Here is a 55,151-nt window from a genome sequence, read left to right as displayed (position 1 = left end):
TGTCGGCCCGGTTCTGGACCTTGGGCGCCTCGGTCGCGCAGACCGTGTTCGACGCGGGCGCCACCCGGGCCCGCGTGGAAGGCGCGCGGGCAGCGCACGACGAGGAAGCTGCGCGCTATCGCCAGACCGTGCTGACCGCCTTCCAGGACGTCGAGGACCAGCTGGTCGCCGCCCGCGTGCTGCGCGACCAACTGGCTTTCCGCCAGCAGGCGACGGAGGCCGCCAACCTGGTCGAGCAGCAGGTGCTCAATCGCTACCAGGCCGGGCAGGTGGGCTACACCGAGGTGGTGATCGCGCAGGTGGCCGCGCTCAACGCGCGCCAGGCGCTGGCGCAAGCCTCCTCCGACCGGCAGGTGGCGGCGGTGGCGCTGATCCAGTCGCTGGGCGGCGGTTGGGCGGGGCTCTAGCGCCATCTTTACCATCGCGACATAGACGGCTCAGCGGCCGCGGATTATTCTTGCGCCAACCCCGCACTGCGGGCATCGGACACCGAGGAGCGCCGCCATGATCGCTCGCCGCCGCCTCTTGCAAGCCGCCGCCGCATCGACGCTGGCCCGGCCCGTTCTGGCCGCCGCGCCGCCGCAACGCATCAAGCTGGCGCCCGAGCAGTCGGCGGCGCACCTGCTCAACCGCCTGGGCTTCGGGCCGCGGCCCGGCGAGCTCGACGCCGTCGGCAAGGACCCGCGGGGATGGATGGAACGGCAGCTGCGTCCCCAGGAGCTGGCGCTGCCCGCGACGCTCATCGCGAGGCTCGACGAATCGAAGTTCACCACGCCCGACCCGCTGCCCGCCGTGCGCGACTATGTGCAGCGCATCCGCGAGAACCAGAAGGCCGGTGCCGACGACAGCAAGCCCGAGAATCCGGTGCGCCTGCTGGTGCGCAGCTACCAGTTGCCGGCGGTCGAGTCGCGCCTGTTCCGCGCGCTGGAGAGCCCGCGCCAGCTCGAGGAAACCATGGTGGACTTCTGGTTCAACCACTTCAACGTGTTCCAGGGCAAGGGCTTCCTGCGCATGCTCGCCGGCCACTACGAGCACAGCGCGATCCGCCCGCATGCGATGGGCCGCTTTCGCGACCTGCTGGTGGCCACCGCGCACCACCCGGCGATGCTCTACTACCTGGACAACTGGCAGAGCGTCGGGCCGCAGGGGCAGGCGCGGGGCCGCGGCCTGAACGAGAACTACGCCCGCGAGCTGATGGAGCTGCACACGCTGGGCGTGGACGGCGGCTACACCCAGGAGGACGTGACGCAGCTCGCGCGCATGTTCACCGGCTGGACCTTTCAGGGGCCGTTCGCGCAGAACATGCGACCGACCGGCGACTATGGTTTCGTGTTCAATCCGCGTCTGCACGACAATGGCGACAAGACCTGGATGGGCCAGCGCGTCCCGGCGCGCGGCAAGGCCGAGGGCGACGACGCGCTGGAGTTGCTGGCGCGCCATCCGGCCACCGCCCGGCATGTCTCCTTCAAGCTGGCGCAGTATTTCGTCAGCGACACGCCGCCGGCCGCGCTGGTGCAGAAGATGGCCGCGGCCTTCCTCGCGCAGGACGGGCAGATCGTGCCGGTGCTGCGCGTGCTGTTCACCAGCGACGAGTTCTGGTCCGGCGCCAACGTGGCGACCAAGTTCAAGACCCCTTACCACTACACGCTGTCGGCGCTGCGCGCCGGTGGCTGGCGTGTTGCCACCGGCTTGCCGCTCGCCGTGCAGCTGGCGCGGCAGGGCATGCCGCTCTATGGCTGCCCGACACCCGATGGCTACAAGAACACCGAGGTCGCGTGGCTCTCGGCCGACGCCATGGCCAAGCGCCTGGACATCGCGGCGCAGCTGGGGGCCGGCCGTCTGGGCAACGAGCGCCTGATCGGCGTGTCCACCGTCGACGAGCTGATGGACAACCTGGGACCGCTGGTGACGCCCGCCACGCGCGCGATGGTGTCCGACCGCGAGACCCCGGCGGCCGGGCTGGCGCTGGCGCTGGCCGGGCCCGGGATGATGAGGAGGTGATGAGCCATGAGTGACATCGACCGCCGCCGCATCCTTCAGTTCGCCGGACTCTCGGCGCTGTCCTCGCTCTCCGGCATCCGGGTTGCCTACGGCCAGTCGGCCCCGGCGCAGCCACGGCTCATCGTCGTCATGCTGCGCGGGGCGATGGACGGGCTGTCGCTGGTGGCGCCGTACACCGAGGACGCCTACTACCAGGAGCGGCCGACCATCGCGATCGCGCGGCCCGGCACGCCCGACGGCCTGCTGCCGCTCACCGAGCGCTTCGGCCTGCACCCCGCCTTCGCGCCGCTGCTGCCTCACTGGGAAGCCGGGCAACTGGCCTTCATCCACGCCAGCGGCTCGCCCGACGGGACGCGCTCGCACTTCGATGCGCAGGACTACATGGAATCGGCCACGCCCGGCCGCAAGAGCACGCCCGACGGATGGCTCAACCGCCTGGCCGGGGTGATCGCCGGGCCGCGCGCCACGCCGGCGGCCCAGCGCCTGCAGGCCGTGAGCCTGGGGCCGGTGATGCCGCGCATCTTCGCGGGCGAGGCCGCGGTGGCATCGCTGGCCTCCGGCAATGCGGCGCTGCGCCCCAGCGCGCTCGACCGGCCCGAGGTGGCGCAGGCGGTGGCACGCCTGTACGACGGCGACGACCGCCTGAGCCAGGTCGTGCGCGAAGCCGCGGTCACGCGCGGCGAGATCATGGGCAAGCTGGCCAGCGACGACCCGAAGGCCGACATGGGCGCGCTGCCGCTGAACGCCCTGCCGGTCGATGCCACTCACCTGGGCCAGCTGATGGCGCGCGACGCGCGCATCCGGCTGGCCTTCATGCCCGTCGGCGGCTGGGACACGCACGCCAACCAGGGGGCAGGCAAGGGACAACTGGCCAACCGCTTCGGCGTGCTGGCGCAGTCGCTGGCCGCCCTGGCGCAATCACTGGGGCCGCGGCTGGCCGAAACGAGCATCCTGGTGATGTCCGAGTTCGGCCGCACCGTCCGCCAGAACGGCACCCTGGCCACCGACCACGGCCACGGCAACGTGGCCTTCGTGCTCGGCGGCGGCGTGAAGGGCGGCCGGGTGCTGGGCGAATGGCCGGGCCTCGATCCCTCGGCCCGTTACGAGGGCCGCGACCTCGCGATCACCACCGACTTCCGCGACATCATCGCGGAGCTGCTGGAGGAGCGTTTCCGCCTGGCCGATGCGCAGCTGGCGCGCGTACTGCCCGCGATGGAGCGCCGCAAACGGGTGGGCTTGTTCGCCTGAGGGCTACGGCGCGGCCTTGCGGGCCGCGCCCGGCGGCGGTGTCTTCGGCTGGTAGGCGCAGTACTGGATGACGGCGCATTCCCAGCAGCGCGGCGTGCGCGCCAGGCACACGTAGCGGCCATGCAGGATCAGCCAGTGGTGCGCGTCGGCCAGGTACTCCTTGGGCACGCGCTTCATCAGCTTCGTCTCGACCGCCAGCGGATCCTTGCCGGGCGCCAGGCCGGTGCGGTTGCTGACGCGGAAGATGTGCGTGTCCACCGCCATGGTCTCTTCGCCGAAGGCGACGTTGAGCACCACGTTGGCGGTCTTGCGGCCGACGCCGGGCAGGGCCTCCAGCGCCTCGCGTGTGCGCGGAATCTGCCCGCCGTGCTGTTCCACCAGGATGCGGCAGGTCTGCATCAGGTTGCGGGCCTTGGTGCGGTACAGGCCGATGGTCTTGATGTACTCCTCCAGGCGTTCGAGCCCCAGGTCCAGCATGGCCTGCGGCGTGTTCGCCACCGGGAACAGGCGGCGCGTCGCCTTGTTCACGCCCGCGTCGGTGGCCTGCGCCGACAACAGCACCGCCGCCAGCAGCTCGAAGGTGTTGGTGTATTCGAGCTCCGAGGCGGGCAGGGGGTTGGCCGCGCGCAGCGTGGCGAAGAAGGGGTCGATGTCCTGTTGTCTCATCAGGGTGAAGTCTAGGGCCAGCGAGGACACTCGCTGCAAGCTGCAAAGCGCTCGGCAATAATGCCCTGAACCCGAGGACGACCATGAAAAAGAGAAGCTTCCTGATTGGCGCGGCGCTCGCTGCCGCCGGCGCGCCCCTGCTGGCGCAAACGGCCTACCCGGCGCGGCCGATCCGCCTGGTCGTGCCCTTCCCGGCGGGCGGTGCGACCGACATCTTCGCCCGCGCGGTGTCGCAGAAGCTCGGCGAGAAGCTGGGCGGCAGCGTGGTGGTGGACAACAAGCCGGGCGCCGGCGGCACCATCGGCTCGGACATTGCAGCCAAGGCGCCGGCGGACGGCTACACCCTGCTGCTGGCCACCAGCAGCACGCACGCCATTGCGCCGAGCTTCGGCGCCAAGCTGCCCTATGACCCGGTCGCGGACTTCACCCCGATCGCCCATGTGGGCAATGCGCCCAGCATCATGGTCGTGCCCAACTCCGCGCCCGCCAAGAACGTGAAGGAGTGGATCGCCTACGCGCGCGCCAATCCCGGCAAGCTCAACTACGGCAGCAGCGGCAACGGCACCATCGTCCATCTCACCGCCGAGTACTTCAAGGCGCAGTCGGACCTGTTCATCGTGCACATCCCCTATCGCGGCACCGCGCTGGCCATGCCCGACCTGATCAGCGGCAAGCTCGACCTGATCTTCGACTCGCTGCCGAGCGCGCTGCCCCATGTGAAGGAAGGGCGGGTGAAGGCGCTGGCGATCACCACGCGCAAGCGCTCGGCGCTGCTGCCGGACCTGCCGGCCATTGCCGAGACCGTGCCGGATTTCGAATCGAACACCTGGTTCGGCCTGTATGGGCCCAAGGGCATGCCGGCCGACCTGGTGGCGCGCATCGGAAATGGCGTCAACCAGGCGCTGCAGGAAGCCGACGTGAAGGACCGCCTGGCGCGCCTGGGCATCGAACCGGTGGGCGGCACGCCGCAGCAGTTTGCCGCGATGGCCGAGGCCGACCGCGCCAAGTGGAAGAAGATCATCATCGATCGCAAGATCGCCGCCGAGTAATCGCGGCCGGGCAGTACGACGACATGCATTTCAATTTCGACAATCCCTATCCGACCCGGCGCCTGCCGGTGTTCGCGCGCAACATCGTCTCCACCTCGCATCCGCTCGCCGGCCAGGCGGGTCTGCGCATGATGTGGAAGGGCGGCAACGCGGTCGACGCGGCGATCGCGGCGGCGGCGGCGATGACGATCTGCGAGCCGGTCAGCAACGGCCTGGGCAGTGATGCTTTCGCGATCGTGTGGGACGGGCAGGGCCTGCACGGACTCAATTCGTCGGGGCATGCGCCGGCATCTTGGACACCCGAGTATTTTCGGCGCAAGTACGGCGATGCGGCGACGCCGCCCAAGCGCGGCTTCGATTCGGTCACCGTGCCGGGCGCGGTGGCAAGCTGGGTGGCACTCAGCGAGAAATTCGGCAAGCTGCCCTTCGCCGACCTGATGGAGCCGGCGATCGAAATCGCCGATCGCGGCTACCTGCTGCCCATCGTGGTGCAGCAGAAGTGGGCGGCGGCCACGCCGGAGCTCGGCGCGTTGCCCGGATTCGCGCAGAGCTTCCTGCCCTGGGGCCGCGCGCCCAAGGTGGGCGAGCTGTTCCAGTTCAAGGCGGCCGCGCGGGGCCTGCGCGCCATCGCGGAATCGAAGGGCCAGGCCTTCTACGGTGGCGAGGTCGCCGAGGCGGTCGAGAAGTTCGCGAAGGCGCATGGTGGCAGCATCACCGCCGCCGACTTCGCGGCCTTCAGGCCCGAGTGGGTCACGCCGATCTCGCGCAACTACCGCGGCTATACCTTGCACGAGATCCCGCCCAACGGGCAAGGCATCGCGGCGCTGATCGCGCTGGGCATCCTGGAGAAGTTCGACCTGGCAGGTTTGCCGGTGGACGGCGTCGACTCGCAGCATCTGCAGATCGAAGCCATGAAGCTGGCCTTCGCCGACGTGTACCGGTATGTCGCCGATCCTGGGACGATGGAGGTGACGGCGCAGCAGCTGCTGGACGACGGCTACCTCGCCAGCCGCGCCCGGCTGATCGACATGAAACGGGCACAGGACTTTCACGCAGGCAACCCAAGCAAGGGCGGCACCATCTATCTCACCGCGGCCGACGCGAGCGGCATGATGGTCAGCTTCATCCAGAGCAACTTCATGGGCTTCGGCTCGGGCTGCGTGGAGCCCACCTTCGGCATCAGCCTGCAGAACCGAGGCCACGGCTTCAGCCTGCGGCCCGGCCCCAACCAGGTGGCGCCGGGCAAGCGCCCGTTCCACACCATCATTCCCGCCTTCCTCACCAAGGATGGCCAGCCGGTCATGAGCTACGGCGTGATGGGCGGCAACATGCAGCCGCAGGGCCACATGCAGACCCTGGTGCGCATGGTGGACTACCAGCAGAACCCGCAGGCGGCCTGCGACGCGCCGCGCTGGCGCTTCAACGCCGGCCTGGAGATCAACGTCGAGCAGCAGATGGACCCGGCGGTGGTGAGCGAGCTCGCGGCGCGCGGCCACCGCATGGAAGTGATTAACGACAACTACCAGGACTTCGGTGCCGGCCAGTTCATCTGGCGCGCCGGCGACCCGGCGCACGAGGGCTACATTGCCGCCTCGGATTCGCGCCGCGACGGCCTGGTCGCCGGCTTCTGACGATGGCCGGGAAGCCGCCCCGCTTCATCCACCACGTCGGGATGAAAGTCGACGAGGCGGCCGACGGCCGCGCGCGCGGCTCCATCAAAGTGCTGGACATCCACCGCAACGGCACGGGCGTGGTCCACGGCGGCGTGATGTTCACGCTGGCCGACACCGTGATGGGCGCGGCGCTGTACCGCACGCTCGCCGAGGGCGAGATCTGCGCCACCATCGAGATCAAGATCGGCTACTTCAAGCCAGTGTTCGAAGGCACGCTGGTGTGCGAAGCCGTTGTGTTGAACAAGGGCAAGAGCATCGCCAGCCTGGAAGCCACGATCCAAGCTGGCGATGACCTGGTATCCAAGGCCAGCGGGACCTTCGCGATCTTCCGGCGCAAGGCCTAGTCCGGCTTGAGGAAGACGTTGACGTCGCGGCGCTGCAGTGCGCTGGAGAAACGATCGGCGATGGATAGGGCTTCGGCACGTTCGGATTCGGTAAGGTCCGTTAGTCCGAGGCTCCGCCGCATGAACTCCTGGCGATCCTTCGCGCAGAAAAAGCCCTCTGCGCATGCCTGCAAGATCACGTCGTCCATGGGGCAGGACGCGCTGGCCCCGCACTGGCCCAATCTTTGGCCGATGGTCAGAAGCCGCAGGCTTTCCAGGTCGGGCCCATAAACCTTGCCGTCGAACCAGATACCTTTAGTCAGATGCGTCCTGGAATGCCTGAGCATCGCGGCGTCCAGATGGATCGAGATCTGTAGCCAGAATGGATCGCCTGCTTCCAGCGCCGTGAGGAGGTCCTCTCGCGGCTTGCGTCTTGGCGGCGCGTTGAACGCGGCCCACAGGGGATCCTGCTTGTCGTCCCTGCTGCGAATCGACCAGGCCAGTTCTTCAGCCTCGTCCGGATCGAATGAACTGCATTGACGGGCCAGCCTCTCGGCCGCCGCAAGCTGTGCCAGGTCGACCGTGCCCCGCTGTTGAACGGCGTTTCGAATGGCTCCGTCAACCTTCCGCTTCCGTTCTGCCAAGTCGCCGGAGCAATGGGTGGCAGCCATGAACGCATGAAACAGTCCGCCTTCCGCCGGGCGCTTCATCGCGTCCAATGCGAATTGGCGCAGGTCGACTGCTTTCGCCCGCTCGGCGAGCAGCGCATGCGATACAGGAGTAGCGTAGCCGGCAACAGTAGATGCCGGGAGTTGCAGCGGCGAAGCCGGCGCACGAGATGCAGTGCTGGCAGCCGTCATGACCTTCTCCGCGGTATCGGGTTGCGGCGGAGCGGTCTGAACCCGGCCGAGCGCGACCATCGTCACGACTGTCCCGACTGCGATCGCGGCAGCGATCGCGAAACCGACGCGGCGCCAGCTTGCCTTCATGCCTCTCCTCCAGTGCGCATGGTAGCGTCGATGAAATCCGCAAGTTCAAAACCGACTTTGACCTCAAGCTTGCCCGCCATGGACCCCTCTGTTAGAAACGGACCCGGAGGGCAAGATGAACAAGAAGTTTCTATCGCTGCCGCGCGGCTGGCTGGCCGTCGCGGCTTTTGTTTGGGGGGCGGCAGGCGCCGCATCGGCCCAGCCGGCGAAGGTGCCGGTGGAGGCGTTTTTCCAGAACCCGGCGTTTACCGCCGCAAGGTTGTCACCCAGCGGCAAGCACGTGGCAGCGACGTTCCGCGCGAAGACAGGGCGCATCGCCCTTGTAGTGATGGATACAGCCAACCTGGCCGATGCCAAGGTGGTCGGCGGATTCTCGGACGCCGACGTGTGGCGATTCGAGTGGGTGAACGATGGGCGGCTGGTCTTCAGTATGGCCGACATGCTCGCATCGCAAGCCGAGGTCCGGTTCGGTACCGGGATGTTTGCGGTCGACCGCGACGGCGGCGACTTCCGGCAGCTGACTGAGGTCGACTACGGCGTCGGTCGGCGCGTAGGGGGCCGTGAGTTCCTGCACTTGGCGACCCGGTTGCACAGCGTCACGCGCGCGCAGGACTCGGACGACGTCTTTGTGCTGGTGCCCGAGTTTGCGGACGACACGAGCAGCAATCGGCTTCTGAATCGTGACCTGCTCTCCTACAGCATCGCACGGCTGAACACCCGCACGCGGGCGCTGGCGAGGGTGAACCGCCCGGGCAGGACCTGGCAGTGGGTGGTCGATGCCAAGGACGTGCCTCGCGCAGCCGTGACGAGCGACAAAGGCAAGGCGGCGACGCACTATCTCGACCCGGCGACGGGCCAATGGCAGCAGCTCAACGAGTTTGATGCTTTTCGAGGAAACAGCTTTGCCCCGGTCGCGGTCACGCCGGACGGTTCGTTCTATGTGTCGGCCGCGACCCGCGAGGGCACTGAAGGCCTGTTCCGTTTCGACCTTGCGAAGAGGACGATCGATCCGGAAGCCATCGTCTCTGTGCCCAAGTACGATTTTCGCGGCCAGTTCATCATGGACAGCAAGCGGCTCCTGGGGCTGCGCTATACGACCGATGCGGAATCCACGGTGTGGTTCGATCCCAAGCTGAAGGAACTGCAAGCCAAGGTAGACGCGCAACTGAAAGCGACCGTCAACCGACTGGACGTGCCCACCAGGCCCGAAGCACCCTTCGTGCTCGTCCACGCGTATTCGGACGTCGAGCCCGGCAGATACATGCTCTACCACACGGAAACGGGCGAGCTCACGCCGCTGGGCGCGGTTCAACCCACGGTCGATCCGAAACAGATGGCGCACCGCGAACTGGTCCGCTACAAGGCCCGCGATGGCCTGGAGATCCCGGCCTGGCTCACGGTCCCACACGGAGCCAAGGGCAGGAAGCTGCCGATGGTGGTGCTGGTGCACGGCGGTCCGTGGATCGCGGCGCAGACCTGGCGCTGGGATGCGGACAGCCAATTCCTCGCGTCCCGCGGCTATGCCGTGCTCGAACCGCAGTTCCGCGGCACGCTTGGCCTGGGCTTCAATCACTTCAAGGCGAGCTGGAAGCAGTGGGGCCTGGCGATGCAGGACGACATCGCCGACGGCGCCAGGTGGGCGATCGCCCAGGGCATCGCCGACCCGCAGAAGGTGTGCATCGCCGGTGCCAGCTACGGTGGCTACTCGACCCTCATGGGCCTGGTGCGCGATCCCGACCTCTACAAGTGCGGCGTGAGCTGGGCGGCGGTGACTGACATCGAGCTGATGCACACGGTGAACTGGAGCGATTTCTCCGAGGTGTACAAGACCTACGGCATGCCGGTACTGGTGGGTGATCCGAAGGAAGACACGGCGCAACTGGAAGCCACCTCACCGATCAAGCAGGCGGCGAAGATCAGGAAGCCGCTGCTCCTGGCCCACGGCGGCACCGACAGGCGCGTGCCCATCACTCACGGCATCCAGTTCAGGGACGCCGTGCAGAAAACCAACCCCGACGTCGAGTGGATCGAATACACCGACGAGGGCCATGGCTGGGCCTTGATCAAGAACCGCGTGGACTTCTGGACCCGCGTGGAGAAGTTCCTCGCGCGCCACATCGGCGCGCAGTGAGCTCAGGCCCGCAGCGTCCGGCCGAACAGCTCGAACAGCCGCTCCCAGTGCCGCTCGGCGCTGGGGCGGTGGTAGATCGCGCCGCGCAGGGGGAACACGAAACCGTGCTCTGCGCCGGGGTACCACTCGATGCGATGCGGCGTGCCGGCCCTGACCAGCGCCGCCTCCAGCGCCTCGATGTCGGAGCGCGGTGCCCAACGGTCGGTTTCGGCGCAGGCGAAGTAGCTCTCGCACTGTATGCGGGGCGCAAGCAGGTGAGGGGAGTCCTCGCGCGCCGTCACCAAGTTCGCGCCATGGATGGAGGCGATGCTGCGGATGCGGTCCGGGAAGTTCGCGGCCGCCGCCATCACGAAGGGGCCGCTCATGCAATAGCCCACAGCGCCGATGCGCGTGGCATCGGCCTCGGGCTGGGTGTCGACGAAGTCCAGCATGGCACGCGTATCGCGGACGGTCATCGCTATCGTCAGCGCGTTCATGTGCTCGAACATCACCGCCATCGCCGCCTCGGTCCGCTCCTTCAGCCAGTAGTCGCGCGTGCGGCGGTAGTAGAGGTTGGGCAGCACCACGTAGTAGCCGACCGAGGCGAGCCGCCGCGCCATGTCGTGTAGTTCCTCGCGCTTGCCCGGCGCATCCATGTAGAACAGCACGACCGGGTGCGGCTGGCGCTCTTCCGGATGAACAACGAAGCTGTTCATGGCGCCGTCGGGCGTGGAAATGTCGAGGTTCTTTTCGATCATGGGCGCATTCTGCCGCGTCAGCCCGTAGTCCGCCGCTGACCGGGCAAGCCGACCGCCGACTACAAAACTGCCCGGCCGTCGTAAAACAATGAGGTGCACGGAACGGGAGCAGCTCATGCAGACATTGGTCGGTGTGTTCGACAAGCGATCGGAAGCGCGTCGGGCGATGGATCGCCTGCTGCGGTCGGGCTTCGACCCGGCCGAACTTCATCTCAAGGAACCCGGCCGGCGCGGGGCCCAGGTCGATCCGGCCGGCGGCGAACAGGACCGAGCACTCGGTGACCGCATGATGGCCAGCGTCGAGCGTGAACTGGCGGTGGACCCTGACGCTTTTGAGGCCATCACCCGGTTTTTCTCCGGGCTCTTCGGAGGCAGCGATGAAGCCGGCGCCTCCTATTCGGAGGCCGTGCGAAACGGCCAGAGTGTGCTGGTGGTCGATGCCATGGGCGACCACCTGGCCGAGGTCTGCGCGGTGATCCTGCACGAGGAGGGCGCGTGCGACGTGGACGATCACCTGCCGCACGAGGTGCCCGAGGACCTGCGCCGGCGAGTACAGAAGGTCGAGCGCGCCGAACAGCATCCGCCGTTGCGCGAATTGCTGCCGGAGGGCAAGCCTCGCGCCGAGGCCCCCTCACCGGACCACCCCGACAAACCATCGCCTACGCTCTAGCGAACTTGGCGTGCCTCTCCGGGCTCATGATCGAGCGAGCTGCCACGCGCGCGCGAGCCGTGGTCATAGGAGTACACCTTGGTGAACTCCGCGCCCAGCAGGAAGACCTGCGCCGCGTAGTACACCCAGGCCAGCAGCACCACCAGCGAGCCCGCGGCGGCAAAGGCCTGCGTCATGCTGCTCTTGCCAATGTACAGGCCGATCAGGAACTTGCCCGCCTCGAACAGGATGGCGGTGGTGATGGCGCCCACCCACACATCGCGCCAGTCGATGCGGGTGGAGGGCATGAGTTTGTAGATCATGGCGAACAGCAAGGTGGAGATGCCCAGCGACACGGCCAGGTTCAGCAACTGCAGCATCAGCTCGGTGCCCGGCAGGATCCTGGCGGTCAAGGCGCCGAAGGCAGCGACCGCGGCGCTGACGGTCAGTGACACCATGAGCAGGAACACCAGTCCCAGGATCAGGCCCAGCGACATCAGCCGGCTGCGCAGGATCGCCCAGGCACCCTGCGGCCTCTGCGCCGGCGGGACATGCCAGATGCGGTCGAGGGCGGCCTGCAGCTCGCCGAAGGCCGTCGTCGCACCGATCACCAGCACGAGCACGCCAACCAGGCCCGCGACCAGGCCCTTCCGGGTGTCGCTGGCCGCGACAACCAGGTCCTGGACCAGGACGGCGGCCTGTGGGCCAATGAGGCCGGTCAGCTGCGCCACGATGACGCCTTGCACCGCGTCACGGCCGTAGACGGCGCCCGCCACCGCGATCACGATCACCAGCAGCGGGGCGATCGAGAACACCGTGTAGTAGGCGATGGCTGCGCCCATGCTGGGCGCATAGTCGTCCGACCAGGCCTGGACGGCCTTGACGAACAGGTGGAACAGGTGTTTGGGTGACATCGTGCGCGCCTCTCGCTTCACTGCTTTGTAGCGGCCGCCGCCTTGCAGTGTTGTCAGCCGATTTCGGATCGGGGGGGCGAAGCGGGTTTCGACACCCCGCTGGCGCTCAGTTCACAATACCGGCAACCCAAACCGTCACCGGCTTGTCATGACCCTCCCATTCGCCACCCGCCTCAACAACGTCGAAACCTCCGCGATCCGCGAATTGTTCAAGCTGCTGGGCAAGCCCGGCATCATCAGCTTCGCGGGCGGCTTTCCGGACAGCGCGATGTTCGATGTGCCCGGCATCAAGGAAAGCGCCGCCAAGGCGCTGGCCGAGGAGCCCGGCGCGGCGCTCCAGTACGGCGCCACCGAGGGCTACGAGCCGCTGCGCACGCAGCTGGCCCATTTCATGCAGGCCAAGGGCGCGCAGGACGTCGAGCCGCAAGGCCTGATCGTCACCACGGGCAGCCAGCAGGCACTGGACCTGCTGGGCAAGACCATGATCAGCCCGGGCGACAAGGTGATCGTCGAGGCGCCGACCTTCCTCGCCACGATCCAGTGCTTCCGCCTCTATGGCGCCGACCTCGTCACCGCGCCCGTCGATGCGCACGGCGTGCAGACCGACAAGCTGGAAAAGCTGATCGCAGAGCACAAGCCCAAGCTGGTCTACCTCATCCCCACCTTCGGCAACCCGAGCGGCGCGATGCTCAGCCGCGAGCGCCGCCTGAAGGTGCTGGAGCTGGCGAAGAAGTACAAGACGCTGGTCGTCGAGGACGACCCCTACGGCGACCTCTATTTCGGCGAAGCGCCGCCGCCCAGCATCCTGGCGCTCAGCCGCGAGGTGCCCGGCAGCCGCGAATGGATCGCGCACTGCGGCAGCCTCAGCAAGGTGCTCAGCCCGGGCCTGCGCGTGGGCTGGCTGGTCGCGCAGCCCGAACTGCTGGCCAAGGCGACCATGTGCAAGCAGTTCAGCGACGCGCACACCAGCACCTTCGCCCAGGCGACAGCCGCCCAATACCTGAAGAGCGGCCGCATGCCCGACACCCTGCACCGCGTGCGCCAGGTCTATGCCGAGCGCGCCAAGGCCATGGGCGATGCGCTGCAGAAGGATCTGGGCGACGCCATCGAATTCACGCGTCCGAACGGCGGTTTGTTCTTCTGGGCGCGCCTGACGGGCAACGGCGGCAAGCTGAAGGACTCGGGCGAACTGGCCAAGCGCGCCATCGAAAAAGGCGTCGCTTTCGTGCCGGGGGCGCCCTTCTTTGCGACGAACCCCGATCTGTCGACGCTGCGCCTCAGCTTTGCCACGGTGGGGGTGGACAAGATCGTCGAAGGGGTGGGGCGCCTGGGGGCCGCGGTTTCCCGCTAGCCGGCCAAGCCTTTCATCGAGCGTGATCGCGATGGCCTCGCTTCTCATCGCCGCCAGCGCGGCGATCATCTTCACACTCGGCGCCTTGCACCTGTGGTACACGTTCCGCGGCAACAAGCTGCATCCGCGGGATCCCGAGCTGCGGGTGAGGCTGGAGCAGGTTCCGCTGGTGCTCACGCGCCAGACGACCATGTGGAAGGCCTGGGTCGGGTTCAACGCGAGCCACAGCCATGGCGCCTTGCTGTTCGGCGCCGTCTACGGCTATCTTGCCCTGGTGCACAGCGCCTTTCTCTTTCAATCGTGGTTTCTGCTCGCGCTGGGCCTGCTGGCGCTGGCGGCGTACGCCTTGCTGGGCAAGCGCTACTGGTTCAGCGTGCCATTTCGCGGCATCCTCCTGGCCACGGCCTTTTACGTGGGCGCACTGGTGCTTGCCATGGCCGGGGCCTGACTCTTTCACCCCGTGAGGCACGACTGAGATGATCCAGGGATCCTGTCATTGCGGAGCTGTCCAGTGGACCTTCGCGGGCCAACCGGACGGCGCGACGGCCTGCAACTGCACCGTGTGCCGGCGCTACGGTGTGCTCTGGGCTTACGACTACGAAGGCGAGGGCATCAAGGTCACCGGCAGCACCCGAGCCTATGTCCGGGGCGAGTCGCTGGAGTTCCACTTCTGTCCCGCCTGCGGCTGCGTGGCCTTCTGGCGCGCGAAGCGGACCGATCAGCAAGGGCGCCGGCGGATTGCCGTCAACCTGCGCCTGGCCGAACCCGAGGCTGTGGCACAGATTCCTGTCGACCACTTCGACGGGCTGAACACATTCGAGGACCTGCCGCGCGACAGCCGGTGTGTCGCCGACTACTGGTTCTAGCCGCCTACACTGGCGGTGAGCTGGGTCCCCCCGATGTGCTGCCCGATCAAGACGCGCCGACACCTGCTGGCCGCCCTGGCTGGCTGGCCGCTCGCCACGCTGGTCGCGCGCGGCGCCGGCGTCGACGCGCATCCGGACGCGCGATGGTTCAGCCTGGCCGAGGACATGAAGCGCCTGGCCGAGTCCTGGGGTGACCAGAGCTACGGCGCCGTGCTGGTGATCGAGGGCGAGGTGGTGGGCTTCGGGCCGAGTCGGGTGGTCAAGGACGGAAATTCCGACGCGCATGCCGAGCGGGTCGCCCTGCGCGACGCGCAAGCCCGCCTGGGGCGCGCGTCGCTGGCGGGCGCCGTCCTGTACTCCACCTCGCGGCCCTGCAGCCTGTGCGAAGCGGCCGCGGCCGATGCCCAGGTGAGCCGCATGTACTTTGGCGCTTCCCTGCAAGATGGCGGCCGGCCCAGGGGCCGGCAGGGATAGCGCCGGGCGTTCGATACCGCAGCCGATTTCGGAGGTGATGCGCGATGAGCACACGACCGCTGTCCGACCATTGGGAACAAGGCAACCCCTACGAGCAGTACATTGGCCGCTGGAGCCGGCGGGTGGCGCCGCTCTTTCTCTCGTGGCTGGGCCAGCCCGCGGGCAAGCGATGGGTGGACGTCGGTTGCGGCACCGGCGCGTTGTCCACCGCGATCCTCGATCACTGTTCCCCCGGGAGCGTGGTGGGTATCGACCCTTCGGAGGGTTTTCTGAAGCTGGCGGTTCAGGAGCTTGGCATCCAAGCCAGCTTCCTGTCCGGCAGCGCCGCGGCGCTGCCGCTGGCCGACGGCGCGGGTGATGTCATCGTCTCGGGCCTGGTGCTGAACTTCATCCCGGACCTGCCGGCTGCGTTGGCAGAGATGGCGCGGGTGGCTTCGCCCGGCGGAACCATTGCGGCCTATGTCTGGGACTACGCGGACAAGATGGAAGTCATCAGGCACTTCTGGGATGCTGCGGTGGCCGTCGATCCGGCGGCGGCACCGCTCCACGAAGGGCATCGCTTCCCGCTCTGCAACCCGGCGGCCCTGCGTGAGGCCTTCGAGCGCGCTGGGTTCACCCAGGTCAACACAGCGCCGCTGGACGTGACGGCAGTGTTTGCCGGCTTCGACGACTACTGGCGCCCCTTCCTGGGCGGGCAGGGGCCGGCTCCGGCGTATGCCATGTCCTTGCCGGATGAACGGCGCGCGGCCCTGAGGGCAGCCTTGCAGGCCCGGGTGCCTTCCAAGCCCGATGGCAGCATCTCGCTCACCGCGCGGGCCTGGGCTATTCGGGGCTCGACATGAGCCACCGCTTCTCGGGGTCCATGAGGTGAGCGTCGGCGGCTCCGTCATTGCCATCGTACGCGGGGAATTGGCTGGACCCCAAGAACTTTGCTAGGCTGCGACACTGCTCTCCCCCCTGAACAACAACCATGCTGACGATCGAAGACATCCGGAAGATTCAGCTGTTCGCCGAGCTTGCGGCGCCCGAACTCGAGCGTCTGGCCAAAGCATCGGCCGACCTTCACCTGGCGGCCGGGGAGTTCGCGGTTCCTGAGGGTGGTGACCGCGCGCTGTACGGAGTGATTTCGGGGAAGATCCAGGTCGTCAAGATGATCGATGGCATCGAGAAGACGCTGGGCTGGCGCAACCCCGGGCAGATTTTTGGCGAGGTGCCGATCACCTTCGGCATGGCCTTCGTGGGCGGGTACCGGGCGTCGGAGCCGTCCCGGGTCCTTCGCGTGGAGCTCAAGGACTACTACGCCGTTGCGTCGGCGTCGCCCTCCGTCGCGCAGGAGGTGGGCAAGCTCGCGCGCGAGCGCATCGGCGGGCTTCAGGGCATCGCCGCCGAGCGTCCCAAGCCGCGCGTCTCCATCGTCGGCACGCGCTGGGACAGCGCTTGCGCGGAATTGCGCAAGTTCCTCACGCGCAACCAGATCAGTTTCGAATGGATGACGCCCGATGCGCCGGACCTGGGTTCGAAATGGCCTGGCCCGGCGCCGTCGGACGACCAGTGTCCCGTGCTGCGGGTGGCGCCGATCAACCCGGGGAGCGGCGAGGTGCAGTCACTTGCCGACGGCGCGCTGCTGGCCCGGCCCGCGGCGCGTGACCTGGCGCGGGCGCTCGGCCTGCAGACGAGCCCGGGTCCCACCGAGTACGACACCGTGATCATCGGTGGCGGGCCAGCCGGCCTGGCGGCCGCGGTGTACGGCGCCTCCGAAGGCCTGCACACCCTGGTGGTGGAGCGGGAGGCTCCGGGAGGTCAGGCCGGCACGTCTTCGCGCATCGAGAACTACCTCGGCTTTCCCAACGGCGTCTCGGGCGACGAACTCGCCCACCGCGCGCTGCAGCAGGCCAAACGGCTCGGGGCGGAGATCCTGGTCACGCGCTCGGTCGCCCGCATGGATCCGTCCAGCCGGCAGGTTCACCTCGACGACGGCGACGTGATACGGGCTCGCACCATCATCCTGGCTACGGGTGTCTCGTGGCGCCGCCTTGCCGTCGATGGCTTCGAGAAGCTGGCCGGCAAGGGCGTCCAGTACGGCGCATCGCGCAGCGACGCCAGCGGCACGCATGGCCTCGACGTCCACCTGATCGGCGCCGGCAATTCGGCCGGCCAGGCCGCCCTGCACTTCGCCAACCATGCGCGCAGCGTGACCCTGGTCGTGCGCGGCGATTCGCTGGACAAGAGCATGTCGCGCTACCTGATCGAGCAGATCGCGAAACAGGACAACGTGAAGGTCCTTCTGCAGTCGGAGGTGGTGGCCGCGCATGGCGAGGCCGGCCTGGCGGCGATCGATATTCGCGACAACAGGGGCGCCACCGTGAGCCGACACGACTGCGGAAGCCTCTTCGTCTTCATCGGAGCCGACGCCGAGACCGACTGGCTGCCGGCCGAGGTCGCACGCGACGATCGCGGCTACGTCCTGACGGGCGACGACGTCGTCAAGGCGGGGCGTTGGGCGGGCCGGCGGGACCCCTACCTGCTCGAGTCCAGCGTCCCGGGCGTCTTCGCCTGCGGCGATGTGAGGCTGAGCCCAGTCAAGCGCGTGGCATCCGCGGTCGGCGAAGGCAGCATGGCGATTGCTTTCGTGCACAAGTACCTGCAGGAAACGCGCTAGACGGCCGGACCATTTTCAGGAGGCACGCATGCCGGATCACACGCTCGAAGGTGGATGCCAGTGCGGCGCCGTTCGCTACCGGATCACCGGCCTTCCCGTGATGGCGGCCCTGTGTCACTGCGCCATGTGCCGCAGGGCCAACGCGGCGCCTGCCGTCGCATGGGCCATGTACCAGGAGTCCCAGGTCGAGTTCACCGGCAGCGGGCCGAAGTTCCATGAGTCCTCGCCCGGTTGCCGGCGCGGCTTCTGCGCGAACTGCGGCTCACAGATCAGCTTCGTCGCCGACTACATTCCCGGCCTGATCGACATCACCATCGGCAGCCTGGACGATCCAGCGCAGGTCGAGCCCACCTTCCACTACTGGGAGAGCAAGCGGCTGCCGTGGCTGCACCTGTCCGACGGCCTGCCCCGTTTTCCCGAGTTCCCGCCGCAGCCGGAGTAGCAGCCCATGTGAGGACCGCTGCGGCCTGGCCTCAGCGGTCGCGCATCGCCACCGCGCCCAGCGCGAACCCTGCCGCGAGCGCTGCGTACACGGCCACCATCGCCCCCGTGGAGAGCCGGTGCTCATACCCGGGTGTCAGGCGCTTGGGCACCACCAGGTAGTCGACGACGCCGGCCACCGCGCAGGTGGTGGCGGCTCCGGCCAGCGCCTGCGGCCATTGCTTGGCTTCGCGCCGGTGACCCCAGACGCGTGAGTACAGGGCGGCCCAGAAGATGGAAGCGGCGTGCTGCGTCAGGTAGCCGGGCAGGGTGTGGCGCCAGGTGGGCCGGTCTTCGCGCAACGATTCGTCGCCCCAGATCCAGTGGCTGGCGGCGTTGATCGGCGCCGCGGCGCTGCGGTTCTGGCGCATACCCGCCAGGACGAGCACGGCGGTGGACAGCACGCCGGCCAGGCTGCCGGTCACCACGCCTTCGCGCAGCGCCTGCTTCCACGCTTCGGCTTCACTCTGAAGCGCGGGCATCCCGGTGCGGAAGGTGCTCAGTGGCGCCATGCGTCAACCATGACACGGAGGGTCCTGATCGCAGGAGTGTGGCCCCGGTGGCCGCTGAAGTACAGCTGATCGGACCAGTTGGCGACGGCGAACCGCGACCGTTACCAGGGCCTGTTCAAGGTCCTACACTGCGGGCGTGAAGGCGCGCCGTGTCCTGGCGGCGGCGTTGCTCGCCGTCATCCCATCGAGCTTCGGCTTTGCGGCCGAAGCCTGGGGCGAACTCGCGCGGCCGGGCGCCATCGTGCTGCTGCGGCATGCGACGGCGCCCGGGACCGGGGACCCGCCGGGCTTCCGGCTGGAAGACTGCAGCACGCAGCGCAACCTGGACGAGAGCGGGCGTGCCGAGGCGCGCAAGCTGGGCGAGCAGTTCCGCAGCCGCAAGATCCAGGTTGGAGCGGTGCTCACCTCGCAGTGGTGCCGCACGCGTGAGACGGCGCGGCTGGCGTTCGGCGCGCAGCAGCCGCGAGACGAGCCGGCGTTCAATTCGCAGTTCGGCCGCCCGCAGGGCGAGCGCGACGCGCAGACGGCGCAGGCGCTGCAGGTGCTCAAGCGCTGGAAGGGACCGGGCACGCTGGTGGTGGTCACGCACGGCGCGAACATCCAGGCGATGACTCAGATGCCCGCCGCCTCCGGCGAAGGCGTGGTGCTGCGGCCCGATGGCCAGGGCGAGCTGAAGGTGCTGGGCACCATCGCGCCCTGATGCCGGTGCCGCGGCTTGCCTGAGGCTCGCGCGCGATCAGGGCGCCGTGGCGCCGAACACGTAGCTGTCCATGGCCAGCACGCCGAAGGTCATACCGCCATCGATGACTTGCACCGGGGCTGCCTTGTCCGCCGCACCGAATGCGAAGGGCAGAGGCAGGTAGTGATCCGGCGTCGGGTGCGCGCGGCGCGCGTGCGGCGCCGACTGCAGGTAGTCGACCAGCGCGGCCTCGTCGTGCGTGTCCACCGCGTGCCGCGCCCAGGCGACGAACTCCCCGGCGTAGCTGGTGCCGGGATCGCTGTTGTCCCATCGCACCTCGCGCAGGTTGTGCGTGATGCTGCCCGAGCCGACGATCAGCACGCCTTCCCCGGCCAGCGGCGCCAGCGTGCGGCCGAGGCGCAGGGCGCCGGCGGCGTCCAGGTCATGCGGCATGGACACCTGGATCACGGGCACTTGCGCGTGGGGGAACAGGTGCAGCAGCGGCACCCAGGCGCCATGGTCCAGGCCCCGCCGCTCATCCGCCGCGGGCTGCCAGCCGTCGGCATCGAGCAGTTCCAGTGCACGCGTCGCATGTCCCGGAGAGCCCGGCGCCGGGTATTCGATGCGATAGAGCGCCTCGGGGAAGCCGCCGAAGTCGTGGATCGTTTCCGGTGCCGTTGAAGTCGTGACCCGCACGCCACGCGTGATCCAGTGCGGCGACAGTACCAGCACCGCGGCCGGCCGGGGCAGGCGTTGCCCCAGCGCGGCCAGCTGTGGCCCGGCGCGGCCCGCGTCGATGGCAAAGGTCGGCGAGCCGTGCGAGATGAAGATCGAAGGCAAACGGTCCAACTGGTTCATGGGGAACTCCTGCTCTCATTGTGGAGTCGCGGGGTCGCCGGCTCGCGCAAGGCGCCTGACGAGAGCATTCAAAGGCGCTGAACCCTGCGCAGGGCTTACGCGCTCCTGACGCCGGGCCCGAACCTGCATTGACTTGGCGCAACTGAAACACATCGGCACACGCGCATCATCGCGGCATGCAACACGACGGGACCGGCGACGACACCGAGCGGCCGCCGCCGGAGTCGTTCGTTCGCGTCGTCTGCGCCAGCGAGTCCAGCATCACCGGCGCGGTGTACGCCGAGATGGAAGCCATACGCGCCGCGGCGGTGCGGCACAACGTGCCCGCCGGCATCCACGCTGCATTGCTCCATCAATCGGGCTGGTTCGTGCAGTGGAAGGAAGGCCCCGAGGCCGCCCTGCGCCAGTCGATGCGGCGCGTGCTGGAGGATCCGCGGCACCACTCCCTTCGCATCGTGCACTACAGCCGCGGCCCGCGCCTGCTGAGCGGTCCCTGGTCCATGGCGATCGTGCAGACGGACGAAGCGCACGCCTGCATGTCGCGCCGCGTGACGCGCCTGCGCCGCGCCATGGACGACGGCGTGCAGTACTCGCCGCCGGCGGTATGGCGGCAGCTGTCCACGCCGCTGGAGCATCCGGGGGCGTCGCAGCAGACCAACGCCGACGTCTTCCAGCGCGTCCTGGTGTGCTCGGCCGCCGGCTCGACCTCCTTCGACCTGGTGCGCTGGCTGGGCCGGCGGCACGGGCAGTCCGTCGTGCACCGTCGCTTTGCCGGTGACGAGGGGCTCGATGTCGGAACCGACTACGTCGACTTCGCCGACGCCGACCGGGTGATGCGCGTGATCGCCATGGCGCGCAAGGGCCTGGGCATGCCGCTCACGCGCGCCTTCATTCCCGATTACTCCCACATCGTTCTGCTGCTGTCGGGCGAACCCGAGCGCGACTGGCCGCTGCTGCAGAGGGTGGCCGAATCGTGCGCGGGCTTGCCGGCGCCACCGGTGCTGCTCGGGGTGGCCGAGCACCGGGCGGCCCACGCGCAGCCCTTTGCCACGGCGCACCGGCTCGGCCTGATCTATCTCGACGCCCAGGCGCACCCGCTGGACAGCGCCGGCGTCTGGGAGGCCGCGTACCCGGTGCTGGCGCACTGGCGGGCCACCGCCAGCGCAGGCCCGCCGTCAATCCTTTCCAACTTGCAGATGCTGAGGTAATTCATGTCGATCGAGCTGTTCCGCAATGACAACCATGCGGTGCTGATGTTCACCGACCTCGTGGAGGAGGACGGGCAGGCCGTGCAAAGCAACCAGTTCCTCATCGTCGACCATGGCGTGGGGGCGATCATCGACCCCGGCGGCAACCTCGCATACAACGAGCTGTTCGTCACGATCTCGCGTTTCTTCCCGCCGCAAAGCCTGAGCTACCTGATCGCGTCGCATGCCGACCCGGACATCATCGCGGCGCTGGACCGCTGGATGACCTCGACCCGCGCCAAGCTGGTGATCTCGCGCATCTGGGAACGCTTTGCGCCGCACTTCACCAAGGCGGGCAAGACCGAAGGGCGCGTGATCGGGGTGCCGGATGCCGGCGGCTGCCTGCAGCTGGGCGAGAACGAGCTGTGGCTGCTGCCCGCGCACTTCATGCATTCCGAGGGCAACTTCCACTTCTGGGACCCGGTCAGCCGCATCCTGTTCACCGGCGACCTGGGCGTGTCGCTCATGAGCGGGGCCGAGGCCGCCAGGCCGGTCACCGACCTCTCCGGCCACATCGCCAGGATGGAAGGCTTCCACCGCCGCTACATGGTGTCCAACAAGATCCTGCGGCTGTGGGTGCGCATGGCGCGGCAGCTCCCGATCAGGATGATCGTGCCGCAGCATGGCGCGCCCATCGAAGGCAAGCATGCGATCCATGATTTCTTCGAGTGGATCGAAAACCTGATGTGCGGCGTGGACCTGTTCGACGATCGCGCCTACCAGCTGCCCACCGGCGTGGTGGACGGCCAGCAGAACCGGGTCAAGCCGCTGCTGCGCGCCGTGGGCTGAGCGCGCGCGCAGGCGCGCGGGCACGCCGGTCGTGGCTCGGATACGATCGCCACCATCATGCAGATCCGCCAACTCACGCAGCCGACCGCCGCCGACATGCAGGCGCTCTGCGAGGTGCTGTCCGACTGCGTGGAGGGCGGCGCCTCGGTGAGCTTCATGCAGCCGTTCACGCAGGACAAGGCCCGCAGCTTCTGGAGCGGCGTGGCGCAGTCGGCCGCGCGCGGCGAGCGCCACCTGCTCGTGGCCGAGGATGCGTCGGGCATCGTGGGCACCGTCCAGGTGGTGCTGGAGCAGCCCGAGAACCAGCCGCATCGGGGGGACGTCTCCAAGATGCTGGTGCACCGGCGCGCCCGGCGCCGCGGCGTGGGCGAAGCGCTGATGCGCGCCGCCGAGCAGGCGGCGCGGGCCAGCGGCAAGACGCTGCTGGTGCTCGATACCGCCAGCGCCGAGGCCGAGCGCCTGTACCAGCGCTGCGGCTGGCAGCGCGTGGGCAGCATCCCCAACTACGCGCTGCTGCCGCAGGGCGGGTACTGCGATACGGTCTACTTTTACAAGCAGCTGTAACCATCCGCTGTAAGGGCGAGCCGCAGGCGGCGCCCAAGACCCGCGCCGCCGGTCGAAATCCGGTGTCTGGGAAAATCGGGGTTTTCCTCGCAGTACCCGCCATGCCCCTTCCTGCTCCCGCCCCCCGCCAGCATCTGCATACCCGGGCCGTCACCTATCGCGGCTTCCTTCGCGAGGATGGCCTGTGGGACATCGAAGGCGAGCTGTCCGACACCAAGACCTACGCGTTCGAGATGTCCGAGCGCGGGCACATGCCGCCGGGATCGCCGGTGCATGGCATGGCCATCCGCGTGACCATCGACGACCGGATGGTGATCCACGACATTGCGGCGGCCATGGATGCCACGCCTTACGGCGAATGCCATCGCGGCGAGGATCCGATGCGGCGCATGATCGGTGTGGCGATGGGGCCGGGCTGGCGTCAGGCGATCGAGAAGGCGCTGGGCGGCGTCCGTGGCTGCACGCACTTGCGCGAATTGCTCTTCAACATGGCGACGGCGGCTTACCAGACCATCTATCCCTACAAGGAGCGCCTGCAAAGGCAGGCGGACCAGGCGCAGCAGCAACGCGAGCAGCCGCCGTATCACCTGGGGCGCTGCATTGCCTGGGATTTCGACGGCCCGCTGGTTGCCACGCACCATCCGAAGTTCGCCGGCTGGCAACCCATCCGCCGCGTCAAGACGCTCGCCAATTGATGCGGACGCGGCCGCCACGGCTGAGCAGAAACTAAACTTCGGCGGCGCGCCAAGGTCCTTTGCCGGACGGGGCGGAGCTAATATACGAACCCGTGGAGATAAACGGCCCAGACAGTCCCGGCACAGACCGGGTGCGGGCTCCTTGCAGGTTCGATAAATGCCCAACATCGGAACGGTCCTCAAGAGCGAAATCGCCCGCGTCTCGCGCAAGGAGCTGCGCGGCGAAACCGAGGCGATGAAGAAGTCCATCACGCTGTATCGCAGCGAGATCGCCCACCTCAAGCGCCGGATGCAGACGCTGGAGCAGCAAGTGCGCCGCCTGGGCAAGGCCGCTGCCAAGGGCTCGCCCGCGCCGGAGGAGGAGGACGACGACAAACCCCACGTCCGCTACAGCGCCAAGAGCCTGGCGTCGCAGCGGCGGCGCCTGGGGCTGTCGGCCGCCGCGCTGGCCAAGCTGCTCGGGGTGTCGGCGTTGTCGGTCTACAAGTGGGAAAGCGGGAACACGCGTCCGCGGGCCAAGCAGATCGAAGCCATCGCCGCGCTGCGGGGCATCGGCCGGCGCGAGGCGGCCAAGCGCCTGGCGGAGCTCTGAACCACTCACCGCGATAGACTGCGTGGACCGCTTCGGGAGGTTCACGCCATGCAAGAACGCAAAGTCGCCATCGTCACGGGTTCGGCCACGGGCGTAGGCGCCGCCGCGGCGCTGATGCTCGCGCAGCGCGGCTACAACATCCTCATCAATTACTCGAAGAGCGAAGACGAGGCCCGGCAGTCGCAGGCCGCCTGCGAGGCAGCGGGCGCCGACACCTTGCTGCTGCGCGGCGACGTGTCGCAGGACGCCGACTGCAAGGCCATGGTCGCCGCGGTGGCCAGGCGCTGGAAGCGCGTGGACGCGCTGGTCAACAACGCCGGCACTTCGGTCTTCGGCGAAGCGGCGTCCTGGGACGCCCTGGACGCCCAGGCGTTCCAGCGCATCCTCGGAGTCAACACCCTCGGCGTTTTCCAGATGGTGCGTGCCTGCGTGCCGCACCTGCGGGCCACCGGTGGCGCCATCGTCAATGTCTCGTCCATTGCCGGTGCGCTGGGCATCGGTTCATCGGTGCCCTACGTCGCCTCCAAGGGCGCGGTGAACGCGATGACGCTGCACCTGGCACGCAGCCTGGCACCCGATATCCGCGTCAATGCCGTCTGCCCGGGGCTGATCACCTCGCGCTGGTTCGTCGAGGGCGTCGGCCAGGAGGGCTACGACAAGATCAAGGCCGCAGTCGAGCAGACCGCGCCGCTGCGCCGCGCGAGCACGCCCGAGGATGTCGCCGATGCGATCGTCTGGCTGATCTGCGGCGCGCCGACGATCACGGGCGAACTCCTGCTGCTCGACGGCGGCGTGCACCTCGGGAACCGGCCGGGCTGAGGCCCTTCCAGGGCGTCAACAGGCCCTGCCCATTGCCGAGCTTGCCCGGCGGCACTACCATCGGGGAACGGCAGCTGATCGGCGGCCGGGATTTCGCCGCTGCGGACAGCGCAGGGCAGAGCAGTACAAGGGGTATGGGTCTGATCGGCAAATTCTTCGGCAGCGACAGCAAACCGGCGGTGGTGTCCTCGAAATTCGCGGACAGCCAGCTGGTCGGGGTCAACACCAAGCCGCGCAGCAGCGCGCGGCGGGACCTGGTGAAGCTCGCGCTGCGCGACACCATGCGCAAGCATGGCGTGCCGTCCGACTGGATCGACTGCCGGTCGCTGTCGGTGCTCACGCGCGAGCAGCAATCCGGCATGCATGTGCAGTTCCTGGTGCGCAAGGCCGACCAGCAGGTGCTGCCCTTCGTCCATGCCTTGCAGGAGAGCTTCTGGCGCGAGATCGAGAGCATCGACCCACAGGCGCGGCAGTGGCTGTTCAGCGTCGGCTGGGAGTTCTACGGCAAGGCCGAACCCCAGCAGGTCGCCGCGCCGCAAACGCCAACCGCCGCGCCGGCGCCGGTTGAGCCGGAGGACGACCTAGCCTCGGACCTGCAGGCCCTGCAGGCGCTGATGACCGCGCCCGCCGTGCTCGAGAGCGAGTCGCAGCAGCCGGCTGCCGCCAAGAGACCGGCCTGAGCCGCACGCCGCGGCCTTGCGCGGTCTTGCAATCGCGCCTGGACGGCCCCAGCTTTCCGCCATGGCCGACACCCTGCACCTCGTTTGCCCGCACTGCCACACGACGAACCGCGTGCGGCAGCACGACCTCGTCAAGTCACCGGGTTGCGGCCATTGCCACCGGCCCCTGTTCGAAGGCAAGCCCGCCGCATTGGATGAGGCCGCGTTCGAGCGGCACGTGGGCCGCAGCGAACTGCCCCTGTTGGTGGACTTCTGGGCGCCCTGGTGCGGCCCCTGCCGCCAGATGGCGCCGGCTTTCGAGCAGGCCGCGGCCCAGCTCGAGCCGCAGGTGCGGCTGGTCAAGGTGAACACCGACGAGGCGCAGGCGCTGAGCGCGCGCCTGGGCATCCGCAGCATCCCGACACTGGCGCTGTTCCAGGGCGGGCGTGAGGTGGCGCGGCAGGCCGGCGCCATGGGCGCGGCCGACATCGTGCGCTGGACCCGCTCGCACCTGATGGCCTGACCCGGCCAAAGCGCGTACGGATTCGCTTCAGGCCGGGCCGAAACGGTCCAGCACCTTGTAGCCACGCCCGCCCGGCAGCGACTCCACCAGCACGAAGCCATCCTGCGCATCCCAGCGCAGGCCAGGCCCTTCCGCAGGCGCCTTGGCGCCGCGCGCACGCCGCGCCAGCGTCACGTGCGGTTTGTAGGGGCGCTCCTCGGTCGGCAGCCCGGCGGCGGTCAGCGCCGCGGCCAGGCGCTCGTGCAGCGCGCCCAGCGCTTCGGGGACGCAATCGGGCGACAGCACGGCAATTCCGCCGCCCCACAGGCCGGGGCGGCCGAGGTCGAGCCTGAAGGGCGTGGAGGGCAGCCGCAAGGCCGCGCGCAGCCCGTCCACGCGAGCGGCAGGTACGTTGCCCAGGAAGTGCAGGGTGATGTGCAGGCGATCGGTGGGCACCACGGCCGCGCCCGGCGGCCACTGCCATTGGTGCTGCCAGCGCGCGATGGCCTCGCGCACCGGCGGCGGCGGCCACAGCGCGGTGAACAGGCGCAGGCTGCGATCCGGATGCGCGGCGCTCAAAGCTTGGGGATGCGAAGCGTCTTGCTGATCATCAGGCTGCCCGAGAGCGCATATAGCAGCGCCAGCGGGTGCAGTTCCCAAGGACCGAGCTCGACGCTGCCGCCCCAGAGGGCATCGCCCAGGTGGCCCTGCCATGCAGCGAGCGCCAGCAGGCCGGTGAGCACGACGCTGGTGGGGATGGGCGTTCCTTCGAAATACGACACCTTGCCCGTGGCCCCCGTGAGCTGTTCGGCCGTGACGTTGAAGCGCGCGAGCCGGCTGACGCCGCAGCAGACGAAGTAGATCAGGATGGCCGCATCCCAGCCGCCTTGCAGGCCGGCGGCGAATCCCAGCGCGGCGGGGGCCATGCCGAAGGAGATGACGTCGGACAACGAGTCGAGCTCGCGGCCGAGCGGCGAGTGCTCGTGGCGGGCGCGCGCGATGCGCCCGTCGAGCACGTCCATCACGAAGGCCGCCGGCGCCAGCGCCGCCGCCAGGAAGAAGTGGACCCGGGATTGGCTGGCCATGTACAGCATCGCCAGCAGCACCGCGCCGACGCCGCAGGCGGCATTGCCCAGCGTGAAGAAATCGGCCAGGCGGAATTCGCGCAGCATCGAGAAATGCCTTGGCGGTGCCCCAGGGGCTGCCCTGTTCATCGTGGCCTCCTTTGTTGCGACCTGACGCGGCTGGGCTGCGCGAACTCGTCGGAGCCGCGCACTGCCCATTGTGAGCGCAGTCCGGCGACTGGCGGGTGACGGACCGTCACCCGCGTCGCGCGCGCGCGGCCAACGGCGGCCCGCAATCTGATCCAAATCAAGGTTCGAACGGTACCCCCCGGAAAGTGGGGCAAGCCGGCGGGGGGGCGTTTCGACACTAGCCACACCACACAGGAGGCAATGCAAATGGCATTCAACGAAACCCTCGCCAGCCCGGCGATCATCGACTCGAAATCACGACTGCACTCGATCACCGTCGAGCAGCTCACCTGCGCCATCGGCGCCGAGCTGGTCAACGTGAACCTGGGCGTCGCTTCCCGCGACAAGGACCTGGCCAACGAGATCCACCAGTTGCTGCTCAAGCACAAGGTGCTGTTCTTCCGCGACCAGGACATCACCCGCGCCGAGCACGTCGCCTTCGCGCGGCGCTTCGGCGAACTGGAAGACCACCCGGTGGCCGGCAGCGATCCGGAGAACCCGGGCCTGGTGCGCATCTACAAGTCGCCGGACACGCCCAACGACCGTTACGAGAATGCCTGGCATGCCGACGCGACCTGGCGCGCCAAGCCGCCCATGGGCTGCGTGCTGCGCTGCGTCGAAGGCCCGGCCGTGGGCGCCGACACCATGTGGGCCAACATGGTGCTGGCCTATGAGAAGCTGCCCGAGCACATCAAGAAGCAGATCGCGCCGCTGCGCGCCCGCCACAGCATCGAGGCGACCTTCGGCGCCGCCATGCCGATGGAAAAGCGCCTGGCCCTGAAGGCGCAATTCCCGGACCCCGAGCACCCGGTGGTGCGCACGCATCCGGAAACCGGCGAGAAGGTCCTCTTCGTCAACCCGTTCACCACGCACTTCACGAACTTCCACAACGCCGAGAACGTGCGCTACGGCCAGGACTACGCGCCGGGCGCCTCGCAGCTGCTGCACTACCTGATCTCGCAGGCCCAGATCCCCGAGTACCAGGTGCGCTGGCGCTGGAAGCCCAACAGCATGGCGATGTGGGACAACCGATCCACCCAGCACTACGCGGTGATGGACTACCCGCCTTGCCACCGCAAGATGGAACGCGCCGGAATCGTCGGCGACACCCCCTTCTGAACCCCGAGACCAGCACCAGGAAACGCACATGAACTTCATTGACGGCTCCAACTTCCCCGAGCACATGGAGAAGCTCGTCATCACCTGCGCCCCGTTCGGGCCGGAGTGGCAACCTGCCGACTTCCCGGAAGACATCCCGGTCAAGCTGAAGGACCAGGTCCAGAAAGTCGTGGACTGTTACAACGCCGGCGCCACGGTCTGCCACGTGCATGGCCGCGAAGAGGACGGCAAGGGCTCCAAGAGCCTGGAGCGCACCAATGAACTGGTGGCAGCCATCCGCGAAGCCTGCCCGGGCATGATCCTGCAGATCGGCGGCTCCATCTCCTTCGCCCCGGTCAAGGAAGGCGACACCGCCGCGTGGCTGTCCGACGACGTGCGCCACGGACTCTCCATGATCGAGCCCCGGCCGGACCAGGTCACCATCGCCATCAACTCCAACCAGATGAACGTGGTGGAGCAGATGGTCGCTGCCGACGTCGCGGGCACCTCGCTGGCGGTCGGCACGCCGGGCTACTACGCCTATCGCGAAATGACCATCCCCGCCGGCCCCGCCTGGGTCGAGGAGCACATCAAGCGCCTGAGCGCCCGCGGCATCCAGACCCACTTCCAGCTGGCCACTGTGGCCCAGCTGGAAACGGTCGAGCGCATGATGCGCCGCGGCGCCTGCAACGTCCCCCTGATCCTGACCTGGGTGGCGATCGGCGGCGGGTTCGAGGCGCCGAACGTCTACAACCTGTCCAACTTCGTTCGTGCCTGCCCGGACGGTTCCGTGCTGACCCTGGAAAGCTCCATGCTCAACACGCTGCCGATGAACATGATGGCCATCGCCATGGGCCTGCATGTGCGCTGCGGCATCGAGGACAACATCTGGACGCAGGACCGCAAGGCCAAGATGGGCACCGTCAAGCAGATCGAGCAGCTCGTGCGCATCTCGCGCGAGTTCGGCCGCGAGGTGGCAGACGGCAAGGAAGCGCGCCGCATCTACCGCATCGGCGAGTTCTACTCCAGCGCCGAGGAAACGCTGGCGAAGAACGGCTTCGCACCGAACCGCAAGCCGGGGCAGCGGGGCTTCCTGCAGCACGCCCTCGCAGCCTGACGCGCGGCCGCCGGCCAGCGTACCATCCACAGGCGCCGGCTTCCGGCGCTGCAAATGGAACATGAGCCGGCTGCTGCGAACGCTGTCATACGCCTGGCCCGCGCCGTACACGTGCGCGGGCCTTGTCTTTGGGCTGCTGGTCATCGCGTTCGGCGGCAGCGCCCGGGTGCGCCGTGGCACGCTGGAGTTCGGCGGCGGCGCGCTGGGGCGCTGGATCGGCCGCAGCCGCATCCCCTTCGGCGCGATCACCATCGGCCACGTCGTGCTGGGGCTGGATCATCTGATGCTGGACCGCGTGCGCAACCACGAGCAGGTGCATGTGCGCCAGTACGAGCGCTGGGGTCCGCTGTTCGTCCCGGCCTACCTGCTGGCCAGCGCCATCGCCTGGATGCTCGGCGGCGACCTGTACCGCGACAACGTGTTCGAGCGCGAGGCCTTCGACAAGGCGCGCGGATAGCGCGGCCGGCGACGCCGGCCGGCCATGCGGCGTCAGTGGGCCCCGCTGATTGCCGGCACCGGACGGAAGCCCTGCGATGGCCTGCGAACCGGCTGTGCGCGGGCGCCCGCGTCCAGGTCCAGGCGCGCGGGCGACAGCCCGTAGATCAGGGCGCGGCGGTGCTCGCTGGTGCGGAAGCTGTCGCCGGCTTCGAGCACGAAGTCGCGCGGGTCGCCGTCCAGCGTCAGCCACACCGTGCCTTCGCGGCAGGTGAAGTTCACTTCCGAAGGATCGTCGACAGCGACGACCGCGCGGTGGGCCAAGTCGATCCGGGCGGGGAGGGTGTCGGTGTGCATGAGGGGACTCCTTTGGATTCCTTGCTGGAATTCAATATACTGAGGCGTCCTCAGTGATTCAAACGGTCATTCGGAATCACACGCATGCAAAACAGGAATGCGAAAACCCCGGAGCCCCTGGCCCCCATGCTGCGCTCGGACCTGCCGGCGCTGGACCTGCTGCGCAGCTTCGAGGCAGCGGCGCGCCACCTGAGCTTCACGCTGGCCGGGCAGGAACTGTTCCTGACCCAGTCGGCGGTGAGCCGGCAGATCCAGCAACTGGAAGCCAGCGTGGGCGTACCCCTGTTCGAGCGCAGGCACCGAGCGCTGCTGCTGACCGAAGCCGGGCTGGTCATGCAGCGCGCGGTGGTGGACAGCCTGGAGCGCCTGCGCGACGCCACCAGCCGGGTGCGCGCGAGGGCGGCCATGCGGCAGGTGGCCATCACCTGCACGCCGGGCTTCGCATCCCTGTGGCTGATCCCGCGCCTGGCCCGCTTCACGGCGCAGCATCCGCTGGTGGACGTGCGCATTTCGGCCACGCTCGAGGTGCTGGACCTGCGGCGCGCCCAGGTGGACCTGGCGGTGCGCTTCTGTCCCATCCGCGACGGCGACGGGGCGCCCCTGTTCGAGGAAACCGTGCTGCCCATGTGCTCGCCCCGGCTGCTGGCGCAGCGGTCGCCGCCGCTGAAGAAGCCGGCCGACCTGCAGCACCACACCCTGCTGGCCGTGGACATGCCGCAGGGCATGGCGCTCACCGTGGATTGGGAGCCCTGGTTCAGCCTGATGGGGCTGGCTGAGCTGCGGCCCAAGAACACGCTGCGCTTCACCCAGTACGCCGATGCGGTCGCAGCCGCCGTGGCCGGGCAGGGCGTGGTGATCGGACGGCTGCCCCTGCTGGCGGAGATTCTGCGGGACAAGCGCTTGGCGGCGCCCTTCGGGGGTGCGGCTTCCCAGCGCGGCTACTACGTGGTGCTGAGCGGGTCCGGGGCGCGCAACCCGGACGCGCAGGACTTCGTCCGCTGGCTGCGGGTGGAGGCGGAGACCGCCCGGGTATAGTGGCTGGGCATGCTCATCCACGAAGTCACTGACCGGCGCGGGCTGCTGAAGTTGGCCGTCGCCGCGGCGGCTTCGGGTTGGCTGGGCCGCGTGGCCAGTGCGCAGGGCCGGTTTGGCCGCTACCCGTTCAGCCTGGGCGTGGCGAGCGGATCCCCCACGCCCGATGGCGTGGTGCTGTGGACCCGCCTCATGGGCGACCTGCCGGCACGCGCGCTGACCGTGCAATGGGAGGTCGCCACCGACGAGCGCTTCGCGCGCGTGGTCCGGCGCGGCGCGCAGCAGGCGGCACCGGAACTGGCGCACTCGGTGCACGCCGAAGTGCAGGGCCTGGAGCCCGACCGCTGGTACTTCTACCGCTTCATCGCCGACGATGCGGTGAGTGCGATCGGGCGCACGCGCACGCTGCCGGCGCCCGATGCCGCGGTGGCCCGGCTGCGCCTGGCCTATGCTTCGTGCCAGCGCTGGGAGCACGGCTACTTCAGCGCCTGGCGCCACATGGCCGACGAGAACCTGGATGCGGTGCTGTTCCTCGGCGACTACATCTACGAATACCCCGCATCCAGCCGCCCCGTGCGCCTGCACACCGGCGGCTGGGCGCTGTCGCTGGCGGACTATCGCGCGCGCTACGCCCTGTATCGCAGCGAGCCCGAGCTGCAGGCCATGCACGCCGCTTGCCCCTGGCTGGTCACCTGGGACGACCATGAAGTGCAAAACGACTACGCGGCGGGGACCGCCGGCAGCGGCGGCCCGCAGGCGGGGGACTTCGCAGCCCGGCGCGCCGCCGCCTACCAGGCGTTCTACGAGCACATGCCGGTGCGCGCCTCGGCGCTCACGCGCGCGCTCGCCGGCCTGCGTACGGGCGCCGAGATGCGCATCTACTCGCAGCAGCGCTTCGGCCGCCTGGCGAACCTGCTGCTGCTGGACGACCGCCAGTACCGCGACCCGCAGGCCTGCACCAGTGGCGGCAAATCCGGATCGGGCCTGGTGGATCCGGCTGCATGCCCGGCGTGGAACGACCCGGCGCGCAGCTTGCTGGGCGGCGCGCAGGAGAAATGGCTGGAGGAGTCGCTCGCGCGGGGCGCGGCGACCTGGACGGTGTTCGGCCAGCAGACCCTGTTCGGCCAGCGTGGCGCCAAGCCCGGGCCGGGCCCATGGTTCTGGAACGACGGCTGGGACGGCTACGGCGCGGCGCGCCGGCGCCTCACCGACGCGCTGCAGCGTCACCGCGTGGGCACCCCGGTGATGCTCGGCGGTGACATGCACGAGAACTGGGTCGGGCACGTCAAGGCGGACTACGCCGATCCTGGCAGCGCGGCCATCGGGCTGGAGTTCTGCGGCACCAGCATCACCTCGCGCTCGTCCACCCGCAAGGACCAGCTCGTGCCCTTGCTGGCCGAGAACCCTCATTTCGTCTTCGCCGACGCCGACCGGAGGGGCTACGGCGTGCTGGAGTTCACGCCCTCGCGCCTGGTCACGACCTTGCGGGTGGTGGACGACGTGACCCGGCGCGATTCCCGCATAGCGACGCTCGCGGCCTTCACCGCCGAGGCCGGGCGGCCCCAGCTGGAGCGGGTGTGAGGCGCGCCCTCTGGCTGCTCTTGACGCTGGTGCTGATGGCCGCGGCATCCGCGGGGGCCGCGCAGCGCACTCCGGGTCGGGTCGCCATCGGCAACGAACCCCGCTATGTGCTGACCGATACCTTCACGGTCCTGGAGGACGCGCAGGGGCGGCTGACGCTGGAGGACATCGTGGAGCCGCAGGCCCAGGCGCGGTTCCGCCCCGTCTCCCAGTTCGGCCCGGGCGCCAACTTCGGGATGAGCGGCTCTGCCTACTGGCTGCGCGTGGTCCTGGATGCCCCGGCCTCGGCCCCGTCCGATTGGTTGCTGGAGATCGCGTACCCACCGCTGGATCGGTTCGAGCTCTATGCCCCGGACAGTGCCTCCGGATTCCGCATGCAGTGGGGCGGCGACAGCTACCCGTTCGCGCACAAGGAGGTGCCGCACCGCAACCATGTGCTGCCGGTGCGGCTCTGGCCCGGACAGGCCAACGTGCTGTACCTGCGCATCCAGTCCGAAGGCACCGTGGCCGCGCCCACAACGCTTTGGCAACCCAAGGCGCTGTGGGAGCACGACATGGCCAGCTACGCCGTGCTGAGCCTGTACTTCGGGCTGCTGATCGGGCTGCTCCTGTACAACCTGCTGCTGTTCGTCTCGGTGCGTGACCGCGCCTACCTGATCTACGTGGCGTTCGCGGGATGGATGGCCATCGGGCAGGCCGCACTCACCGGACTGGGCGGGCAATACCTGTGGCCCGAGTGGGCATGGTGGAACAGCGTGTCGCCGGCGGTGGGCCTGGCCACCGCGGCGATCTTCGGCCTGCAGTTCGCGCGCAGTTTCCTCTCCAGTCCGCAGCGCATGCCGGGCATCGATCGCTTGCTGATCGCGCTGCTGGCGGGTTGGGGCCTGTCCGTCATCGCCGCGGTCTTCCTGAATTACCGGCTGTCGTCGTACATGGTGATCGGGCTGGCTGTGGCGAGCGTGGCGACGATGGTGATCGTCGGCGTCATCAGCATCCGCCGCGAGTTTGCCGGGGCGCGCTACTTCTTCACTGCCTGGGCGGTGCTGCTCGTCGGGGTGTTCACGCTGGCGCTGCACAACAGCGGCCTCCTGCCTTCCAACCGCATCACCTCCAATGCGGTGCTGATCGGTTCGGCGCTCGAGATGGTGCTGCTGTCGTTCGCGCTGGGCGACCGCATCAACGTGGCGCGCCGCTTCAAGGAGCAGGCGCAGGCGCGCATCGCCGCTGAACATGCGATGGTGGAGGCGCTGGAGGAGTCACAGACCCGGCTGCGGCGCGTGCTCGAGGAGCGCGAGGTGATCCTGCAGAACTCGATCGTCGGCATCGCATTCCTCACGCCGGCCGGGCGCCTGCGCTGGGCCAACAAGGCCCTGCGGGACATCCTCGGCGCCGACGTCCGGACCGGCGACTCGCTGGAGCCGTTCTACCTGTCGCGCGAGCACTACCTGGCGATCGGTGACGAAGTCGTGCAGGCCGTGGCCCGCGGCAAGGTCTACGAGGACGAGCAGCAGATGCGCCGCTTCGACGGCGCCCTGATCTGGATATCGATTTCGGGCAAGGCGGTGAACCTCGACGACCTCTCGCAGGGCACGGTCTGGGTGGTCATGAACATCACCGAGCGCAAGAGGCTGCAGGAGCAGCTGCACAACACCAGCTCGGAGCGCGAAGCGATCCTCAACAACGCCTTGGTGGGGATCGTGCTGTCGGTGCAGCGGCGGCACGAATGGGTCAACGAGAAGTTCGCGCAGATGCTCGGCTACCCGCGCCAGGTCCTGATCGGCCAGCCCTCGGTGCACATGCACGCCGACGTCAAGGCGTGGGAGCAATTCGGCGTCGTGGCGCGTGCGGCGCTGATCGAGACCGGCTCCTACGTCTGCGAGCACCAGCTCAGGCGCCGCAACGGCGATCTGTTGTGGGTCGAGATGGCCGGCAGCTGCGTGCGTCCGAACGACCCCGACTCGGGCGTCATCTGGACCTTCCTGGACATCACCCACCGCAAGAAGTCCGAGTTCGAGACCCGGGAGGCGCTGGAGCAGCAGAAGGCGCTGAACGAACTGCGCACGCGCTTCGTGGCCATGACCAGCCACGAGTTCCGCACGCCGCTGTCGCAGATCCTCACGGCCGAACAGCTGCTGCGGCACTACAGCGAGCGCCTGGCGCCGCCCGAGCGGGCCGAGGTGCTGGACAGCATCGCGTCGGGTGTGCAGCGCATGTCGCGCATGATCGACCGCGTGCTGCTGCTGGGCCAGGCGGACGCGGGCATGCTCGACTTCCAGCCGCGCCGCATCCTGCTGGCGCCGCTGTGCCGCCAACTGGTGGACGAGGCGCATGCGCAGCACCCGGGGGACCGGCGGGAGGTGGCGCTCGACATGGACGCCCAAGTGGGCGAGGGCGACTACGACGAGAAGCTGCTGCGCCACATCTTCGGCAACCTGCTGTCCAATGCGCTGAAGTATTCGCCGGGTGGCGGGCAGGTTCGCTTCGCCGTGCGCAGGGACGGTTCATCCACCCTGTTCGAGGTGCGGGACGAGGGCATCGGCATCCCGCCCGACGAGATCGGCCACCTGTTCGAGTCCTTCCACCGCGCGAGCAACGTCGGGGCCATCCAGGGCACGGGGCTGGGCCTGGCCATCGTGCGCAACGCGGTGGACAAGCACGGCGGCAGCATCGAGGTCGCCAGCACACTGGGCGCGGGCACGACCTTCCGCGTCAGCCTGCCGTCCTGAGCAGTCCTAGGCGAACAGCTCCAGCAGGCGGTCCAGCCCGCCTTCGTTGATCTGCACCATCGCCTGTTCGCGCACGCGGGGCTTGGCATGGTAGGCCACCGACAGCCCCGCTTCGCCCATCATCGGCAGGTCGTTGGCGCCGTCGCCGACCGCTATCGCCTGCTTCGGCGAGATGCCCAGCTTCGCGCAGGTCTCCAGCAGCATCTTGCGTTTCTCGTCGCCGTCGCAGATGTCGCCCCAGTCCTGGTCCACCATGCGGCCGGTGAGCTGCCCGCAATTGGGCCCGGACTCCAGCTCCAGCACGTTGGAGCGGGTGTAGTCGATGCCCAGATGGTCGCGCACCCGGTCGGTGAAGAAGGTGAAGCCGCCAGAGACCAGCAGGGTCTTCATGCCGGCGGCCTTGCACGCGGCGACCAGCCGCTCGACGCCGGGATTGAGCCGCAAGCGCTCCACGTACACGCGCTCCAGGTCGGCCACGGTCACGCCGCGCAGCAGCTTGACGCGCTGGCGCAGGCTCTCCTTGTAGTCGGTGATCTCGCCGCGCATGGCGGCCTCGGTGATCGCCGCCACCTCCTCCTTGAGGCCGGCCTCCGCGGCGATCTCGTCGACGCACTCGATGTTGATCAGCGTCGAGTCCATGTCGAACACGGCCAGCTTGAAGTCGGCGAGGCGCAGCGGCGGGGTGAGGCCCCGGAGCACGAGCCCGGGGGTGAATTCTTGCGAAACGGTCATGAGATGGATTTTCGCATCCGCGAACTTCCATTTCTCATCCGCGGCGCAGGTACAGCTCGTCCGACCAGGTGGCCAGCCACCACGGCCGGAAGGCGACGAAGATCGCGCACAGCATGCCGGTGACGAAGCCATCGCCCCAGGCCATGAGCCAGCGCCCGACCAGCGACAGGCCGGTGGCCAGGCTGGGAAGCTCCGCGCCCGCCCATTGCCGCAGGGCGCCGGCCAGGAACAGGCACAGCACCGAGCCCAGGAATCCCCGCCCCAGGATGTAGACGAAGGGGTGCGTGCCGAGCACGCGGCGGATGGCCGCGCCCAGGGCGAGCGCCAGTGTCGCCGGCACGATGCCCAGCCAGGTGACCAGGTCCAGTTGCTGCTGCCAGCCGATTCCGGCGATCAGGCCCGCCAGGGCGCCGGTGACGCACAGCACCGGCACCGCGAGCGGCCAGCCGAGCATCAGCAGGACCAGGCAGGCGCCGGACCACTGCAGTGGCAGGGGCGTCACTTTCAGCGCCGGCAGGGCCCACAGCCAGGGCAGGACCACCAGCGTGCCGAGCAGGGGCGTGGCCAGCGCCTGCACATTCTTCAGCCGCCAGGGCCGCAGCCACAGCGCGATGGCGAGCGACAGCGCGACGAGGCCGGCCTGTGCAAGGACCATGGGAGCTAGGGCCTGTTAACGCTATGGGAGGGCTCGCGCCGGTGGCTGGCAGGCCGCAGGGCTAGGCGCGGCCGAGGCCGTGTGCCTATGCACACAACGAGGCCGCAACGACGCCCTGCGGCCTGCCAGCCACCGGCCCGAAGGGTGACCCAGGAAACGGGCGCCCTCCGCGTTGCAAATGCTCGCCGGGGCCCCACCCCGGCTGTGCTTTGCGCCTTGATGGCACCCGTTTTCTGGGTCACGCGAGCCCTCCCATAGCGTTAACAGGCCCTAAGCCGGTTCGGTGACCTTCGGCTGCCCCAGCGAGCGCAGCACGTCGCGCACCATCTGGGCCCGGTCCTTCGCCTCGGGCAGGGCGCGCTCGATGCGCAGCTTCTCGTTGCCGGCCAGCTTGATGTGCCGGTTTTTCTGTACCAGCTCGATGATGCGCATCGGGTCGACCGGCGCGTCGCGGCGGAAGGTGATGTGGATCACGCCCGGCGCGGCATCGACCTTGACCACGCCATGCGGGCGCGCCAATACGCGCAGTCGGTGCACGTCGATCAGCGTCTGCGCCTGCGCCGGCGGCTTGCCGAAACGGTCCACGATCTCCTCGAGCAGCGCGTCGATCTGGTCGCTGCTCTTCGCGGTCGCCAGCCGCTTGTAGAAGGACAGCCGCAGGTGGACGTCGCCGCAGTAGGCGTCGGGCAGCAGGGCGGGCGCGTGCAGGTTGATCTCGGTGGCGGCCGACAGCGGCGCCAGCAGGTCGGGCTCCTTGCCGGCCTTGAGCGACTTCACGGCCTCGGCCAGCATCTCGTTGTAAAGCTGGAAGCCGACTTCGAGCATGTTGCCGCTCTGGTTCTCGCCCAGCATCTCGCCGGCCCCGCGGATCTCCAGGTCGTGCATGGCCAGGTAGAAGCCGGAGCCCAGCTCCTCCATCTGCTGGATCGCGTCCAGGCGCTGCGAGGCCTGCTTGGTGAGGCCCTCGGTGTCCGGCACCATCAGGTAGGCGTAGGCCTGGTGGTGGCTGCGGCCGACGCGGCCGCGCAGCTGGTGCAGCTGCGCCAGGCCGAACTTGTCGGCGCGGCTGATCACGATGGTGTTGGCGGTGGGCACGTCAATGCCGGTCTCGATGATGGTCGAGCACAGGAGCAGGTTGTGGCGCTGCGCGATGAAGTCGCGCATCACGCGTTCCAGCTCGCGCTCGGGCATCTGGCCGTGCGCCACCGCGATGCGCGCCTCCGGCAGCAGCTGCTCGAGCCGCTCGCGCCGGTTCTGGATGGTCTCGACCTCGTTGTGCAGGAAGTAGACCTGGCCGCCGCGCTTGAGCTCGCGCAGCACCGCCTCGCGGATCACGCCGTTGCCCTCGTTGCGCACGAAGGTCTTGATCGCAAGCCGGCGCTGCGGCGCGGTGGCGATCACCGACAGGTCGCGCAGGCCTTCCAGCGCCATCCCCAGCGTGCGCGGGATCGGCGTGGCGGTAAGGGTGAGCACGTCGACTTCGGCGCGCAGCGCTTTCATCGCTTCCTTGTGGCGCACACCGAAGCGGTGTTCCTCGTCGATGATGAGCAACCCGAGGTTCTTGAACTTGGCCGCCTCCGACAGCAGCTTGTGCGTGCCCACCACGATGTCGACGCTGCCGTCTTCCAGGCCCTTGATGGTGGCGTTCACCTCCTTGGTGGAGCGGAAGCGCGACACCTCGGCGATCTTCACCGGCCACTTGGAGAAGCGGTCCACCAGCGTCTGGTAGTGCTGCTCCGCCAGCAGCGTCGTGGGCGCCAGGAACGCCACCTGCTTGCCGCCGGTGACGGCGACGAAGGCCGCGCGCAGCGCGACCTCGGTCTTGCCGAAGCCGACGTCGCCGCACACCAGGCGGTCCATGGGCTGCGGCGACACCATGTCCTGGATCACGGCGTGGATGGCGGCGTTCTGGTCGGCGGTTTCCTCGAAGCCGAAGTCGTTGGCGAAGGCCTCGTAGTCCTGGGGCTCGAAGCGGAAGGCGTGACCCTCGCGGGCGGCGCGCCGCGCGTAGATGTTGAGCAGTTCGGCGGCGGTATCGCGCACCTGCTCGGCGGCCTTGCGCCTGGCTTTCTCCCACTGCCCGGAACCCAGCTTGTGCAGCGGCGCTTCCTCGGCCGACACGCCGGTGTAGCGGCTGATCAGGTGCAGCTGGCTGACGGGCACGTAGAGCGCGGCCTTCTCGGCGTACTCCAGGTGCAGGAACTCGGTGTTGCCCTGGCCCAGGTCCATGTTGACCAGGCCTTTGTAGCGGCCGATCCCGTGCTGCGCGTGCACCACCGGGTCGCCCAGGTTCAGCTCCGACAGGTCCTTGATCAGGGCCTCGACGTCGCTGACCTGTTCCTGCTTCTTGCGCCGGCGCGCGCTCGGCGCCGCGGCGAAGAGCTCGGTTTCGGTGATGAAGTCGATGCTCTCGTCGACCCAGGAAAAGCCGGTGGCCAGCGCGGAGGTGGCGATCCCGAGCTTCTCGTCGCTGCCCCGGAATTCTTCGAGCGAGTCGAACACCGGCGGCGACAGCTGGCTGGCGCGCAGGAAATCGAGCAGGCTTTCACGCCGTCCGTCGCTCTCGGCCAGCACCAGCGCGCGGTGCTGGGTGTTGCGCAGGTGCTCCTTGAATTTGGCCAGCGGCTCTTCGGCCCCGCGCACCACCGCCATCGGCGGCAGCGGCGCGAATTCGACGTAGGCGTCGCCGTCGCCGACGGCGCGCACGGCGAGCTGGGCGTGCTCGTTGGCGCGCGCGTAGAACTGTTCGGCCGACAGGAACAGCGCCTCCGGCGGCAAGGCGGGCCGCTCCGGATCGCCCTGGACCAGCCGGTGGCGCTCGCGCGTGTCCTGCCAGAAGCGCTGGAAGGCCGGTTCCAGGTCCCCGTGCAGCACCAGGGTAGCGGCAGTGCCCAGGTAGTCGAAGACGGTGGCGGTCTCGTCGAAGAACAGCGGCAGGTAGTACTCGATGCCCGCGGTCGCAACCCCGTTGCCGATGTCCTTGTAGATGCGGCTCTTGGTCGGGTCGCCCTCCAGCAGTTCGCGCCAGCGGCGCCGGAAGCGCGCGCGCGCCTCCTCGTCCATCGGGAACTCGCGTCCGGGCAGCAGGCGCACGCTGGGCACCGGGAACAGGCTGCGCTGGCTGTCCGGGTCGAAGGTGCGGATCGAGTCGATCTCGTCGTCGAACAGGTCCACCCGGTAGGGCACGCTCGAGCCCATGGGGAACAGGTCGATCAGCCCGCCGCGCACCGCGTACTCGCCGGGGCTGACCACCTGCGTCACGTGGTTGTAGCCGGCCAGCGTGAGCTGCGCCTTGAGCCGGGCTTCATCGAGCTTCTGCTTGACCGCGAACTGGAAGGTGTAGCCGGCGAGGAAAGCCGGCGGCGCCAGCCGGTACAGGGCCGTGGTGGCCGGCACCAGCACGACGTCGGACTCGCCCTGCGAGATGCTCCACAGCGTGGCCAGGCGCTCGCTGATCAGGTCCTGGTGCGGCGAGAAGCCGTCGTAGGGCAGGGTTTCCCAGTCGGGGAAGAGCGCGCACCGCAGCTCGGGTGCGAAAAAGGCCACCTCGGCCAGCAGCCGCTGGGCGTCGTTGGCGTCGCTGGCCACGATGGCGGTCAGCCGGCCGGCGCCTTTTTCACGCCGGGCCAGCTTGGCCAGCACCAGCGCGTCCGCAGAGCCGCTGGGTCGCGGCAGCGTGAAGCGCTTGCCCGCATTGAGCTTGGGGAGTTCCATTCTTAGAAATAAATGCAAACACCCCGCGCCTGAAGAGGGTGGGGTGTGACGGGTCGATTTTAGAATGGGCTCATATGCCCACGAGTGAAAGCAACATCGTACGTTTCTACGCGCTCGTCCCTTGCGCCGGGACCGGCAGCCGAGCCGGCACCCACGGCCCCAAGCAGTACGAACGCATCGCCGGCCACCCGCTGGTCTGGCACACACTGGCCGCCTTCGCGGCAGTCAAACGCATCGCCCGCGCGCTGGTCGTCGTGGCGCCGGGCGACGGCTTCTTCGAACGCCACCCGACCTCCGCGCTGGTGGTCCAGTGCGGCGGCCCCACCCGGGCCAAGAGCGTTTCGAATGGCCTGTATGAACTGAGGCGCACCGGCGCGACGGAAAGGGACTGGGTCCTGGTCCACGACGCCGCCCGCTGCCTGATCAGCCCCCAGCTGATCGACAAGCTTATCGATGCCGTAGGGCAGGACGAGGTGGGCGGCCTGCTCGCCTACAAGGTGCCCGACACGCTCAAGCGCGAGGAGGGCGGCCGGGTGGCCGAGACGCTGCCGCGCGAGCATGCGTGGCTCGCGCAGACGCCCCAGATGTTCCGCATCGGCATGCTGATGCAGGCGCTCGAGAAGGCCGGACCGGAGGTCACGGACGAAGCGGCGGCCATCGAGTCGCTGGGCCACAAGCCGCTGCTGGTGCCCGGCGGCGCGCAGAACTTCAAGGTGACCTACCCGGACGACTTCCTGCTCGCCGAGGCGGTGCTGAAAGGACGACACAGATGACGAAATTCCGCATCGGCGAAGGCTGGGACACGCATGCCCTGGTACCGGGGCGCCGGCTGGTCATCGGCGGTGTGGAAATTCCGTTCGAACGCGGGCTGCTCGGGCACTCGGACGCCGACGTGCTGCTGCACGCGATCACCGATGCGCTGTTCGGCGCGGCGGGCCTGGGCGACATCGGCCGCCACTTCCCGGACACCGACGAGCGCTGGCGCGGCGCCGATTCGCTGCTGCTGCTCAAGGAGGCGGCCGGACGCGTGCGAGGCCAGGGCTGGCAGATCGCCAACATCGACAGCACCGTGGTGGCGCAGGCGCCCAAGCTCGCGCCGCACATCACGGCGATGCAGGAGCGTATCGCGCGCGCCCTGGAGCTCGCGCCGGCACAGGTCAATGTCAAGGCCAAGACCGCCGAAAAGCTGGGCCCGGTCGGACAAGGCCTGTCGATCGAGGCGCGCGCCATCGTGCTTCTGAGTGCATGATCCGCTTCTCTGAGTTCAACCCGCGCAGCGGCAAGGGACCGGGCGAAGCAACGCGCAGCCGGTCTTACTTGTGAAGGGGAACCGGCTTCGCCGGGCCCCTTCACTCTGATCAGACCACTGGAGAATTCGCGCCAGCGAATTTTCCAGTGAATGACTCAGGCCTGCAGGGCCGATTCGATGCGGGCCGGCTGCTCGGCCTGCGGCACGAACTTGGCCTTTTGCAGTTTGATGTGCGCGGCCAGGCCGCCCGAGGTGGTGTTCGACAGCGCGAAGATGCCGCCCATGCGCTGCACGGTCTTGTCGACGATCGCCAGGCCCAGGCCGGCGCCGGTGGCCGCGGTCCGTGCGGCGTCGCCGCGGAAAAAGGGCTTGATCAGGTTGGGCAGCGCCTCGGGGGCGACCCCCATGCCGTGGTCGCGTACCTTGAGCAGCACCCATTCGTTGCGCGACTTGGCGGCGATGTCGACCACCGCGATGCCGGTTTCGGGCGTCTTGCCGTAGCGGCGCGCGTTCTCGACCAGGTTGGAGATCACCCGTGCCAGTTCGACCTCGTCGGCCAGCACGAACAGGCCCTTGGCCACGTCGAGGTTGATGCGGATGTCGCCGTGGTCCTGCACCGCATACAGGCAAGCCTCGATCACGTCGTTGAGCAGCACGGGCTTGAGCTCGGCATGGTCCGGCCGCGCGTAGTCGAGGAACTTGTCGATGATGGCGTCGAGTTGGTCGATGTCGGCGGCCATGTGCTCGCGCGCGTCCGCGTCGGCCACGCTCATCTCGGTTTCCAGGCGCAGGCGCGCCAGCGGGGTGCGAAGGTCGTGGGAGATGCCGGCCAGCATCACGGCGCGGTCCTGCTCGATCTTGGCGAGCTGCTGCGCCATGCGGTTGAAGCCGATGTTGACCTCGCGGATCTCGCTGGTGACCGCCTTCTCGTCGAGGCGGCTGGCGTCGAAATCGCCGTCGCGCACGCGGCTGGCCGCGAACGACAGTTGCTTCAGGGGTCGATTGATCAGGCGGGCGATCACGGCCGCCCCGGCCAGCGACAGCCCGGCCGCGGTGATCAGCCAGATGAGCCAGGTGCGCCCCCCCACGGCGGTCAGGCGTGAGCGGTCGAGCAGCATCCAGTACTGGTCCTGCTGGATCCGGAAGCCGATCCACAGGCCGCTTTCGCCATTGACCCCCGAAGCCAGCACGGTGCCCGGGCCCAGGCGGGTCAACAGCTCGTCGACGATGTTCTCATCGAGTTCACCGACAGCGAAAGTTGCGTAACGGTCTGTGGGTTCTCGCGGCACGATGCGCACGCGCTCCTGATCGGCCAGGGTCTTGATCAGTGATACACGTGCAATGGAATCCGAGTGCGCCAGGGCGGCGCGGCTCAGGTTCACCAGCGACGCGATCTGCTGCGCCGTCTGCACCGCCCGGGGCTCGAACTCGAGCGCCCGGAAGGTCTGCAGCCAGGCCACGATGCTGCCAATCAGCAGCAGCGACAGCAGGAAGAAGGTGCGCCAGAAAAGGGAAAGGCCGAGCCGGGGCCTGGTTTCAATAGGCGCCGGCGCGGTTTCCAGGGGCGTGGGCCCGGTGACGTCGATGCTGGTCGTGACGCCGCGAATCAAGTTGTCCCCTTCTCTCTCGTCAGTGAACTGCCCCCGGATTATTGTTGATGTCGGCCGGGCTGGGCAGCCCCGGCGGTCAGCCCGCGCCGTCCGGCACGAAAACGTAGCCGACGCCCCACACCGTCTGGATGTAACGGGGAGCCGCGGGATCGAGCTCGACCAGCTTGCGCAGGCGCGAGACCTGCACGTCGAGGCTGCGGTCGAAGGGCTCGAATTCCCGGCCGCGCGCGAGCTGCGCCAGCTTCTCGCGCGACAGCGGTTGGCGGGGATGGCGCACCAGCGCCTTGAGCATGGCGAATTCGCCAGTGGTCAGCGGCAGCTCCTCGCCGTTCTTGCGCAGCGTGCGCGCACCCAAGTCGAAGGCGAAGGGGCCGAAATTGACGACTTCGTTGTCGCTGGAAGGCGCCCCGGGCGCCTCCTGGGCCGGGCGGCGGCGCAGGACGGCGTGGACGCGCGCCAGCAGCTCGCGCGGGTTGAAAGGCTTGCCCAGGTAGTCGTCGGCGCCGACTTCCAGGCCGACGATGCGGTCCACGTCCTCGCCCTTGGCGGTGAGCATGATGATCGGCGTGCGGTCGTTGGCGGCCCGCAGGCGCCGGCAGATCGACAGGCCGTCTTCGCCCGGCATCATCAGGTCGAGCACGATCAGGTCGGCGGTCTCACGCAGCATCAGGCGGTTCAGCGCCTTGCCGTCTTCGGCAAGGATGACTTCAAAGCCTTCCTGCGTCAGGTAGCGGCGCAGCAGATCGCGGATCCGTGCGTCGTCGTCGACGACCAGAATCTTGTCGGTACGGGCTGCGGCTTGTGTCATGTTGCTCCAAGCGGTGGATTTGTAACAGAGCCGATTTTGAGGGGCAGTTAGCTGGGCGTGCGCGTTTTTTCGGGAGGTCTGACACAGTGTTACAGATGTTGCGGACCGGCGCAAAGGGTGACCGGATGAGCAGGAACCGTGACGGATTGCTTGCATCATGCGGCGAAACCCGCCCTTTGCCATCTGCCGGACAATGGCTGCCAACTGAACCGTGGTGCAAGACGATGAACGACAAAATTTCGACCCGCGTCCTGGGGCTGGCACTCGCAGCGGCGGCTTCCAGCCCTGGCCTGGCGAGCGCGCAGGTGCTGCCGCCGCCGCAGAACGTGCTGCAGCTGTCGGCCGCCGCCACGCTGGAAACGCAGCAGGATCTCCTGAGCCTGAGCCTGGCCACGCGCCGCGAGGGCGCGGATGCGAGTGCCGTCCAGTCGCAGCTGAAGGCCGCCCTGGACGCCGCGCTGGCCGAGGCGCGCAAGTCGGCGCAGCCCGGGCAACTGGACGTGCGCACCGGCCATTTCGGCCTCGCGCCGCGCTACGAGCAGGGGCGCGTCAACGGCTGGCAGGGCACGGCGGAACTGGTGCTCGAGGGCCGCGACTTCTCCCGCATCACGCAGTCGGCCGCCCGCATCCAGACCATGACGGTGTCGCACGTGCACTTCGGCCTGAGCCGCGAGCAGCGTGCCAAGGTCGAGAGCGAGGCGCAGGCGCTCGCCATCGACCGGTTCAAGGTCAAGGCGTCGGAGCTCGCGAAGGGCTTCGGCTTTGCCGGCTACAGCCTGCGCGAGGTTTTAGTGAACGCCAACGACGGGGCGGTGCCGATTCCGCGTCCGATGACGATGGCGCGGGCCGCCAGTGCGGACATGCCCCTGCCGGTGGAAGCCGGCAAGGCCACGGTCACGGTGACGGTTTCCGGTTCGGTGCAGCTGCAGTAGCCGCTCCCTGGGCGACCGAGCCTACTGGGCCACCCAGCCGCCGTCCATGTTCCAAGCCACGCCGCGCACGTTGGCGCCGGCCGGCGAGCAGAAGAACACCGCCAGGTCGCCGAGTTCCTCCGGCGTGGTGAATTGCATGGACGGCTCCTTCTCGCCCAGCAGCTGCTTCTTGGCTTCCTCGGCCGAGACGCCGCGTTCCGAGGCGCGCGCGTCGACCTGCTTTTGCACCAGCGGCGTCAGCACCCAACCCGGGCAGATGGCGTTGCAGGTGATGCCGGTGGTGGCGTTCTCCAGCGCGGTGACCTTGGTCAGGCCCACGATGCCGTGCTTGGCGGCGACATAGGCCGACTTCTCGGCCGACCCGACCAGGCCGTGCACGGAGGCCACGTTGATGATGCGGCCCCAGTTTGACTTGCGCATCGCCGGCAGTGCCAGGCGGGTCGTGTGGAAGGCGCTGGTGAGGTTGATCGCGATGATCGCGTCCCACTTCTCCGGCGGGAAGTCGTGGATCGGCGCCACGTGCTGGATGCCGGCGTTGTTCACCAGGATGTCCACCTGCCCGAACTGCGCGGCGGCGTACTTGGCCATGTCCTCGATCTGGGCCGGCTTGCTCATGTCGGCGCCGTGGTAGCCGACTTTCACGCCCAGCGCCTCGACCTGCGCGCGCGGCCCGTCCACATCGCCGAAGCCGTTGAGAACCACGTTCGCGCCCTGTTTGGCCAGTGCCAGCGCGATCCCCAGGCCGATGCCGCTGGTGGAGCCGGTGACGAGAGCAGTTTTGCCTTTGAGCATGATGGTGTCTCCGTGGATTGAACGTGAGTTGAATATGATGGGCCGCGAGTATGCGATTTTTTCCCACTGCCGTGTTCCCACCTACGCTGAACTACGTACCTTGTCCGGACGCCTCCGGCGGCCACCGCATGGCCTACTGGCAATGGGGCGACGCGGCCTCGCCGCACCTGATCGTCTGCGCCCATGGCCTGTCGCGCCAGGGGCGTGACTTCGATGTGCTGGCGCAGTCGCTGGTGGCGCGCGCGCGCGGCCAACTGCGGGTGGTGTGCCCCGACGTGGCCGGCCGTGGCCAGAGCGACTGGCTCAAGGACCCGATGGGCTACCAGATCCCGACCTACGCGGGGGACATGCTGGCCATGCTGGCTCAGCTGCACCGCCAAGCGCCGCTGCAGACCTTCGACTGGGTCGGCACCAGCATGGGCGGGCTGATTGGCCTGACGCTGGCGGGGGCGCCGGACCTGCCGCTGCCGGTGCCGCTGCGCCGGCTGGTGCTGAATGACGTGGGGCCGGCCATCCAGTGGCAGGCGCTGCAGCGGATCGGCACCTACGTGGGCCAGACCGGCCGCTTCGACAGCGTGCAGCAAGCTGCCGATGCGATGTGGGCGATCTCGACCAGTTTCGGGCCGCATACGCCGGCGCAATGGCTGGCGCTGTCGCAGGCCATGATCAAGCCGCTGGAGAGCGGCGGCTTCACGCTGCACTACGACCCGGCGATTGCTGTGCCCTTCCGCACCGTCACCGAGCAAAGCGCCGCCGAGGGGCAGGCGATGCTCTGGAAGCTCTACGACAACATCAAGGCGCGCGTGCTGCTCACGCGCGGCGCCGCCTCGGACCTGCTTGCCAAGGAGACCGCGCTCGAGATGACCCGCCGTGGCCCGCGCGCGAGCCTGGTCGAGTTCCCCGGGGTGGGCCACGCGCCCACTTTCGTTTCAGACGACCAGGTCGAGGCGGTCGCCTTGTTCCTGCTGGATCGATGAAGAGCCTGAGAGCGGAGCAAGCGGAGGCCGCGGCCGTCCCCGAGCTGATCGCGGCGACCGAGCAGGCCATGCCGCGCCAGGCCGACGCGCTGGCGCGCGCGCGTGCCTTCGCTGAGCCGCTGATCGCCGGCGAGATGCTGGACACCGGCGAGAACACGCTGGCCCACGCCGACGCGGTGGCGGCGATCCTCAAGACCATGGGCGGCTCGGAGGCCATGCAGGCCGCGAGCTACCTGGTCTATGCCTGCGTGCACCTGAACAAGCCCGAGGAGGTGATCGCCAAGGCGTTCGGCGACAGCTATGCCGCGCTGGCCGTGGAGACGACCAAGCTGGTGCGGGTGCAGCAGCAGACCCGGGCCGCCGAAGCGACCAGCCAGCTCGACAAGGAAAAGGCGCAGACCGAGGCCGTCCGCAAGATGCTGCTGGCGTTCTCGCGCGACCTGCGGGTGGTGATGCTGCGGCTCGCGTCGCGCCTGCAGACGCTGCGCTGGCACGCGGCCACCAAGACGGTGGCACCGGAAAGCGTGGCGCGCGAGGCCCTGAGCGTCTTCGCGCCTCTGGCCAACCGCCTGGGCGTCTGGCAGCTGAAGTGGGAGATGGAGGACCTGGCCTTCCGCTTCCTGGAGCCCGACACCTACAAGCAGGTCGCGCACCTGCTGGACGAGCGGCGCGTGGAGCGCGAGGCCTACGTGGAGCAGTTGCGCTCGCAACTGGAAGCGGAACTCAAGGCGCAGGGCATCCACGCGAGCGTGCACGGCCGCCCCAAGCACATCTACAGCATCGTCAAGAAGATGCGCGGCAAGTCGCTGGACTTCGACCAGGTGTTCGACATCCGCGCGCTGCGGGTGATCGTGCCGGAGGTGAAGGACTGCTACGCGGCGCTGTCCTGGGTGCACCAGCAATTCTCGCCCATCGTCGAGGAATTCGACGACTACATCGCCAAGCCCAAGGCGAACGGCTACCAGTCGCTGCACACGGTGGTGCGCGACGCGGCCGGCCGGGCGATCGAGATCCAGATCCGCACCCAGCCCATGCACGAGCACGCCGAGCACGGCGTCGCCGCGCACTGGGCGTACAAGGAAGCCGGCGCCAGGGGCTATGCGGGCGTGTCAGCCAGCGGCGAATACGACGCCAAGATCGCGGTGCTGCGGCAGCTGCTGGCCTGGGAGCGCGACCTCGCCGGCGCCACCCGGGACCTGTTCGACGACCGCATCTACGTGCTCACGCCCGATGCCGCCATCGTCGAGCTGCCGCAGGGCGCGACGCCGGTGGACTTCGCCTACACCGTGCACACCAGCCTCGGCCATCGCTGCCGGGGCGCGCGCGTGGACGGCGCGATGGTTCCGCTGAACACGCCGCTTCGCAACGGCCAGACGGTGGAGATCACCGCGGCCAAGGAGGGCGGGCCTTCGCGCGACTGGCTCAATTCCGAGCTCGCGTTCCTGGCCAGCCACCGCGCCAAGGCCAAGGTGCGCGCCTGGTTCAACGAGCAGCAGCGGCACGAAACCGTCCAGCGCGGGCGCGAGGCGGTGGAAAAGCTGCTGCAGCGTGAAGGCAAGACGGCGCTGAAGCTGGAGGATCTCGCCAGCCAGCTCGGCTTCAAGTCGGCCGAGGACCTGTTCGCGGTGGTCGGCAAGGACGAATACTCGCTGCGCAACATCGAGACGCTGCTGCATCCGCCGGAAGCGCCGCTGCCGCAGGACGAGTTCCTGCTGAAGAAACCGCGCGCGCCTTCGCGTGCGGCCAAGGGCGGCGTGCTGGTGGTCGGCATCGATTCGCTGATGACGCAGTTGGCCCGGTGCTGCAAGCCGGCGCCGCCGGACGCCATCGCGGGCTTCGTGACGCGCGGCAAGGGGGTCAGCATCCACCGCCGCGACTGCGCGAGCTTCCGCGAGCTGGCGGCCCGCGCCGGCGAACGCGTGATCGAGGTCCAGTGGGCGCCCAAGGGCGAGGCCGCGGCGGTCTATCCGGTGGACGTCGCCGTCGAGGCCGCCGACAGGCAGGGGCTGCTGCGCGACATCTCCGAAGTGTTCGCGAAGGAAAAGATGAACGTGATCGGAGTGCAGACCCAGTCGGTGAAGGGCACGGCCTGGATGACGTTCACGGTGGAGGTCGGCGATTCCGGCCGGCTCGCGCATGTGCTCGGGCTGGTCGCCGAAGTGCAGGGCGTGCGCTGGGCCAAGCGGAGGTGAGCGCGTGTTGAAGAGGTGCCTCGTGTCCTCTGCTACAATCTCGCTTCTCGAACGAACTCTAGGCGCGTAGCTCAGCTGGTTAGAGCACCACCTTGACATGGTGGGGGTCGTTGGTTCGAGTCCAATCGCGCCTACCAACAAATCAATGACATACGGCACCTTCGGGTGCCGTTTTCATTGGCGGTATGAAAAAAGTATGGAAATGAGGCCCACGGAACGCCCTCATTTGCTGCTACTGACCAGTTCAATTCCGTCTCATCCCGCGCAAATCCCGTTGCGAGGGATCAACGTCCCCAAAAAGGGTGGTCGTCGTCCTGCTGTGAGTCCCGTTCCATCCGGGGACGGTGAGGGGTGTCCCAAGGCCCAACACGCACCTCGTGACCACGTACATCACGGCGGCGCAAAACCGCACTCATGGGGTTCTGAATGTAATCGCCGAATGGAACAAAAATGTACAGGGAACCTAGGTACAACAGTGGCCAGTCTTGCGGTGCAAAGAACCGAAAAGGGCTGCCTTGCGGGTGCAAATTGCTCTATCCAAATGGTCGTTGTCGCTTCCACGGTGGCCCGAGCACAGGGCCTAAGACGCCGGAAGGCAAGCGGCGGTCGCTGGAGGCGATGCGAGCGGGTTATAAGGCCTGGCTGGGTCGAACACGGTAAGCTACGTCCGTGAGCAGCGTTTGGAATAGTAGGCGCAGACGCTGGGGATGCCTTCTGGGACGCCATTACGGAACTGGTCGAAATTCTTACTGGTAGGCTGGTCGATGTTCGCGATCCGGTTCCCGCGTGACGTCTTCGGCAGGCGGGCTGACATGGCTTCCAAGTATCCGAAGGAGGTCGTGTCCTTTGCGCCTAACTGGTCAATTGACACCGACGCACAAGAGCGTGCGCCTCCTGCGGTCGCACCTGATGGTGTGCGTCGGTTACCTTTACGTAGGTGTCATTGTGCAGCGCATACATATAGGCTTAGTTTTCGACAAGAAGTGCTCGGAGCATGGAACGCTCGGGGTGCTGCCATGTGCATGGCCGAACTGTCCCAACGGCGTTAACGCAGACGAGTTCGAGGAAGAGTCTCTGATCGAGGGCTCCAAGCCAAGTTTTTGGAGAAGACGAAAGTGGAGGTCACCACTAGGTGGCTTCTACTACAGCTGGGAAAGCAGTGATCTCCCAAATTGGTTTCAGGCGCAGCAGACGTTCTGGAACGAGGCCAGACGACTCCGGCTTGTCCCGGCATCGTTTCCGGACAATGTCTACCACTACACGTCTTTGGAGGGTTTCATGGGAATCGTCCGAAGTCGATCCCTCTGGATGACGGAGTTCGCTTATCTCAACGACCGGCGCGAGGTTAGATACGGGTTGGACATGCTTCTTGATACGGTCAATGACATGCGGGCGACTGCAAGCCGTGAGGATGTTCGAGATTTATTGTCGGCCTGGGGGGACAAGCTTGGAGGCTCCAAGAACCGCGTTTGCATTACCTCCTTTTCCGGTGACGACGACAGTCTCAGCCAATGGCGTGCTTACGGTCCAATCGCAATAGGCTTTCCCGTCCATCGTCTGTCGCTTCACGTGGATCAAAGTTGGCTACAACCGGTGGAATACGACCCGTCCATTCAAAGGAAACTGGTCCAAATCTATGTTCACCATCTGGTTTCTGCATTCGAGGCAGACACGGATGGCAACAGGCTAGAGCGCATCCGAGACGTGTACCACAGGTCGGACCGTCTCCTTGAGCTTGCCGTTTTTTTCAAGAATCCTGCATTTCGCAGCGAGAACGAGTATCGCCTCGCGTACATCGACTATCCCGAAGTCCGAAGCTCCCTCGGAATCGAGGGGCCTCCTCGTTCGTTCAGGCCGGCTAGGGGGAGAATCGTCCCATATGTGCCATCTACGGAGGTGCTTCGGTCGAAGCATCGATATTTCCCTTTGGAGATTTCTGAAGTGGTCTTGGGCCCCGAGAGCGACGAGTTGCTGGAGCAGGGCGTGTGCGAGTTCTTAGCCGAGTACAGTCTTTCAACCGTAAGGGTGCGGCGATCAGTGGTTCCACTTCGCTCATGAGCATGACTGCGCTGCCGCCCATGCTGGTTTCATGGCACAACTTGGAACAACAGCCAAGGCCCAGGCGACCCTCCGCCGCAACTACACAGGACGATAGGGGCTTGACGTTCGCGGTGGTCGCGACCAGAGCATTGGGGGGCGTCGCGAAATGAAAAAGCCGCCTGTGGGGCGGCTCCTTAGCTTTGGCGATGAAAAGCGGTGTTACCGGAACCGCAAGCTGCCGACCTCCGGATCGTTGACGTCCACCTTGTAGCCAATCACAGCGCCGGACGGCGTGACCTGGGCACACTCCTTCGCATCGATGGCGGAGTAGGTAGGCGCAGCAGTTCCGACTGTGATGCGACGTCGTTCATTCAGACAGAACCAAGCAGTGTCGGCTGTCGCGGGATCAACCGACCATTCCGTCATCTCTTCTTCGGCCGTGTTGCCGTGAATAACTTTGTTGTTCAGGACAAACAGGACACCGGAGTCGCCGACCTTGGCCGTTGCTGGGGGCGTATGGGACTCGGCGAAGCCGAAACCGGTAGCGTTCTCGATGAGGCCATCGATGAGAAAAGGTGACGTGTTGAAGGTCACGGTCACCATGGAGTTTGGGTATGGCGGCTGGTCGGCGTACCACTCCACCATGACCGGTTTGTCATTCATGGTGAGCCATTTCAGTTCATCTACCCCGCCGTGGCCAGGGCGAGACGTGTAGGGGCAGCTCTTTTTCACGGTGACCCCGTAGTGATCGCCGTTGCTCGCAGTCGCCGAGAGGGTGTAGTTCGTTCCGCACCCAATCACATACGAGTTGATGATCGCATTCACATCGAAAGTCTGTGCGGACGCAACAGGTACAGGATCGGGGGCCTGAGCCGGAGGTTGTTCAACGGAGGCCGGCGGGGCCGAGGCCGGGGCACTGCCGCCACCGCCACCACACGCTGCTAGTGCAAATGCGGCTGTCATGGCCAGGGCGAAAGAGAGAGGCAAGGTACTGCTACGGGACATTGGGAGCTGGCGTGAACTGTTCGAGCCGCAGATCGACATAGTTTTGCGGCGGCCGAATGGTAGAGCTTGAGCTTGTTCTAAAGCCGCACCGTGATGAGGTTGGGCGCAAAAAACCTAAGCTCTGCGAACAATGTCACCGTCGGGCTGAAGACCATCTGGTGGTGGTCCGTCGGGCGATGGCGGGCTCGCGCCCTGAACCGATACGGGTGAGCACTTTCGGGTGAGCCATTGCTGGAACTAGTGCACGCTTCGTGCGGTTGCGCTGCGCTTTTTCTGCACAACAGTTGATTCAAGCTCAGCCGCTGTTACCGTCGTGTTAACAGCAGTTAGTGATCTTGCAATGTACGAATCAACTCCGTCCGCCGTCACCGAAACACTTCGCGGCTCCGGCTCCCCCGTCTATACGCCAGCTCTCATCGACACCATTCTTGGCCTCAGTGCCGCCAGTGGAGGAATGATTGGCATCGAGGACTTCACCACCCCTCTAAAGAGACTTCATAGGGTGGACCGATTCCATTGACGGGTCCGGGCGGTATGGCCAACTGACGTCTGCGACCACTGGGACGGACATCATGTTCGTTCAGACTTCGCCCACCACACCCACAGGCGTCCAGCTAGATTTCGATGCCCCGCCTGTCACGATTTTCCAGGGAGCGGGCGGTGTCAACGTGAGGGTGCACGACTACTACACGGTTCGCCCCACCGGCGACGGACATATCGACCGCGTCATCGTCGGCACGTCGGGCGACGACCGGATCATCGATGCGGGCGGTAAGGACACACTGTTTGTCTTGGGAACCGGCCACGACACCGTGGTCCTCAGCGGCTACGACGACGACATGGTCGTGGCTGGCCTCGGCGATGCGATCATCGACGGTGGCCTCGGTGGGCGCGCGGGGGTGCAACTGACCGGGTCTGCATCGGACTACGAAGTGATCGTCTCCGAATCAAGCGGCTGGGGCGGCACACCCAGGTCGCATGTCACCTTCATCAACACGACCACTCATGCCACGACGAACATCACCAATGTCAAGTACGTTCAGTTCGACGGCGGCGGGGAAATGATCTTCGCCGGGTCGGCACCGGAAGCCGCCGTGGCGGCGCTATACCATGCTGCGTTCGGGCGTTCGGGCGAACACGGTGGCATCGAATACTGGTTCGACAAGCTCAAGGACGGACTTACGCTTCAGCAGATTGCGGTCGGCTTCACGATCTCGCCGGAGTTCAGAACTTCGGCTGCTTCGTCGGCTTCCAACTTTGACTTCGTCAATGGCCTCTACCACAATACGTTTGACCGCGCTCCTGACACTGGCGGACTCGCCTATTGGCTGGATCGACTCGATCACGGTGCCACCCGCGCCGACCTGCTCGCGGCTTTTGCCAACGTCGCTGGAATGAACGAGGACGGAACGCTTCATACTGAACCCACCATCGTCGGCAACGTCACGATCGTTGATTGGATCGTGGAGCCTTCTCAGGGTTGGTTTAGTCAGGGAAACTGGTGGGCATGAACGACAAGACCTGCGTGGGGAACGGCCTGATTGATCAGAGCCGTCCGCGTCGTTGTGGCCGAAGTGCTTGATCTCGAACAGCCAGCCCTCACGACTTCGCAAGCGCAGACCACTGCCGCCAGTGCCAGCGTCGCCTCCGCCACTGACTCTGGGCGCGAGAACGGCCCGTTCTTGGCCTGATGGCGAGCAGGGTGCAGAGGGCACCCCGGTACAGATGCACCCGCCCGCCGAAGAGTTCAACTTGGTTCGGTCCCCGGCGCAAGACCGGGCGGCGATAAGCCCGGCGTCGGGGGCAGCGAACCGATTGGATAGCCTTTGAAGTAGTCCCGTGCACCTGACGGGCTGAGTAGTTCGCAGGACCATTTCTGCGCTGTCCAGCGGCGGCGCTCGCCGTGGCTGTCCACCTCCAGGCCTGCGAAGTTGAGGTACTGCTGGTAGATGCCGATGAACACGGGCTGCCAGAGCACGACCAGCGGCGGGTCCTTCGGGGCGTAAACGTTTGCCACCCAGTCCAGCGGCCACAGCCGTAGCACCAGCTTGTCCTTTTCTTGGCCCGAAGCGAGCTGCCCAACGAGGGGCGGCTGATAGGTGACTTTCACTCCGGCCTTGTAGATGCGATGAACAGCAGCGTACACTGTACAAGCATACAGTATCAGCGAGGGCGGCCATGACTGCGGGACCACTTGGCAGGTCGCGAAATTCACACTCTTCGGTGCTTTCGGTGCGGAAAGGGCCACGGTTTGGGCGAACGGCTGAGCTGGCCGATACATTGCCCGCATGAGACCCATTCGACTATTTCTTGCTGTGGCGCTGGCTGCGCTGCTTACTGCTTGCGCCACGCAGACCCCTCCTCAACTGGAGGCGGGCATCAAGACGGTGGCCGTCGTGTCGCTGATGCCTGAACGGGTGAGCATCAGCACTTTGCGGGGCCGACCGTTCTTCACCCCCGAATACTCTTTCATCGATATGCACGGCCAGATCGAGCGAACCATCTGGGAAACCACTGCCAACAAGCTGGCAGTGTCCCGCCCTGGCTGGACGGTCAAGAGGGTGGCCTACAACCCGGCGGCGCTGCTCAAAGCCTATCGCGCCGGGGACGAGTCGGCGCTGGGTCAGTTTGCAGCCCAGAACGGTTTAGATGCAATCATCCTCTACACCGAGGCGTTTTACGAAAGCATGGGCGGACAGGGTGTAGGTATCGCGCAGGAG

56 protein-coding genes and 1 tRNA gene (2 of these 57 only partly in view) are annotated in these 55,151 nt (G+C 67.6%); 40 read left to right on the top strand and 17 right to left on the bottom strand.

The window, feature by feature from the left end; translation table 11 throughout:
- The 3 genes from UC35_RS01115 to UC35_RS01105 form a co-directional block, all read left to right on the top strand.
- On the top strand, positions 1 to 407 hold the final stretch of the coding sequence (locus UC35_RS01115; RefSeq protein ID WP_061495274.1) for an efflux transporter outer membrane subunit. It extends 988 nt beyond the left edge of the window; only the last 407 of its 1,395 coding nucleotides appear in the window; its start codon lies off the left edge, out of view; the stop codon is at positions 405 to 407.
- A gap of 97 nt (positions 408 to 504) precedes the next feature.
- Entirely contained in the window at positions 505 to 2,001 is a 1,497-nt protein-coding gene (locus tag UC35_RS01110; RefSeq protein WP_061495272.1) for a DUF1800 domain-containing protein, read from the top strand.
- Between the two features lie 6 nt (positions 2,002 to 2,007).
- The gene (locus UC35_RS01105; RefSeq protein ID WP_227820425.1) at positions 2,008 to 3,249 is read left to right on the top strand and encodes a DUF1501 domain-containing protein; all 1,242 of its coding nucleotides are present in this window, start codon (positions 2,008 to 2,010) and stop codon (positions 3,247 to 3,249) included.
- Positions 3,250 to 3,252: 3 nt separating this feature from the next.
- Here the strand turns inward: UC35_RS01105 and nth are convergent, their stop codons facing one another.
- Positions 3,253 to 3,915 (bottom strand): endonuclease III, encoded by a 663-nt coding sequence (gene nth, locus UC35_RS01100; protein WP_061495270.1) that lies wholly within the window; start codon positions 3,913 to 3,915, stop codon positions 3,253 to 3,255.
- 83 nt (positions 3,916 to 3,998) lie between these two features.
- Here nth and UC35_RS01095 point away from each other — a divergent pair, with 83 nt between their 5' ends.
- From UC35_RS01095 to UC35_RS01085, 3 genes are read left to right on the top strand one after another with little or no spacing between them, the layout of a single operon-like run.
- Entirely contained in the window at positions 3,999 to 4,964 is a 966-nt protein-coding gene (locus UC35_RS01095) for a Bug family tripartite tricarboxylate transporter substrate binding protein (RefSeq protein WP_061495267.1), read from the top strand.
- 23 nt (positions 4,965 to 4,987) lie between these two features.
- A complete protein-coding gene (locus UC35_RS01090) occupies positions 4,988 to 6,595 on the top strand; it encodes a gamma-glutamyltransferase family protein (RefSeq protein ID WP_061495264.1) in 1,608 nt (535 codons plus the stop codon).
- A 2-nt stretch (positions 6,596 to 6,597) separates the two neighbouring features.
- Entirely contained in the window at positions 6,598 to 6,981 is a 384-nt protein-coding gene (locus tag UC35_RS01085) for a PaaI family thioesterase (RefSeq protein WP_061495261.1), read from the top strand.
- On the opposite strand, the gene UC35_RS01080 is transcribed toward UC35_RS01085, so the two are convergent.
- Positions 6,978 to 7,949, bottom strand: a complete 972-nt coding sequence (locus tag UC35_RS01080; protein WP_061495258.1) for a hypothetical protein — start codon at positions 7,947 to 7,949, stop codon at positions 6,978 to 6,980. The two genes, UC35_RS01085 and UC35_RS01080, sit on opposite strands and share 4 nt — an antisense overlap.
- 115 nt (positions 7,950 to 8,064) lie before the next feature.
- On the opposite strand from UC35_RS01080, the gene UC35_RS01075 reads away from it, so the two are divergent.
- The gene (locus UC35_RS01075) at positions 8,065 to 10,080 is read left to right on the top strand and encodes a prolyl oligopeptidase family serine peptidase (protein WP_061495255.1); all 2,016 of its coding nucleotides are present in this window, start codon (positions 8,065 to 8,067) and stop codon (positions 10,078 to 10,080) included.
- 2 nt (positions 10,081 to 10,082) lie between these two features.
- On the opposite strand, the gene UC35_RS01070 is transcribed toward UC35_RS01075, so the two are convergent.
- Positions 10,083 to 10,817: a dienelactone hydrolase family protein gene (locus tag UC35_RS01070; protein ID WP_061495252.1), complete on the bottom strand. Its 735-nt coding sequence runs from the start codon at positions 10,815 to 10,817 to the stop codon at positions 10,083 to 10,085.
- A gap of 115 nt (positions 10,818 to 10,932) precedes the next feature.
- On the opposite strand from UC35_RS01070, the gene UC35_RS01065 reads away from it, so the two are divergent.
- On the top strand, positions 10,933 to 11,487 hold the full coding sequence (locus tag UC35_RS01065; protein WP_061495249.1) for a hypothetical protein: 555 nt from the start codon (positions 10,933 to 10,935) through the stop codon (positions 11,485 to 11,487).
- Here the strand turns inward: UC35_RS01065 and UC35_RS01060 are convergent.
- On the bottom strand, positions 11,484 to 12,380 hold the full coding sequence (locus UC35_RS01060; RefSeq protein ID WP_061495247.1) for a YihY/virulence factor BrkB family protein: 897 nt from the start codon (positions 12,378 to 12,380) through the stop codon (positions 11,484 to 11,486). The two genes, UC35_RS01065 and UC35_RS01060, sit on opposite strands and share 4 nt — an antisense overlap.
- A 148-nt stretch (positions 12,381 to 12,528) precedes the next feature.
- Here UC35_RS01060 and UC35_RS01055 point away from each other — a divergent pair, with 148 nt between their 5' ends.
- The 7 genes from UC35_RS01055 to UC35_RS01025 all read left to right on the top strand — a co-directional run bounded on the left by UC35_RS01055 (position 12,529) and on the right by UC35_RS01025 (position 18,172).
- A complete protein-coding gene (locus UC35_RS01055; protein WP_061495244.1) occupies positions 12,529 to 13,731 on the top strand; it encodes a PLP-dependent aminotransferase family protein in 1,203 nt (400 codons plus the stop codon).
- A gap of 31 nt (positions 13,732 to 13,762) precedes the next feature.
- Positions 13,763 to 14,179: an LIC_13387 family protein gene (locus UC35_RS01050; protein WP_061503618.1), complete on the top strand. Its 417-nt coding sequence runs from the start codon at positions 13,763 to 13,765 to the stop codon at positions 14,177 to 14,179.
- Positions 14,180 to 14,207: 28 nt separating this feature from the next.
- Positions 14,208 to 14,597, top strand: coding sequence for a GFA family protein (locus UC35_RS01045; RefSeq protein ID WP_061495242.1), 390 nt, complete (start codon positions 14,208 to 14,210; stop codon positions 14,595 to 14,597).
- Positions 14,598 to 14,612: 15 nt separating this feature from the next.
- Positions 14,613 to 15,071: a deaminase gene (locus tag UC35_RS01040; protein WP_227820424.1), complete on the top strand. Its 459-nt coding sequence runs from the start codon at positions 14,613 to 14,615 to the stop codon at positions 15,069 to 15,071.
- A 44-nt stretch (positions 15,072 to 15,115) separates the two neighbouring features.
- Entirely contained in the window at positions 15,116 to 15,913 is a 798-nt protein-coding gene (locus UC35_RS01035; protein ID WP_061495236.1) for a class I SAM-dependent methyltransferase, read from the top strand.
- Between the two features lie 128 nt (positions 15,914 to 16,041).
- Positions 16,042 to 17,730 carry an FAD-dependent oxidoreductase gene (locus UC35_RS01030; RefSeq protein ID WP_061495234.1) on the top strand — a complete coding sequence of 563 codons (1,689 nt, stop codon included), beginning with the start codon at positions 16,042 to 16,044 and terminating at the stop codon, positions 17,728 to 17,730.
- A gap of 28 nt (positions 17,731 to 17,758) precedes the next feature.
- Positions 17,759 to 18,172, top strand: coding sequence for a GFA family protein (locus tag UC35_RS01025; protein WP_061495232.1), 414 nt, complete (start codon positions 17,759 to 17,761; stop codon positions 18,170 to 18,172).
- A 31-nt stretch (positions 18,173 to 18,203) separates the two neighbouring features.
- On the opposite strand, the gene UC35_RS01020 is transcribed toward UC35_RS01025, so the two are convergent.
- Positions 18,204 to 18,722: a hypothetical protein gene (locus tag UC35_RS01020; RefSeq protein WP_227820423.1), complete on the bottom strand. Its 519-nt coding sequence runs from the start codon at positions 18,720 to 18,722 to the stop codon at positions 18,204 to 18,206.
- A gap of 136 nt (positions 18,723 to 18,858) precedes the next feature.
- Here UC35_RS01020 and UC35_RS01015 point away from each other — a divergent pair, with 136 nt between their 5' ends.
- On the top strand, positions 18,859 to 19,422 hold the full coding sequence (locus tag UC35_RS01015) for a histidine phosphatase family protein (protein ID WP_082792500.1): 564 nt from the start codon (positions 18,859 to 18,861) through the stop codon (positions 19,420 to 19,422).
- Positions 19,423 to 19,458: 36 nt separating this feature from the next.
- On the opposite strand, the gene UC35_RS01010 is transcribed toward UC35_RS01015, so the two are convergent.
- Complete coding sequence (locus UC35_RS01010; protein WP_061495230.1) at positions 19,459 to 20,259, bottom strand: DODA-type extradiol aromatic ring-opening family dioxygenase; 801 nt, start codon at positions 20,257 to 20,259, stop codon at positions 19,459 to 19,461.
- Positions 20,260 to 20,435: 176 nt separating this feature from the next.
- Here UC35_RS01010 and UC35_RS01005 point away from each other — a divergent pair, with 176 nt between their 5' ends.
- The 8 genes from UC35_RS01005 to trxC all read left to right on the top strand — a co-directional run bounded on the left by UC35_RS01005 (position 20,436) and on the right by trxC (position 26,147).
- Entirely contained in the window at positions 20,436 to 21,467 is a 1,032-nt protein-coding gene (locus UC35_RS01005) for a BLUF domain-containing protein (RefSeq protein WP_061495227.1), read from the top strand.
- A 3-nt stretch (positions 21,468 to 21,470) separates the two neighbouring features.
- The gene (locus tag UC35_RS01000) at positions 21,471 to 22,295 is read left to right on the top strand and encodes an MBL fold metallo-hydrolase (RefSeq protein ID WP_061495226.1); all 825 of its coding nucleotides are present in this window, start codon (positions 21,471 to 21,473) and stop codon (positions 22,293 to 22,295) included.
- Between the two features lie 57 nt (positions 22,296 to 22,352).
- A complete protein-coding gene (locus tag UC35_RS00995) occupies positions 22,353 to 22,859 on the top strand; it encodes a GNAT family N-acetyltransferase (RefSeq protein ID WP_061495224.1) in 507 nt (168 codons plus the stop codon).
- 101 nt (positions 22,860 to 22,960) lie between these two features.
- A complete protein-coding gene (locus UC35_RS00990) occupies positions 22,961 to 23,554 on the top strand; it encodes a DUF2889 domain-containing protein (RefSeq protein WP_061495221.1) in 594 nt (197 codons plus the stop codon).
- Between the two features lie 157 nt (positions 23,555 to 23,711).
- Positions 23,712 to 24,146, top strand: a complete 435-nt coding sequence (locus UC35_RS00985; RefSeq protein ID WP_061495220.1) for a helix-turn-helix domain-containing protein — start codon at positions 23,712 to 23,714, stop codon at positions 24,144 to 24,146.
- A gap of 48 nt (positions 24,147 to 24,194) precedes the next feature.
- Positions 24,195 to 24,965 (top strand): SDR family NAD(P)-dependent oxidoreductase, encoded by a 771-nt coding sequence (locus tag UC35_RS00980; protein WP_061495218.1) that lies wholly within the window; start codon positions 24,195 to 24,197, stop codon positions 24,963 to 24,965.
- A gap of 134 nt (positions 24,966 to 25,099) precedes the next feature.
- Positions 25,100 to 25,645 carry a hypothetical protein gene (locus tag UC35_RS00975; RefSeq protein ID WP_061495216.1) on the top strand — a complete coding sequence of 182 codons (546 nt, stop codon included), beginning with the start codon at positions 25,100 to 25,102 and terminating at the stop codon, positions 25,643 to 25,645.
- 61 nt (positions 25,646 to 25,706) lie between these two features.
- Positions 25,707 to 26,147: a thioredoxin TrxC gene (gene trxC / locus UC35_RS00970; RefSeq protein ID WP_061495214.1), complete on the top strand. Its 441-nt coding sequence runs from the start codon at positions 25,707 to 25,709 to the stop codon at positions 26,145 to 26,147.
- Between the two features lie 27 nt (positions 26,148 to 26,174).
- Here the strand turns inward: trxC and thpR are convergent, their stop codons facing one another.
- Together thpR and UC35_RS00960 are read right to left on the bottom strand one after the other, a co-directional pair.
- Positions 26,175 to 26,705: an RNA 2',3'-cyclic phosphodiesterase gene (gene thpR / locus UC35_RS00965; protein ID WP_061495212.1), complete on the bottom strand. Its 531-nt coding sequence runs from the start codon at positions 26,703 to 26,705 to the stop codon at positions 26,175 to 26,177.
- Entirely contained in the window at positions 26,702 to 27,340 is a 639-nt protein-coding gene (locus UC35_RS00960; RefSeq protein WP_061495210.1) for a CDP-alcohol phosphatidyltransferase family protein, read from the bottom strand. The genes thpR and UC35_RS00960 overlap by 4 nt, the downstream gene beginning before the upstream one ends.
- 309 nt (positions 27,341 to 27,649) lie before the next feature.
- Here UC35_RS00960 and UC35_RS00955 point away from each other — a divergent pair, with 309 nt between their 5' ends.
- The 3 genes from UC35_RS00955 (at position 27,650) to UC35_RS00945 (ending at position 30,051) form a co-directional block, all read left to right on the top strand.
- Positions 27,650 to 28,498, top strand: coding sequence for a TauD/TfdA dioxygenase family protein (locus UC35_RS00955; RefSeq protein ID WP_061503615.1), 849 nt, complete (start codon positions 27,650 to 27,652; stop codon positions 28,496 to 28,498).
- 28 nt (positions 28,499 to 28,526) lie between these two features.
- Positions 28,527 to 29,594, top strand: coding sequence for a 3-keto-5-aminohexanoate cleavage protein (locus UC35_RS00950; RefSeq protein WP_061495208.1), 1,068 nt, complete (start codon positions 28,527 to 28,529; stop codon positions 29,592 to 29,594).
- Between the two features lie 61 nt (positions 29,595 to 29,655).
- Positions 29,656 to 30,051, top strand: coding sequence for a hypothetical protein (locus UC35_RS00945; RefSeq protein WP_061495206.1), 396 nt, complete (start codon positions 29,656 to 29,658; stop codon positions 30,049 to 30,051).
- A 32-nt stretch (positions 30,052 to 30,083) separates the two neighbouring features.
- Here UC35_RS00945 and UC35_RS00940 read toward each other — a convergent pair whose 3' ends face one another.
- The gene (locus UC35_RS00940) at positions 30,084 to 30,386 is read right to left on the bottom strand and encodes a DUF2917 domain-containing protein (protein WP_061495203.1); all 303 of its coding nucleotides are present in this window, start codon (positions 30,384 to 30,386) and stop codon (positions 30,084 to 30,086) included.
- An 84-nt stretch (positions 30,387 to 30,470) separates the two neighbouring features.
- Here UC35_RS00940 and UC35_RS00935 point away from each other — a divergent pair, with 84 nt between their 5' ends.
- Genes UC35_RS00935 through UC35_RS00925 form a run of 3 tightly spaced genes read left to right on the top strand, consistent with a single transcriptional unit; the run spans position 30,471 to position 35,725 of the window.
- Positions 30,471 to 31,421 (top strand): LysR substrate-binding domain-containing protein, encoded by a 951-nt coding sequence (locus UC35_RS00935; RefSeq protein ID WP_061495201.1) that lies wholly within the window; start codon positions 30,471 to 30,473, stop codon positions 31,419 to 31,421.
- A gap of 9 nt (positions 31,422 to 31,430) precedes the next feature.
- Positions 31,431 to 32,999 carry an alkaline phosphatase D family protein gene (locus UC35_RS00930; RefSeq protein WP_061495199.1) on the top strand — a complete coding sequence of 523 codons (1,569 nt, stop codon included), beginning with the start codon at positions 31,431 to 31,433 and terminating at the stop codon, positions 32,997 to 32,999.
- On the top strand, positions 32,996 to 35,725 hold the full coding sequence (locus UC35_RS00925; RefSeq protein WP_061495197.1) for a 7TM diverse intracellular signaling domain-containing protein: 2,730 nt from the start codon (positions 32,996 to 32,998) through the stop codon (positions 35,723 to 35,725). The genes UC35_RS00930 and UC35_RS00925 overlap by 4 nt, the downstream gene beginning before the upstream one ends.
- A gap of 6 nt (positions 35,726 to 35,731) precedes the next feature.
- Here the strand turns inward: UC35_RS00925 and serB are convergent, their stop codons facing one another.
- From serB to mfd, 3 genes are all read right to left on the bottom strand, one after another.
- Positions 35,732 to 36,457, bottom strand: a complete 726-nt coding sequence (gene serB, locus UC35_RS00920; RefSeq protein WP_061495195.1) for a phosphoserine phosphatase SerB — start codon at positions 36,455 to 36,457, stop codon at positions 35,732 to 35,734.
- 34 nt (positions 36,458 to 36,491) lie between these two features.
- Positions 36,492 to 37,112: a hypothetical protein gene (locus tag UC35_RS00915; protein WP_061495193.1), complete on the bottom strand. Its 621-nt coding sequence runs from the start codon at positions 37,110 to 37,112 to the stop codon at positions 36,492 to 36,494.
- Positions 37,113 to 37,382: 270 nt separating this feature from the next.
- Positions 37,383 to 40,826: a transcription-repair coupling factor gene (gene mfd, locus UC35_RS00910; protein ID WP_061495190.1), complete on the bottom strand. Its 3,444-nt coding sequence runs from the start codon at positions 40,824 to 40,826 to the stop codon at positions 37,383 to 37,385.
- A 74-nt stretch (positions 40,827 to 40,900) separates the two neighbouring features.
- Here mfd and ispD point away from each other — a divergent pair, with 74 nt between their 5' ends.
- On the top strand, positions 40,901 to 41,599 hold the full coding sequence (gene ispD, locus UC35_RS00905; protein WP_061495188.1) for a 2-C-methyl-D-erythritol 4-phosphate cytidylyltransferase: 699 nt from the start codon (positions 40,901 to 40,903) through the stop codon (positions 41,597 to 41,599).
- Positions 41,596 to 42,075 carry a 2-C-methyl-D-erythritol 2,4-cyclodiphosphate synthase gene (gene ispF / locus UC35_RS00900; protein WP_061495186.1) on the top strand — a complete coding sequence of 160 codons (480 nt, stop codon included), beginning with the start codon at positions 41,596 to 41,598 and terminating at the stop codon, positions 42,073 to 42,075. Before ispD ends, ispF begins: the two co-directional genes overlap by 4 nt.
- A 155-nt stretch (positions 42,076 to 42,230) precedes the next feature.
- On the opposite strand, the gene UC35_RS00895 is transcribed toward ispF, so the two are convergent.
- The gene (locus UC35_RS00895) at positions 42,231 to 43,685 is read right to left on the bottom strand and encodes a sensor histidine kinase (RefSeq protein WP_061495184.1); all 1,455 of its coding nucleotides are present in this window, start codon (positions 43,683 to 43,685) and stop codon (positions 42,231 to 42,233) included.
- Between the two features lie 76 nt (positions 43,686 to 43,761).
- Positions 43,762 to 44,493, bottom strand: coding sequence for a two-component system response regulator OmpR (gene ompR, locus UC35_RS00890; RefSeq protein WP_061495182.1), 732 nt, complete (start codon positions 44,491 to 44,493; stop codon positions 43,762 to 43,764).
- A gap of 224 nt (positions 44,494 to 44,717) precedes the next feature.
- Between ompR and UC35_RS00885 the strand changes: the two genes are divergently transcribed.
- A complete protein-coding gene (locus tag UC35_RS00885) occupies positions 44,718 to 45,425 on the top strand; it encodes an SIMPL domain-containing protein (protein ID WP_061495179.1) in 708 nt (235 codons plus the stop codon).
- Between the two features lie 21 nt (positions 45,426 to 45,446).
- Here UC35_RS00885 and UC35_RS00880 read toward each other — a convergent pair whose 3' ends face one another.
- A complete protein-coding gene (locus UC35_RS00880) occupies positions 45,447 to 46,217 on the bottom strand; it encodes a 3-hydroxybutyrate dehydrogenase (protein WP_061495178.1) in 771 nt (256 codons plus the stop codon).
- A 71-nt stretch (positions 46,218 to 46,288) separates the two neighbouring features.
- On the opposite strand from UC35_RS00880, the gene UC35_RS00875 reads away from it, so the two are divergent.
- The 5 genes from UC35_RS00875 (at position 46,289) to UC35_RS24455 (ending at position 51,444) form a co-directional block, all read left to right on the top strand.
- Positions 46,289 to 47,194, top strand: a complete 906-nt coding sequence (locus UC35_RS00875) for an alpha/beta fold hydrolase (protein ID WP_227820422.1) — start codon at positions 46,289 to 46,291, stop codon at positions 47,192 to 47,194.
- Positions 47,191 to 49,386 carry a RelA/SpoT family protein gene (locus UC35_RS00870; protein WP_061495173.1) on the top strand — a complete coding sequence of 732 codons (2,196 nt, stop codon included), beginning with the start codon at positions 47,191 to 47,193 and terminating at the stop codon, positions 49,384 to 49,386. Before UC35_RS00875 ends, UC35_RS00870 begins: the two co-directional genes overlap by 4 nt.
- A 60-nt stretch (positions 49,387 to 49,446) precedes the next feature.
- A tRNA-Val gene (locus UC35_RS00865) sits at positions 49,447 to 49,523 on the top strand.
- Between the two features lie 313 nt (positions 49,524 to 49,836).
- A complete protein-coding gene (locus UC35_RS24415) occupies positions 49,837 to 50,046 on the top strand; it encodes an HGGxSTG domain-containing protein (RefSeq protein WP_082792496.1) in 210 nt (69 codons plus the stop codon).
- 249 nt (positions 50,047 to 50,295) lie between these two features.
- Entirely contained in the window at positions 50,296 to 51,444 is a 1,149-nt protein-coding gene (locus UC35_RS24455; RefSeq protein ID WP_415752699.1) for a DUF2971 domain-containing protein, read from the top strand.
- A 201-nt stretch (positions 51,445 to 51,645) separates the two neighbouring features.
- Here the strand turns inward: UC35_RS24455 and UC35_RS00855 are convergent, their stop codons facing one another.
- On the bottom strand, positions 51,646 to 52,251 hold the full coding sequence (locus UC35_RS00855; RefSeq protein ID WP_061495170.1) for a hypothetical protein: 606 nt from the start codon (positions 52,249 to 52,251) through the stop codon (positions 51,646 to 51,648).
- 752 nt (positions 52,252 to 53,003) lie between these two features.
- Between UC35_RS00855 and UC35_RS00850 the strand changes: the two genes are divergently transcribed.
- A complete protein-coding gene (locus UC35_RS00850; protein WP_061495167.1) occupies positions 53,004 to 53,942 on the top strand; it encodes a DUF4214 domain-containing protein in 939 nt (312 codons plus the stop codon).
- Between the two features lie 236 nt (positions 53,943 to 54,178).
- Here UC35_RS00850 and UC35_RS00845 read toward each other — a convergent pair whose 3' ends face one another.
- A complete protein-coding gene (locus tag UC35_RS00845; protein WP_061495166.1) occupies positions 54,179 to 54,541 on the bottom strand; it encodes a hypothetical protein in 363 nt (120 codons plus the stop codon).
- A 178-nt stretch (positions 54,542 to 54,719) separates the two neighbouring features.
- On the opposite strand from UC35_RS00845, the gene UC35_RS00840 reads away from it, so the two are divergent.
- Positions 54,720 to 55,151, top strand: the 5' portion of a protein-coding gene (locus UC35_RS00840) for a hypothetical protein (RefSeq protein WP_145979303.1). The gene runs 243 nt beyond the window's last position; the window shows 432 of its 675 coding nt (coding positions 1-432); the start codon lies at positions 54,720 to 54,722; its stop codon lies off the right edge, out of view.

The sequence above is a fragment of the Ramlibacter tataouinensis genome, from assembly GCF_001580455.1.
Lineage (GTDB): Bacteria > Pseudomonadota > Gammaproteobacteria > Burkholderiales > Burkholderiaceae_C > Ramlibacter > Ramlibacter tataouinensis_B.
The sequence above is the reverse complement of the archived record's forward strand: the minus strand, read 5'-3'. Positions and strand labels throughout refer to the sequence as shown.

Bases quoted from the DNA above. Each gene is read 5' to 3' on its own strand.
- UC35_RS01050 (WP_061503618.1), top strand. From the start codon at position 13,763: ATGGCCTCGCTTCTCATCGCCGCCAGCGCGGCGATCATCTTCACACTC.
- UC35_RS01095 (WP_061495267.1), top strand. From the start codon at position 3,999: ATGAAAAAGAGAAGCTTCCTGATTGGCGCGGCGCTCGCTGCCGCCGGC.
- UC35_RS01065 (WP_061495249.1), top strand. From the start codon at position 10,933: ATGCAGACATTGGTCGGTGTGTTCGACAAGCGATCGGAAGCGCGTCGG.
- UC35_RS00850 (WP_061495167.1), top strand. From the start codon at position 53,004: ATGTTCGTTCAGACTTCGCCCACCACACCCACAGGCGTCCAGCTAGAT.
- UC35_RS00940 (WP_061495203.1), bottom strand. From the start codon at position 30,386: ATGCACACCGACACCCTCCCCGCCCGGATCGACTTGGCCCACCGCGCG.
- UC35_RS01020 (WP_227820423.1), bottom strand. From the start codon at position 18,722: ATGGCGCCACTGAGCACCTTCCGCACCGGGATGCCCGCGCTTCAGAGT.
- trxC (WP_061495214.1), top strand. From the start codon at position 25,707: ATGGCCGACACCCTGCACCTCGTTTGCCCGCACTGCCACACGACGAAC.
- UC35_RS01025 (WP_061495232.1), top strand. From the start codon at position 17,759: ATGCCGGATCACACGCTCGAAGGTGGATGCCAGTGCGGCGCCGTTCGC.
- ompR (WP_061495182.1), bottom strand. From the start codon at position 44,493: ATGACACAAGCCGCAGCCCGTACCGACAAGATTCTGGTCGTCGACGAC.
- UC35_RS01005 (WP_061495227.1), top strand. From the start codon at position 20,436: ATGCAACACGACGGGACCGGCGACGACACCGAGCGGCCGCCGCCGGAG.
- UC35_RS00930 (WP_061495199.1), top strand. From the start codon at position 31,431: ATGCTCATCCACGAAGTCACTGACCGGCGCGGGCTGCTGAAGTTGGCC.
- UC35_RS01090 (WP_061495264.1), top strand. From the start codon at position 4,988: ATGCATTTCAATTTCGACAATCCCTATCCGACCCGGCGCCTGCCGGTG.
- UC35_RS01080 (WP_061495258.1), bottom strand. From the start codon at position 7,949: ATGAAGGCAAGCTGGCGCCGCGTCGGTTTCGCGATCGCTGCCGCGATC.
- UC35_RS01035 (WP_061495236.1), top strand. From the start codon at position 15,116: ATGAGCACACGACCGCTGTCCGACCATTGGGAACAAGGCAACCCCTAC.
- UC35_RS00870 (WP_061495173.1), top strand. From the start codon at position 47,191: ATGAAGAGCCTGAGAGCGGAGCAAGCGGAGGCCGCGGCCGTCCCCGAG.
- UC35_RS00980 (WP_061495218.1), top strand. From the start codon at position 24,195: ATGCAAGAACGCAAAGTCGCCATCGTCACGGGTTCGGCCACGGGCGTA.
- UC35_RS01045 (WP_061495242.1), top strand. From the start codon at position 14,208: ATGATCCAGGGATCCTGTCATTGCGGAGCTGTCCAGTGGACCTTCGCG.
- ispD (WP_061495188.1), top strand. From the start codon at position 40,901: ATGCCCACGAGTGAAAGCAACATCGTACGTTTCTACGCGCTCGTCCCT.
- ispF (WP_061495186.1), top strand. From the start codon at position 41,596: ATGACGAAATTCCGCATCGGCGAAGGCTGGGACACGCATGCCCTGGTA.
- UC35_RS01105 (WP_227820425.1), top strand. From the start codon at position 2,008: ATGAGTGACATCGACCGCCGCCGCATCCTTCAGTTCGCCGGACTCTCG.
- UC35_RS01055 (WP_061495244.1), top strand. From the start codon at position 12,529: ATGACCCTCCCATTCGCCACCCGCCTCAACAACGTCGAAACCTCCGCG.
- UC35_RS01030 (WP_061495234.1), top strand. From the start codon at position 16,042: ATGCTGACGATCGAAGACATCCGGAAGATTCAGCTGTTCGCCGAGCTT.
- UC35_RS00960 (WP_061495210.1), bottom strand. From the start codon at position 27,340: ATGAACAGGGCAGCCCCTGGGGCACCGCCAAGGCATTTCTCGATGCTG.
- UC35_RS00880 (WP_061495178.1), bottom strand. From the start codon at position 46,217: ATGCTCAAAGGCAAAACTGCTCTCGTCACCGGCTCCACCAGCGGCATC.
- UC35_RS00945 (WP_061495206.1), top strand. From the start codon at position 29,656: ATGAGCCGGCTGCTGCGAACGCTGTCATACGCCTGGCCCGCGCCGTAC.
- UC35_RS00885 (WP_061495179.1), top strand. From the start codon at position 44,718: ATGAACGACAAAATTTCGACCCGCGTCCTGGGGCTGGCACTCGCAGCG.
- UC35_RS00995 (WP_061495224.1), top strand. From the start codon at position 22,353: ATGCAGATCCGCCAACTCACGCAGCCGACCGCCGCCGACATGCAGGCG.
- mfd (WP_061495190.1), bottom strand. From the start codon at position 40,826: ATGGAACTCCCCAAGCTCAATGCGGGCAAGCGCTTCACGCTGCCGCGA.
- UC35_RS24455 (WP_415752699.1), top strand. From the start codon at position 50,296: ATGGTGTGCGTCGGTTACCTTTACGTAGGTGTCATTGTGCAGCGCATA.
- UC35_RS00990 (WP_061495221.1), top strand. From the start codon at position 22,961: ATGCCCCTTCCTGCTCCCGCCCCCCGCCAGCATCTGCATACCCGGGCC.
- serB (WP_061495195.1), bottom strand. From the start codon at position 36,457: ATGACCGTTTCGCAAGAATTCACCCCCGGGCTCGTGCTCCGGGGCCTC.
- UC35_RS00935 (WP_061495201.1), top strand. From the start codon at position 30,471: ATGCAAAACAGGAATGCGAAAACCCCGGAGCCCCTGGCCCCCATGCTG.
- UC35_RS00915 (WP_061495193.1), bottom strand. From the start codon at position 37,112: ATGGTCCTTGCACAGGCCGGCCTCGTCGCGCTGTCGCTCGCCATCGCG.
- UC35_RS01075 (WP_061495255.1), top strand. From the start codon at position 8,065: ATGAACAAGAAGTTTCTATCGCTGCCGCGCGGCTGGCTGGCCGTCGCG.
- UC35_RS00985 (WP_061495220.1), top strand. From the start codon at position 23,712: ATGCCCAACATCGGAACGGTCCTCAAGAGCGAAATCGCCCGCGTCTCG.
- UC35_RS01110 (WP_061495272.1), top strand. From the start codon at position 505: ATGATCGCTCGCCGCCGCCTCTTGCAAGCCGCCGCCGCATCGACGCTG.
- UC35_RS00950 (WP_061495208.1), top strand. From the start codon at position 28,527: ATGAACTTCATTGACGGCTCCAACTTCCCCGAGCACATGGAGAAGCTC.
- nth (WP_061495270.1), bottom strand. From the start codon at position 3,915: ATGAGACAACAGGACATCGACCCCTTCTTCGCCACGCTGCGCGCGGCC.
- UC35_RS01000 (WP_061495226.1), top strand. From the start codon at position 21,471: ATGTCGATCGAGCTGTTCCGCAATGACAACCATGCGGTGCTGATGTTC.
- UC35_RS01070 (WP_061495252.1), bottom strand. From the start codon at position 10,817: ATGATCGAAAAGAACCTCGACATTTCCACGCCCGACGGCGCCATGAAC.
- UC35_RS01085 (WP_061495261.1), top strand. From the start codon at position 6,598: ATGGCCGGGAAGCCGCCCCGCTTCATCCACCACGTCGGGATGAAAGTC.
- UC35_RS01060 (WP_061495247.1), bottom strand. From the start codon at position 12,380: ATGTCACCCAAACACCTGTTCCACCTGTTCGTCAAGGCCGTCCAGGCC.
- UC35_RS00975 (WP_061495216.1), top strand. From the start codon at position 25,100: ATGGGTCTGATCGGCAAATTCTTCGGCAGCGACAGCAAACCGGCGGTG.
- UC35_RS01010 (WP_061495230.1), bottom strand. From the start codon at position 20,259: ATGAACCAGTTGGACCGTTTGCCTTCGATCTTCATCTCGCACGGCTCG.
- UC35_RS24415 (WP_082792496.1), top strand. From the start codon at position 49,837: ATGTACAGGGAACCTAGGTACAACAGTGGCCAGTCTTGCGGTGCAAAG.